The organism is Acinetobacter sp. ANC 4805 (genome assembly GCF_022549495.1).
In the GTDB taxonomy this organism is placed as follows: domain Bacteria; phylum Pseudomonadota; class Gammaproteobacteria; order Pseudomonadales; family Moraxellaceae; genus Acinetobacter.
In genome coordinates this window covers 230,685-275,351 of record NZ_JAKZGD010000005.1, presented here as the reverse complement: position 1 = coordinate 275,351, position 44,667 = coordinate 230,685, and the positions used below count along the sequence as shown (strand labels likewise).

Annotated in this window: 46 protein-coding genes (1 of these 46 cut by a window edge); 19 read left to right on the top strand and 27 right to left on the bottom strand. The window is 39.3% G+C overall.

The features are described 5' to 3' along the window. Window positions 1–291: 291 nt before the first annotated feature. The 3 genes from MMP60_RS09180 to rlmJ are packed head-to-tail and all read right to left on the bottom strand — an operon-like array spanning window position 292 to window position 3,096. A complete protein-coding gene (locus MMP60_RS09180) occupies window positions 292–1,350 on the bottom strand; it encodes a DUF6670 family protein (protein WP_241335975.1) in 1,059 nt (352 codons plus the stop codon). 16 nt (window positions 1,351–1,366) lie between these two features. Then, window positions 1,367–2,200: a CDP-diacylglycerol--serine O-phosphatidyltransferase gene (gene pssA, locus MMP60_RS09175; protein ID WP_241335974.1), complete on the bottom strand. Its 834-nt coding sequence runs from the start codon at window positions 2,198–2,200 to the stop codon at window positions 1,367–1,369. Between the two features lie 38 nt (window positions 2,201–2,238). Then, complete coding sequence (rlmJ, locus tag MMP60_RS09170; protein WP_241335973.1) at window positions 2,239–3,096, bottom strand: 23S rRNA (adenine(2030)-N(6))-methyltransferase RlmJ; 858 nt, start codon at window positions 3,094–3,096, stop codon at window positions 2,239–2,241. Between the two features lie 118 nt (window positions 3,097–3,214). Between rlmJ and MMP60_RS09165 the strand changes: the two genes are divergently transcribed. Both MMP60_RS09165 and MMP60_RS09160 read left to right on the top strand, forming a co-directional pair. Continuing rightward, complete coding sequence (locus tag MMP60_RS09165) at window positions 3,215–3,838, top strand: 2OG-Fe(II) oxygenase (protein WP_241335972.1); 624 nt, start codon at window positions 3,215–3,217, stop codon at window positions 3,836–3,838. A 63-nt stretch (window positions 3,839–3,901) separates the two neighbouring features. Further along, the gene (locus tag MMP60_RS09160) at window positions 3,902–4,429 is read left to right on the top strand and encodes a hypothetical protein (RefSeq protein ID WP_241335971.1); all 528 of its coding nucleotides are present in this window, start codon (window positions 3,902–3,904) and stop codon (window positions 4,427–4,429) included. Between the two features lie 29 nt (window positions 4,430–4,458). On the opposite strand, the gene MMP60_RS09155 is transcribed toward MMP60_RS09160, so the two are convergent. The 4 genes from MMP60_RS09155 to MMP60_RS09140 form a co-directional block, all read right to left on the bottom strand. Further along, entirely contained in the window at window positions 4,459–4,701 is a 243-nt protein-coding gene (locus MMP60_RS09155; protein WP_241335970.1) for a DUF2789 family protein, read from the bottom strand. Window positions 4,702–4,858: 157 nt separating this feature from the next. Next, complete coding sequence (locus tag MMP60_RS09150; protein WP_018677311.1) at window positions 4,859–5,845, bottom strand: malate dehydrogenase; 987 nt, start codon at window positions 5,843–5,845, stop codon at window positions 4,859–4,861. Window positions 5,846–6,012: 167 nt separating this feature from the next. After that, window positions 6,013–6,699 (bottom strand): ribonuclease I, encoded by a 687-nt coding sequence (locus tag MMP60_RS09145; RefSeq protein WP_241335969.1) that lies wholly within the window; start codon window positions 6,697–6,699, stop codon window positions 6,013–6,015. Between the two features lie 28 nt (window positions 6,700–6,727). Further along, window positions 6,728–8,635, bottom strand: coding sequence for a lytic transglycosylase domain-containing protein (locus tag MMP60_RS09140; RefSeq protein ID WP_241335984.1), 1,908 nt, complete (start codon window positions 8,633–8,635; stop codon window positions 6,728–6,730). Window positions 8,636–8,934: 299 nt separating this feature from the next. Between MMP60_RS09140 and miaB the strand changes: the two genes are divergently transcribed. The 4 genes from miaB (at window position 8,935) to MMP60_RS09120 (ending at window position 12,447) form a co-directional block, all read left to right on the top strand. Continuing rightward, window positions 8,935–10,386 carry a tRNA (N6-isopentenyl adenosine(37)-C2)-methylthiotransferase MiaB gene (gene miaB / locus MMP60_RS09135; protein ID WP_241335968.1) on the top strand — a complete coding sequence of 484 codons (1,452 nt, stop codon included), beginning with the start codon at window positions 8,935–8,937 and terminating at the stop codon, window positions 10,384–10,386. A gap of 40 nt (window positions 10,387–10,426) precedes the next feature. Beyond that, a complete protein-coding gene (locus MMP60_RS09130) occupies window positions 10,427–11,503 on the top strand; it encodes a PhoH family protein (RefSeq protein WP_241335967.1) in 1,077 nt (358 codons plus the stop codon). A 148-nt stretch (window positions 11,504–11,651) separates the two neighbouring features. Next, window positions 11,652–12,137 carry an rRNA maturation RNase YbeY gene (gene ybeY / locus MMP60_RS09125; RefSeq protein WP_241335966.1) on the top strand — a complete coding sequence of 162 codons (486 nt, stop codon included), beginning with the start codon at window positions 11,652–11,654 and terminating at the stop codon, window positions 12,135–12,137. Window positions 12,138–12,147: 10 nt separating this feature from the next. Then, window positions 12,148–12,447, top strand: a complete 300-nt coding sequence (locus MMP60_RS09120) for an antibiotic biosynthesis monooxygenase (protein WP_241335965.1) — start codon at window positions 12,148–12,150, stop codon at window positions 12,445–12,447. Between the two features lie 69 nt (window positions 12,448–12,516). Here the strand turns inward: MMP60_RS09120 and MMP60_RS09115 are convergent, their stop codons facing one another. Together MMP60_RS09115 and MMP60_RS09110 are read right to left on the bottom strand one after the other, a co-directional pair. After that, on the bottom strand, window positions 12,517–14,655 hold the full coding sequence (locus MMP60_RS09115; protein ID WP_241335983.1) for a TonB-dependent siderophore receptor: 2,139 nt from the start codon (window positions 14,653–14,655) through the stop codon (window positions 12,517–12,519). Between the two features lie 286 nt (window positions 14,656–14,941). Further along, window positions 14,942–15,829, bottom strand: coding sequence for a TonB family protein (locus MMP60_RS09110; protein ID WP_241335964.1), 888 nt, complete (start codon window positions 15,827–15,829; stop codon window positions 14,942–14,944). A 288-nt stretch (window positions 15,830–16,117) separates the two neighbouring features. Here MMP60_RS09110 and MMP60_RS09105 point away from each other — a divergent pair, with 288 nt between their 5' ends. The 7 genes from MMP60_RS09105 (at window position 16,118) to msrA (ending at window position 21,876) form a co-directional block, all read left to right on the top strand. Beyond that, window positions 16,118–16,798, top strand: coding sequence for a hypothetical protein (locus MMP60_RS09105; RefSeq protein ID WP_241335963.1), 681 nt, complete (start codon window positions 16,118–16,120; stop codon window positions 16,796–16,798). 198 nt (window positions 16,799–16,996) lie between these two features. Then, window positions 16,997–17,701 carry a DUF3108 domain-containing protein gene (locus MMP60_RS09100; RefSeq protein WP_241335962.1) on the top strand — a complete coding sequence of 235 codons (705 nt, stop codon included), beginning with the start codon at window positions 16,997–16,999 and terminating at the stop codon, window positions 17,699–17,701. Between the two features lie 88 nt (window positions 17,702–17,789). Next, the gene (locus tag MMP60_RS09095; RefSeq protein WP_087537283.1) at window positions 17,790–18,365 is read left to right on the top strand and encodes a xanthine phosphoribosyltransferase; all 576 of its coding nucleotides are present in this window, start codon (window positions 17,790–17,792) and stop codon (window positions 18,363–18,365) included. Between the two features lie 193 nt (window positions 18,366–18,558). After that, complete coding sequence (gene thyA, locus MMP60_RS09090; RefSeq protein ID WP_241335961.1) at window positions 18,559–19,401, top strand: thymidylate synthase; 843 nt, start codon at window positions 18,559–18,561, stop codon at window positions 19,399–19,401. A 21-nt stretch (window positions 19,402–19,422) separates the two neighbouring features. Continuing rightward, window positions 19,423–19,932, top strand: a complete 510-nt coding sequence (locus MMP60_RS09085; protein ID WP_241335960.1) for a dihydrofolate reductase — start codon at window positions 19,423–19,425, stop codon at window positions 19,930–19,932. Between the two features lie 18 nt (window positions 19,933–19,950). Then, window positions 19,951–21,006, top strand: a complete 1,056-nt coding sequence (locus MMP60_RS09080; protein WP_241335959.1) for a DUF4105 domain-containing protein — start codon at window positions 19,951–19,953, stop codon at window positions 21,004–21,006. A 345-nt stretch (window positions 21,007–21,351) separates the two neighbouring features. Further along, window positions 21,352–21,876: a peptide-methionine (S)-S-oxide reductase MsrA gene (gene msrA / locus MMP60_RS09075; RefSeq protein ID WP_241335958.1), complete on the top strand. Its 525-nt coding sequence runs from the start codon at window positions 21,352–21,354 to the stop codon at window positions 21,874–21,876. Between the two features lie 52 nt (window positions 21,877–21,928). Here the strand turns inward: msrA and MMP60_RS09070 are convergent, their stop codons facing one another. The 5 genes from MMP60_RS09070 to MMP60_RS09050 form a co-directional block, all read right to left on the bottom strand. Next, window positions 21,929–22,333: a biopolymer transporter ExbD gene (locus MMP60_RS09070; RefSeq protein WP_241335957.1), complete on the bottom strand. Its 405-nt coding sequence runs from the start codon at window positions 22,331–22,333 to the stop codon at window positions 21,929–21,931. Between the two features lies 1 nt (window position 22,334). Next, window positions 22,335–22,955, bottom strand: a complete 621-nt coding sequence (locus MMP60_RS09065) for a MotA/TolQ/ExbB proton channel family protein (protein WP_241335956.1) — start codon at window positions 22,953–22,955, stop codon at window positions 22,335–22,337. Window positions 22,956–22,997: 42 nt separating this feature from the next. Continuing rightward, window positions 22,998–23,756: a TonB family protein gene (locus tag MMP60_RS09060; RefSeq protein WP_241335955.1), complete on the bottom strand. Its 759-nt coding sequence runs from the start codon at window positions 23,754–23,756 to the stop codon at window positions 22,998–23,000. 246 nt (window positions 23,757–24,002) lie between these two features. Next, on the bottom strand, window positions 24,003–24,866 hold the full coding sequence (gene purU, locus MMP60_RS09055; protein WP_241335954.1) for a formyltetrahydrofolate deformylase: 864 nt from the start codon (window positions 24,864–24,866) through the stop codon (window positions 24,003–24,005). An 85-nt stretch (window positions 24,867–24,951) separates the two neighbouring features. Beyond that, a complete protein-coding gene (locus MMP60_RS09050; RefSeq protein WP_241335953.1) occupies window positions 24,952–25,653 on the bottom strand; it encodes a TetR/AcrR family transcriptional regulator in 702 nt (233 codons plus the stop codon). A 120-nt stretch (window positions 25,654–25,773) separates the two neighbouring features. Between MMP60_RS09050 and MMP60_RS09045 the strand changes: the two genes are divergently transcribed. From MMP60_RS09045 to MMP60_RS09030, 4 genes are all read left to right on the top strand, one after another. Then, on the top strand, window positions 25,774–27,228 hold the full coding sequence (locus MMP60_RS09045; RefSeq protein ID WP_241335952.1) for a coniferyl aldehyde dehydrogenase: 1,455 nt from the start codon (window positions 25,774–25,776) through the stop codon (window positions 27,226–27,228). 168 nt (window positions 27,229–27,396) lie between these two features. After that, window positions 27,397–27,633 (top strand): 50S ribosomal protein L28, encoded by a 237-nt coding sequence (gene rpmB, locus MMP60_RS09040; RefSeq protein ID WP_004649871.1) that lies wholly within the window; start codon window positions 27,397–27,399, stop codon window positions 27,631–27,633. 12 nt (window positions 27,634–27,645) lie between these two features. After that, window positions 27,646–27,801 carry a 50S ribosomal protein L33 gene (rpmG, locus tag MMP60_RS09035; RefSeq protein WP_003654787.1) on the top strand — a complete coding sequence of 52 codons (156 nt, stop codon included), beginning with the start codon at window positions 27,646–27,648 and terminating at the stop codon, window positions 27,799–27,801. 291 nt (window positions 27,802–28,092) lie between these two features. Then, window positions 28,093–29,808, top strand: a complete 1,716-nt coding sequence (locus MMP60_RS09030; RefSeq protein ID WP_241335951.1) for a cation:proton antiporter — start codon at window positions 28,093–28,095, stop codon at window positions 29,806–29,808. Window positions 29,809–29,879: 71 nt separating this feature from the next. Here the strand turns inward: MMP60_RS09030 and MMP60_RS09025 are convergent, their stop codons facing one another. The 11 genes from MMP60_RS09025 to MMP60_RS08975 form a co-directional block, all read right to left on the bottom strand. Further along, window positions 29,880–30,158, bottom strand: coding sequence for a hypothetical protein (locus tag MMP60_RS09025; RefSeq protein WP_018677336.1), 279 nt, complete (start codon window positions 30,156–30,158; stop codon window positions 29,880–29,882). Between the two features lie 112 nt (window positions 30,159–30,270). Beyond that, the gene (locus MMP60_RS09020) at window positions 30,271–30,774 is read right to left on the bottom strand and encodes a DUF6586 family protein (protein ID WP_241335950.1); all 504 of its coding nucleotides are present in this window, start codon (window positions 30,772–30,774) and stop codon (window positions 30,271–30,273) included. Window positions 30,775–30,847: 73 nt separating this feature from the next. Then, on the bottom strand, window positions 30,848–31,207 hold the full coding sequence (locus MMP60_RS09015) for an ASCH domain-containing protein (protein WP_241335949.1): 360 nt from the start codon (window positions 31,205–31,207) through the stop codon (window positions 30,848–30,850). Window positions 31,208–31,213: 6 nt separating this feature from the next. Further along, the gene (locus tag MMP60_RS09010; RefSeq protein ID WP_241335948.1) at window positions 31,214–31,459 is read right to left on the bottom strand and encodes an RNA-binding protein; all 246 of its coding nucleotides are present in this window, start codon (window positions 31,457–31,459) and stop codon (window positions 31,214–31,216) included. 65 nt (window positions 31,460–31,524) lie between these two features. Next, window positions 31,525–33,504 (bottom strand): ATP-dependent helicase, encoded by a 1,980-nt coding sequence (locus MMP60_RS09005; RefSeq protein ID WP_241335947.1) that lies wholly within the window; start codon window positions 33,502–33,504, stop codon window positions 31,525–31,527. Window positions 33,505–33,622: 118 nt separating this feature from the next. Next, a complete protein-coding gene (locus MMP60_RS09000; protein ID WP_241335946.1) occupies window positions 33,623–34,195 on the bottom strand; it encodes an HdeD family acid-resistance protein in 573 nt (190 codons plus the stop codon). 175 nt (window positions 34,196–34,370) lie between these two features. Continuing rightward, the gene (locus tag MMP60_RS08995; RefSeq protein WP_241335945.1) at window positions 34,371–35,129 is read right to left on the bottom strand and encodes a hypothetical protein; all 759 of its coding nucleotides are present in this window, start codon (window positions 35,127–35,129) and stop codon (window positions 34,371–34,373) included. A gap of 103 nt (window positions 35,130–35,232) precedes the next feature. Then, entirely contained in the window at window positions 35,233–37,872 is a 2,640-nt protein-coding gene (topA, locus tag MMP60_RS08990) for a type I DNA topoisomerase (protein ID WP_241335944.1), read from the bottom strand. Window positions 37,873–37,905: 33 nt separating this feature from the next. Beyond that, window positions 37,906–38,355: an ammonium transporter gene (locus tag MMP60_RS08985; RefSeq protein WP_241335943.1), complete on the bottom strand. Its 450-nt coding sequence runs from the start codon at window positions 38,353–38,355 to the stop codon at window positions 37,906–37,908. Window positions 38,356–38,461: 106 nt separating this feature from the next. Further along, on the bottom strand, window positions 38,462–39,418 hold the full coding sequence (locus MMP60_RS08980; RefSeq protein ID WP_241335942.1) for a PIN domain-containing protein: 957 nt from the start codon (window positions 39,416–39,418) through the stop codon (window positions 38,462–38,464). Between the two features lie 98 nt (window positions 39,419–39,516). Next, window positions 39,517–39,762, bottom strand: coding sequence for a SlyX family protein (locus MMP60_RS08975; protein WP_018677344.1), 246 nt, complete (start codon window positions 39,760–39,762; stop codon window positions 39,517–39,519). A gap of 32 nt (window positions 39,763–39,794) precedes the next feature. Here MMP60_RS08975 and MMP60_RS08970 point away from each other — a divergent pair, with 32 nt between their 5' ends. Beyond that, the gene (locus MMP60_RS08970) at window positions 39,795–41,699 is read left to right on the top strand and encodes an ATP-binding cassette domain-containing protein (RefSeq protein WP_241335941.1); all 1,905 of its coding nucleotides are present in this window, start codon (window positions 39,795–39,797) and stop codon (window positions 41,697–41,699) included. 63 nt (window positions 41,700–41,762) lie between these two features. On the opposite strand, the gene MMP60_RS08965 is transcribed toward MMP60_RS08970, so the two are convergent. Further along, window positions 41,763–42,284, bottom strand: a complete 522-nt coding sequence (locus MMP60_RS08965) for an O-acetyl-ADP-ribose deacetylase (RefSeq protein ID WP_241335940.1) — start codon at window positions 42,282–42,284, stop codon at window positions 41,763–41,765. 124 nt (window positions 42,285–42,408) lie between these two features. On the opposite strand from MMP60_RS08965, the gene MMP60_RS08960 reads away from it, so the two are divergent. Continuing rightward, a complete protein-coding gene (locus MMP60_RS08960; protein ID WP_241335939.1) occupies window positions 42,409–43,347 on the top strand; it encodes a lysophospholipid acyltransferase family protein in 939 nt (312 codons plus the stop codon). A gap of 271 nt (window positions 43,348–43,618) precedes the next feature. Here MMP60_RS08960 and MMP60_RS08955 read toward each other — a convergent pair whose 3' ends face one another. Then, window positions 43,619–44,667, bottom strand: the 3' portion of a protein-coding gene (locus MMP60_RS08955; RefSeq protein ID WP_241335938.1) for an endonuclease/exonuclease/phosphatase family protein. Its footprint extends 61 nt past the window's final position; 1,049 of the gene's 1,110 nt are visible here — the last part of the coding sequence; the start codon falls outside the window, past its right edge; it ends in the stop codon at window positions 43,619–43,621.

Sequence of the window (44,667 nt, the reverse complement as noted above, 5' to 3'; positions counted from 1 at the left end):
AATCAGTAAAAATCCACACAAGTTGTTCTTCTATTCTCTTAATGATCTTCTCGATGATTCGTCATCATCAAGCTAGGTCGGCTATGTTACTCTAATCTATACTAAAGTCAACAGGTAATTTCGATATTTTTAAAACCTATCAATCATTCCAAAAATCTAACCTTTCTAGCCAAATCCTTGTTTCTCAACAAGTTTTTATCCGCATCACCGCCGATGGATGTGCATTCTACAGGATTTCAGATCGCTTGCAAGTGCTTTACTCAAATTTATTTAAATTATCAAATCAAGCGCCTATTTTTTACACAAATAAGGCTGAAAATGCGGAATTTGGTCCATTATTTGTTCAGATTTATTTTTTTCTTGCCAGTGTAATGGTCGGCAATCGATATATTCACAATATCCTGAACCTTTATAGTTTTCATTATTCCATATCAATTCATAATTAAAGCTACCAACATAACCCGCCCCTAACCCAAATTTATAATCTCCTCGGCTTTGAGCTTTGAGTTGAAATATAATTTGGTTCTTTTCTTGGTATTGCCAAATAAATTCTCGTGCCAAATACATTTCACGTCCATTTGGTGTTTGAACTTTAGGATAAACACGCATGATATCAAGAACGACTTGATGATCATAAAGAATTGATCTCTGTTCATTCGACTGTATTTCAATTCTTGAAAAAACAATATTGTTCCATTGGTTTCTTAATTCAGACAAGATGATTTGCAGGTTTCCATTTACTTGTATGACTTGATACGTAAAAAAATGGAAGGCAATAAAGGGGAAGTAAATCGCTCGCGCGTGTTTCAATATTCCTTGTGCTTCAATTTGATATTTTTGTTTTTTGTACGTAATTTCACCTTCGCATTTACAACTGGCGTACCAATAATCCCCCACTCCCCAATGTAAAGCTGAATGATTTTCGATTTCAGCACTAATATTCACGGTAAGCTGACAACTTAATTCCTCATCTATACGTTTAAAATAATAATTAGGAAAATCAACTTGAATTTGATCAACATCTAAAAATTGATAACGATCTTGTTCTAATTGACATTGTTCTTTTGCACTATAACTTTTAAGGTGCCCTACTGTAGACAAACCACTGGTGACCAGAACGGTAGCAGTATCAATTGCTGTTGTAGTAATGGCACTTGCATTATAGCAAATGGGAATACGTGGTTGTCCGATCAGACTAATGAAATTTAAATAATGAAAGGGTTCAGGTAAATCTGGCAGAATAAGTGCCTGATAAACAATCTTAAATAAACCTTTTGGCGGGTAGAAGGTTAGTGCATCTGACTTATTGAGGTTCAGCTGCTTTAATTGATTATTACTCATCAATGGCATACTGAACCTCCATATTTTAAGTTGTTATTTTTGAATCATTCTTTTTCGCAACCAAGGTCGTTACGAATCCTGAGAGTGCATAAATAATACACACAACTAAGATCCCTACAGGAATGTTGTACGTGATTGCAGCAAAAATCAAGACTACAGGCAACATCACAACAAAAGGTACACGTTTACGATCCATTTGTTTAAACGAATAGTATTTGATATTTGAAATCATTAACAACCCAACCACGATCATCACAATACAGTTAATCACCTGAATTACAATATCTTTTAGATCGAAAACAAATGGATAGTCACGTCCGACCCAGACTAAAGAAATGACAGTGACCGCAGCAAGTGGACTCGCAATTCCAATGAAATAACGTTTATCCACTACACCGATTTGTACATTAAAACGAGCTAAACGAAATGCAGCACAGGCGGTATAAATAAAGCAACATGCTAAACCAATACGACCGAGATCATGCAAACTCCAGCTATACATCAAAATTGCAGGTGCAACACCAAAAGCAAGTAAGTCAGAAAGTGAATCATATTGTTCACCAAATGCACTTTGTGCGCCAATCGCACGTGCAACTCGTCCATCTAAGCCATCAAGTAGTGCAGCTAAAAATATGGCATAAATTGCTTGATTAAAGTTGCCATTCATACTGGCAATAATCGAATAAAAACCAGAGAGTAATGCTGCAGTTGTTATTAAATTAGGCCATAAATAAATACCACGGCGTTTCACTTTTTGCCCTTCATGCGTTTGTTCTTCTTCTTCGACTTCAAAGGTGATGCCATCAAAAGAATGATCATCTTTATTTAAATCAGCATCAGGTTTAAGAGAATTTGTCATTATTTTCAATTCCTCGAGAATATTTTGACGTTGATGGGTTATTCACCCACCAACCAACGCACAGCAGCATGACCACCATTTTCACTCATGCGTAAATGTGGAAATAACCATTGTAATGCTTGGTCTGCATCTTCTGAGAATTTCCAAGGTGGATTAATGACCAATAGACCACAACCATTCAATCCAACTGGCGTGTCATCGGGCCATACACAAATTTCACAAATGAGCTGGCGGCGAATTCCCGTTTTAAACATTTTCTTTTCAAAACGTTCAATCATGGCACGGTCTTTAATTGGATACCAAACTGCGAATACGCCTGTTGGCCATTTTTTATGGGCAGCTTGCAGCAATTCAACCAATTGTGGGAAATCTTTACGCTCGATTTCATAAGGTGGGTCAATCATGACCAATCCACGCTTTTCTTTTGGTGGAATTACACCTAAAAGACCTTCATAAGCATCACGCTCATGTAAGCCTGCACGTTTATCGCGAATGTTAAAATACAATTGTTGAAACACATCACGCTGCATTTCAAAAATAGTTGCCTTATCAATATCACGCATACCTTCAAGCGCAAACCAAGGTGAGCCTGGATAAGCGCCTTTACCCGAACCTGCGCGCATATCTTCAACAATTTTAAGATATTGTTTCACACCTTCAGGCGCATTACGTTTAATCGACTCATCAAGCTTGACCAAACGGTGAATACCCGTTAAGAATTCACCCGATTTCTGTGCTTCAGAAGTAGATAAATCATATTTACCTGCACCACCATGTGTATCTATATATCGATAAGGTTTATCTTTAGCATTTAAACGAGCAAGCAGTTGAAGCAAAAGCACATGCTTCATAACATCGGCAAAGTTACCTGCATGGAAATGGTGACGGTAATTCATGTTGACAATTATTCCTCAATTCAGAGGATAGTTTAACATGAAAGAAAAAAGTATTCTTTAACGTTGATGTGATCGTCTAAAATTGTACTGTAATCAGATGAATGTTCAGTGGAGCGCTATGCAAGACCCCCTACTCTCTCAAGCTTTAAATCTTCACTCATGGAACTTAGACCAAATTTTGGATGATTTAAATGAGTTTGGCTTTGCCTTGATTGATGATGTCTACTCAAATGACTATGTACAAACTCTTGCACATGAGTGTACGTCTCATCTTGCGGAATTCAGAGCAGCAGGCGTTCAAAATGGTATCGTCAGCCATATTCGTAGTGATCATATTTTATGGATTAATGGTCAACTCCCAATCGCACAACAGCATATCCAAACGTTAGAATATCTATCTCAAGCTTTAAATCAGGCTTTTTATCTGGGTATTAAAGAAGTAGAAGCTCATTTCGCTTGTTATAATGCAGGTGAGTTTTATGCGTTGCATCGAGATAATCCGCAACAGAAAAATGACCGAATGATTTCAACCGTTTTCTATTTACATGAATGCTGGCAAGACAACTGGGGTGGTCAATTACGTTTGCAGGATAAAAATGATCAATGGCATATCATCCAACCTTTAGCAAACCGCCTTGCTATCTTCCAAAGTGATTTATTACACGAAGTACTTCTATCCAAACAGCAACGTCTATCAATTACTGCATGGCTTCGCAGTGGTCATTCGATTTGGCATGGTTAAACCTTTAAATTATTGAAAACAGCCCGATATAACTTCACATAACTGATGATTTTGGATCAATGAATGTCTACTGAAACCCAACAAGTCATTGCTCGAATTGGTGAAACTGACCAACTCTTTTTAAACAAGAATACGCCTGAACTTGCTTTAGAACGCGCTGATCTGCGTTTGCAATTGGTCGTCTTGAGCCATATTCGTCAGGAACAATTGCACTTTTTACAAGAAGCAATCGTGCTACTCGAACAAGCACGTATTGAATATGAAGAAATGCCTCTCAATTTATATTTAAATTTATCTTTATACCTCGCCAAAGCCTATATGATTTACTTTGAGCTAAGCAAAGAGCAACGTTTTGCTTTAATTACACAGCAAATTCTTAAACCCTTGGCATATAACGATCACTTAGATATTTATTTTTTCTTGGCTTACGCTTCAGCAGCCAAACAAGAACCGGCATTAACACGACATTGGTTGAAAAAATATGTGTCTTGCTTAGACCATGATTTAGAATTATTACAAGTGCACCCTGCTTTCGCAATTGCTCGTCAAGAAGACTGGTTTAAGGTACTGATTCAAAGCAAAGCTCACTAAGCGAGCTTTGCTTTTACTAAGGGATGGGATCAGTGGGTACTATCGACATGTAACTGCTGATTTAACTCATCAATCACGATTGCCCATTCATCATCTTTATCAATATGACTTTTTAAAAAATCTCGCTGACCTGCACTCCAGAATACGGCTTCATGTAATTTTTGATCCGCATTGAGTTGATGTTCTTTTACAAAAGTTTCCATTGCTGCTTCATCAGCACCCAATCCAAGCTGTTCAAATAACAGTTCAAGTGTCGGTTGTTGTTCAAACATTATTATTCTCCAAACGATTTACTTAATAGAAATAATCTAACAGTAAATACATCGTGTCAGCATATGCATGCCTATATTTTCTTGTTGTTTTTTGTGTTTATACATAAAAAAAGCACCCCTTAAGAAGGAGTGCTTTTCAACTTATCAAAATGATAAATTAGTTTAACATGTCCGCAATTGCAGCACGTTCATCTTCAAGTTCTTGAAGTGTGATGTTCATACGCTCACGGCTGAACTCATCAATTTCAAGACCTTCAACACGTGTGTATTCGCCATTTTCACAAGTTACTGGCACACCGTACATTACGCCTTCTGGAATACCATAAGAACCGTCTGAAGGAATACCCATAGTTACCCATTTGCCGTTTGTACCCAACGCCCAATCACGCATATGGTCGATTGCAGCATTTGCAGCAGAAGCAGCAGAAGACAAACCACGCGCTTCGATGATAGCAGCACCACGTTTACCAACAGTTGGAAGGAACACATCTTTGTTCCATTCTGCATCATTGATCTTGTCTTTTAAGCCTTCGCCATTTGCAGTTGCAAAACGGTAGTCAGCATACATTGTCGGAGAGTGGTTACCCCAAACAGTTAATTTTTCGATATCAGAAACAGCAACACCAGCTTTTTGAGCAATTTGAGTCAAAGCACGGTTGTGGTCAAGACGTAACATTGCTGTAAAGTTTTTCGCTGGAAGATCTGGAGCAGATTTCATTGCGATATAAGCATTAGTATTTGCAGGGTTACCGACAACCAATACTTTAACGTCACGGCTAGCAACTTCGTTTAGTGCTTGACCTTGACCGATAAAGATCTCGCCATTCACTTTTAACAAGTCAGCACGTTCCATACCAGGACCACGTGGACGTGAACCAACCAATAGAGCATAGTCAGCATCTTTAAATGCAACTTTAGGATCATCAGTCCCGATCATGCCAGCCAATAATGGGAAAGCACAGTCATCAAGTTCCATCATCACGCCTTTAAGCGCTTGTTGAGCTTTCTCAAAAGGAACTTCAAGCAATTGTAAAATTACAGGTTGATCTTTACCTAGCATTTCACCGCTTGCGATACGGAATAATAAGCTATAACCAATTTGACCTGCAGCGCCTGTAACGGCAACACGAACGGGTTGCTTCATGTGATATTCTCCAATGAGATGCGTTTGCACGATTGAACGCTATGGTGGTTCAATCGAATTATCATAAACGGCAAAGATTGTACTCTAAAGCGAACACAGATGCATGTAAAAGAGAATGAATTTCAACAAAAGTCTGATAGAAAATACAAATTAAGTCAGGGAAATATTTAATAACTTCCTTTAATTGTAAATTCATTCGGGCAACCCGTTACAATATGGCTTGCACATTGTTTGTACTGACCATTTTTTTGATAACACACCCGAATCTCCGTCAGAATAGAATCAAACTTTGAAGACTGGCAAGTAAAACGAATACCATTCGGCGGTAATGACGGATTTAACTTAGTAAATTGTTGTCTGAGATTCTCTTTTTGCACTTCAATAGTATTTGGACTAGTCAAATCCGCAGGAACTTTGAGACGCTCAGCAAAATTAATCACGGTTCTGAAATATTGACTGGCGTTCATCGGTACACATCCCCCCACATTTTGCCAAAGTTGTACTCGCGCATTTTCATCAGGCATCACCCGTGCAACAACTTTCGCTTGTAAAGGTGTCAGCTTGGCCGACGTTTTTGTATCACAATCGCGCCCTACAGGGACTTCTGGCAATAAACTTGCAATTGTAAGTGAGTAACCTTCCAAACATTTACGTTGTTTTTGTCTTGATGAATCAAAAGCACAAGCAGCGGGTGTCATCTGAACATGCATCACATAGCCTGCAATATCCTGACTATCGGCTGCATATAATGGCGAACAAAACGAGAAGGCAAAGTAACAGACTAAAGCCTGTACCCATCTCATTAACCGTTCCTTGAATAAATTCATAGATTTCATCAAATATAAGAACTTCATTATTTCAGATTAAACATCATTGTGTCTTTTAAGGCTCATTGCGTACTGGTATCGTACTCATGCGCTGTTCTAATGATTGCGCACCCTGCCCTAACACGACACCATAATGGGTTGCATTGGTCATGACATGCTTTACATAGTCTCGTGTTTCCAACAATGGAATGGTTTCCGTGTATTGATCAGCCGCCATAATTTGGAAATCGGGCTGCCAACGTCTCGCTCGATTCGGCCCTGCGTTATAACCTGCTGTTGCTAATACCGCATTACCACTGAGTTGGCTCTGAATCATTGAAAGATAATAAGTACCATAACGAATATTAGTATTCATTTCACTCAAAGCTGCTGGATTATAGGTTTCACCCATCTGGCGAGCCACCAGTTTTGCCGTATTTGGCATGATTTGCATTAAACCGCCTGCACCAACATGAGAACGTGCAGACGTGACAAAACGGCTTTCTTGGCGCATTAAACCATATGCCCAAGCAGGATCAATACCAGCATTGTAACTATGACTAGTCACATTGCTACGGTGTGGTGTTACATAGCGGTAAGTATCATTGTGGCGAGAGGTTGTGCGATCCGCGGCATAAATCGCACGATCATACCACCCCATATCATGTGCTTGTTTAGCTGCCGCTAAAAGCAAACCATCATCATGTTGTAAATAAGCTTGGCGAACTGCCCAGTTCCATTCACGATTAATATAATTTGCTGGAGCATCCACATTCTTTAAGGCAAATGCCCGTTTAAAATGAATATTTTGATTTAGGCGTTGAATATCTTGCGAACTTGGTTGCTCATTATAAGGTTGGTGGTTATAGCGTTCACCTAAACGATCCTTCGCCAACAAGTTATGGTAATCATCACCAGCTTGTGCCAACTTACGGTAAATCTGTTGTGCTGCTTGCTTTGAAGCAGCATCCGAGCATTGCTCAGATGCACGCGCTAACCAATATTGCCAACGATCTTCCTGTTTCTGCGTAATTGACATCGCATCAATTGCGCGAATCAAACTTTCCCATGCACCAAATCGAATGGCTTGACGCGCATAAATTTCAGCTTCTTCTGGGCTCAATGGATAACCATAACTTTGATCATAAGCATTTAACACTTCACGATTAAAACCATTCTTCATCACCGTTGTACCACCGACGTAACCAATCGTACGATACAAATATTTCTGCACAGATTGCGGTGTATCCTGAGCAACTTTTTGAAGATTACCCAAAGCATTGGTGAAATCACTGTCTGCAACACGACCCAATGCAAAAATTAGATAGGCATAATCGGCATCATTGGCTTTCGGAGCAGTCCACAAATATGCCAATGGATTGGCTTGAATTTGATTCAACTGAGCTAAGGACAAATCCAGACCTATAGTTTGTGCTGTCGCAATCGCTAAACCAGATTGACCTGCTCGCAGTTGCCCCCAAAGTCGTTGTTGACGGTCTTGTGTTGTCATCAATGGACTAGACAGCATTAACCGTCCTAAACCATTACATGACTCGGGTTGGGTATTTGTGGTTAGCCAAATATCTTTGTATTCTGCAAAAACCAGACTATCACCTGTTTTGGCGCGAACTTGTGCAACCGCACAACTCTCTTCTTGGTCTGGGTTCGTCACATAACTGAGTACAGGTTTTGCTTCGGTAAAACTGGCTTGTTTTACTTTTTCCTCAACATAATCTGCCGCCAATTTTTCTGCCATCGCGGATTGAGGATAACGTTGTGCAAAACTAATAATTGAAGATGCGGGTTGTAATCCAAGATTGTTATTGAGTTTCCAATATTCTGGATAATAGCCTAGTGCATCATTTTGCATGTCATATTGGTATTGATCGAGCAAAGCAAGATTGCCTGAACTCGCAGCACGTAATGCATCATTAAATTGCTCGTCCAAAGCATATACAGATGAACATATAACCATACCGCCCATCGCAATTAGCTGACGGAAGTTTTTCTTGTTATTCACTTTATGACTAACGGTTGTTATAAATTGGTGTTGCTTATTCATCTTCATCAATACGTTTGCTCAATTTTTCCCGCCATTATAGTGTAATAAGTCTAAGTTCCAACTATTGTTGTGTTATGTAACTTACTGATTCATATTCATTAAAATTTATCCATTTTTATTCACAAACTGTCCATTTTTGTCAGTTTTTTATTCTCTGCGTTCAGGCAAAAATGCTGTTATAATCCGCGGTTTGTTTAAATCCACCTTGTTTAGGAGCCTGCATGACGGTTCAAACATTCATTCCAAGTGCTGTAAAAGCTGCTTCAGAAAACACTGTTACCCAGCCAACGCACACCGCTGATGTTTCAATTAAAAAATTATTTATTGAAACGCAAGGGTGTCAGATGAATGAGTATGACAGTCATCGTATGGCAGACTTATTAGGTGATTCGCACGGTTATGTGCTGACTGACAATCCAAATGACGCAGACATTCTGCTGATGAATACCTGTTCGATTCGTGAAAAAGCACAAGAGAAGGTCTTCAGTGGCTTAGGTCGTTGGCGCAAACTCAAAGAGCAGAACCCTGATCTCGTGATTGGTGTTGGCGGTTGTGTTGCCTCTCAAGAAGGTGACAATATTCAAAAACGTGCACCTTATGTCGATATGGTATTTGGTCCACAAACCTTGCACCGTTTGCCACAAATGCTAGATCAGCATCAAGCGCAGATCGAAAAACCAAAGAAAGAAAAGATCAAATTGGTTGATATTTCTTTCCCAGATATTGAGAAATTTGACTTTCTGCCTGAGCCACGTGTTGAGGGCTTTAAAGCATTCGTTTCAATTATGGAAGGCTGCTCTAAATACTGTTCATTCTGTGTTGTACCTTATACCCGTGGTGAAGAAGTTTCTCGTCCACTGGATGATGTATTGGCTGAAATTGCAGGTTTAGCTGAAAAAGGCGTGCGTGAGGTCAGTTTGCTTGGTCAAAACGTGAATGGCTATCGTGGTGAGACCTTTGAAGGCGAAATCTGCACCTTCCCTGAACTACTTCGCTTAGTAGCTGAAATTCCAGGGATTGGTCGTTTACGCTATACCACTTCTCACCCACTTGAATTTTCTGATGATTTAATTCAATGCTACCGTGATTTACCGCAAATGGTTTCTCATTTACATTTACCAGTACAAAGTGGTTCAAACGATGTATTGCAAGCCATGAAGCGTAATCACACCATTGATGTCTATATCGATAAAATTGCCAAGCTACGAAAAGTACGCCCAGATATGCATTTATCGAGCGACTTTATTATCGGTTTCCCAGGTGAAACAGATCAGCATTTTGCTGAAACCTTACAGTTCATTAAAGATTTAGATTTCGATCACTCTTATAGTTTTGTGTACTCAAAACGTCCGGGTACGCCTGCATCTGACTTACCAGATAGTACGCCTGAGCAAGTCAAGAAAGATCGTCTCGCTCAAGTTCAGCAAGTGATTAAACAATCGAGTATTGATAAAACAGATGCAATGCTGGGTAAAGTTGAACGCGTCTTAATTGAAAAAGTATCAGATAAAGATCCGAATATCTTAATGGGCACTGCGGATAATACCCGTTTAGTCACATTCATTGGTGATGCAACATGGGTTGGACGCTTTGCAGAAATTGAGATCACTGAAATTAAAACTTTAAATTTAGTTTATGGTGAACTCTTGAATCTTGAACCTGACGTGGCGTAATGTAAGGGGTACTCTTACAAATCGACAAAAAGGGTTTCTCTTGACTGCAGCGATTCAACGTACAGTAATGTTCCCAGAAATTTCAATGGAACGTTTGAAAAGCATGCTCGGTGCGTATAACGGGCATATAAAGCAAATCGAACAACGTTTGGATGTCAAAATTAGTCACCGAGGCGATGCTTTCTATCTTGATGGTAGTATCGAAACGGTCGAAAGAGCCGAAGCATTATTGCAACGGCTCTATCAAGAATCAGAACTTTCCCCTCAAATCAGCGCCGATGTTCTTCATTTAATGATTCAAGGTTCACAGACAGACCGTGAACTTATAGAAGATACAGATCAAGAACATACGGGTTTAGATAACGTTTGGTTACAGACCCGTAAAGGGCGAATTAACCCACGTGGTGCAAACCAAAAACGCTATGTACAACGTATCTTACAAAGTGATATTTCATTCGGTATTGGTCCAGCAGGGACAGGTAAAACCTATCTTGCAGTTGCTGCCGCAGTAGATATGCTTGAACGTAACGAAATTCAACGTATTCTATTGGTTCGCCCTGCGGTCGAAGCGGGTGAAAAACTGGGCTTTTTACCAGGTGATTTAACCCAGAAAATTGACCCTTACCTACGTCCACTTTATGATGCACTCTATGAAATGCTGGGCTTTGATAAAGTTGCCAAACTGATTGAACGTCAAGTCATCGAAGTTGCTCCACTGGCCTATATGCGCGGACGAACGTTAAATCATTCCTTTGTCATCTTGGATGAAGCACAAAACACTACACCTGAACAAATGAAAATGTTTTTAACACGTTTAGGGTTTGGTTCTCGTGCAGTCATCACAGGTGACGTAACTCAAGTCGACTTACCTCGTGGGCAACAATCTGGCTTGGCACAAGCGTTACGTGTACTTGAAAATATAGATGAAATCCATATCACTCGTTTTCACTCTCGAGATATTGTGCGTCATCAACTAGTACAAAAAATTGTCGAAGCATATGAGGGTTGGGATTGTGAACAACAACGCTTATCTGCTGAAGCTCGTGCCGAACGTAAAGCTCGACAAGAAGCACTGACTGCAGAAAATGACTTTGCGGCAGATGCACAACACATTTAGAACAACCCTCTAACCCTCTGTTTAGAAAAATCCCTCTAAGTCCCCCTTTAATAAAAGGGGGACTTTCCACGAAATGAAGGAAATACTTACATTCGTGAAATGCCTTCCTTTAAAAAAGGAGGTCGGGAGAGATGATTAAGGATCTATTTTGAAAATCAACTTAAGCCTTCAACAAGACTTTCAAGCGAATGAATTACCACTAAAACGTGGTCAAATTAAAAAGCAGATTGAAACCACACTCCGTCATGTCGGTTTCGACGTAGACTGCGAAATCGGAATTGCCTGCGTCGACCTCGCAGAAAGCCATGAGCTGAATCTGCAATATCGTGAAAAAGATAAACCCACCAATGTGCTGTCTTTTCCAAGCGACATCCCAGAAGAAATGCTCAGCTTACTGGATGCAGAACCTCTAGGTGACTTGGTGATTTGTATTCCTGTGGTTTTACAAGAAGCAACTGAACAACAAAAGACGCCAAGCGACCATTTCACTCATTTACTCGTTCACGGCATTTTACATTTACTCGGTTACGACCATGAAACAAGTGAGGCTGAAGCAGAAGAAATGGAAGCTTTAGAAATTGAAATTCTCAAAAAATTGGGTATCGCCAATCCGTACCAAGCAGATGAGATTTAATCAAGCTTCTATGTATATCGTCATTTTTAAAGCTACGATCAAACAACTTGATACAACTTACTCTGAAATGGCGCAGAAGCTAAGAAATAAAGCATTAAGCCAATTTAACTGCGTCCAGTTCGAAGCATGTAGTGAAAATGGTTTTGAAATAGCTCTATCTTATTGGCATAGCCTCGAAGATATCAGACATTGGCAACAAGATGCAGAACATCAAGCTGCGCAACGCTTAGGCAAAGAAAAGTGGTATCAGGACTTTAGTGTGGAGATCTGCAAAGTTGAACGTGCTTATTCAAGTCAAAATGGCTTGTGAATAAGTCTAGACTTATCCACATTTCCAATAAAAAACGGCTGAATTCAGCCGTTTTTTATTATTTATTTTTTAGAATTGATAACGTAGTGTTAACGTTGCATTACGTGGTGCGCCATAGACCATACCATTCAGACCAAGACCTTCATAATATTTTTCATCAAATATATTATTTAGGTTCAGTTGTGCCTTGATATTCTGATCAAAATCATAACCGACCATTAAATTAGTCAATACATACGCACCCTGAGTAATTCGACCTAAACTTTCATCGACATACGTCTTGCTCTTATAATTTAGACCACCGCCTACGCTCCATTTATCCAATTTATATTTGGTAAATAGATTAGCAGTGGTGCGTGCAGATGTCGTTTGTACTTCTTTGCCATCCGCATCTTTAGCATTGAAATGAGCGACACCAAAGCTCATATTCCAGTTGGGTGAAATTTCACCATCAAGTTCAAATTCAACACCTTTGCTCTTTACTCCATCTGCACTACGATAACCATCAACAGGTTGACCATTCACAGTAATTTTCTCTCCTGTGATCTCTGCAACATTATCCTGCTGGGTCTGGAATACTGTGAATGAGGCATTTAATTTGCCCTCAAAGAATTCACCTTTTAAGCCTGTTTCATAATTTTTACCTTCACGGGGATCCAAATATTTGCCATCCAGACCTCGTTTATCTTCTGGCTTAAAGATACCTGTATAACTGGCATACCATGAATAATTATCCAGGAAATCAAAGATTAGCCCTGCATATGGCGTGACTTCATTTTTGAATTCTCGATTGCCTATCCCATCTTCACTTTTATATTTCCAGTTAGACAAACGTACACCTGTCACTAGTTTTAAAGGTTCCAACAAAGTAAATTTACCTGCGACATAAGCGCCTGTCTGAGTCGTTTTATTGGATGGCATTTTATTGTTGTTATTGATTGAACCCAGAAGCCTTGAATTTGTAGCTTCATCAAAGTCAATTACATAATTATCAAGCAATGGATTACCATAAGCGGCATCCGTTTTTTTGCTCTGATTATACATAAAGCCTGCGATCACTTCCTGCTTTAAACCAGCAATGTTAAATGGTGCTGAAACTGAAGTATCCACATTATTCTGGGTAAATGTAGATTCACTCGTATAAGGATATAAATCCGATGCACTATTAGTCGCCTTGTCTGCACCATTCAAATCCCATATATACAATAAAGCAGTTTCGCCTTTTAATTGACGATAGTCATAATTGACATTTAGGCTAATGTCATTCCATAGTTTTTGTTTAAATGTGGCAAATGCAGAAGTTGTATCTGCATTCCAGTATGTCCAGTCAGAAGTAACTGTTTTAGAACGGTCGAAATTAGTACGTGTACCATCGGTATAAAATGCTGGCAAACCACCCCATTTAATCCCATTTCGTTCAAGATTCTGATAACTTGCACCTACTGATAAATAGGTACTATCTGTTAAGTCCGCATCAATCACACCATAAACCACATTATTGTCTTTATTATAGTGATCAGCAAAGGAATCCGTTTGCTCGTGTTTTACCACCACACGACCACGAACACTACCATCCGCATTGAGTGGCATAGAAACATCCGCAGTACTACTCCATGCATTCCATGAACCTAAAGAAGTACTAACATTTCCTGTCAACTCCTTAGAATTTGCATGTTTACGAATCATATTAATCGCAATGGCAGGGTTTCCTGCACCTGTCATCAGACCATTCGCCCCTTTTACCAATTCTACTCGATCATATAGACTTAAATCTGGATCGCCCGCATTATGAAAATCTGAAGTGCTTGGCACACCATCAAACAGGTAATAATCGACATCAAAACCACGAGCCGTTGGATATTGACGCTCATCCCACTGGTTTACAGTAACACCTGTTACATTCTTCAGTAATTCCTGAAAAGAATTGATATTGGTATCATCCAAGTATTCACGAGTAATCACTTTAACTGATTGCGGTGTTTCACGTAGAGACAAATTCAGCTTTGTAGAAGTATTGCTACTCTTTGCTGTATAGCTTTTTGTCCCTTCTGTGGTTGCTGCATTCTCCTTCTCTGCATTTACAGTAATGGTCGGTAGCTTGGTATTTTCAGTTGTTGATTCAGCATAAGCAAATGATGGTAAAAGTACCGCCATAGCGAGCATCAACGGATGTGCTTTGAAAGTTTTTAACGACGTATATTGATACATGGAAGAATGCCCTTGATCGTATGGAACATTTGAAAACATGCACGCCTATACCCCACAGAAATACTTAAAAAGGATGTACACATTTCAAACATAAAGATAATCTAAAATACACTGCGAATGATAATCATTTTTATTATTATTTCAAATTTATTAAGGTTAATTTAATTATCTGTTTTTATTTAATTAAAAATAGATTTAAAATTTACAAAAATTAATAATTTGATTTTTATGAAATTTTTAATTAATTTTTTATGATCACAAATTTCTATCAAGCCGATACATAAATTCAATGTACCTCGAACTCGGCATCTACAGGGTCAAAACGCCATGTACGAATAATACGTAGCTCAGAAATATCTTTTTTCATACTAGCATCGAATGCTCCAAATGGTGCACCACGGCGAACCGATGCTTTTGCAGCTTCATCTAAAACTGCATACCCAGAACTATCAATTAAACGAATTGCACGGATTCCACCTTCTGTATTCAAAATCACCATCAAACGAACTTCACCCGCTAGGCGTTGTTGCTTTGCTTCATCTGGATAATAACGGTTACCATATAATTCCACTTTCTGACGAAACTTGTCGAGATAAGCTGCAGATGCATCCTGTTTTGCCTGAATTCCATCGACAGTTTTAATCCGTTGTTTACGGCTAAAGTTTTGCTGCCGCTGTAAATATTGTGCTTCTAAGCTTGCGACCATCGCAGCTTTTGCCTGAAATTGACTTTGTAACTCATCTAAAGTTTTTTTACGTTCACTTTGTTCCGCTTGTTTTTGCCAACTTAGAATCGTCATTAAGACTTTTTCTTCAAATTTTAATTCTCGCTTTTGCTGAATTTTTTCTAAGCTTTCTAACTCAGACTCCCCTGTTGTCGCATCTGCTTTCATCGGTGCAGGCATATCACTCGACATACGATGTGCTTCACGAAAATCACCCGAACCTTTTTGATCAGCTTGTGCTAAAAAATCTGCATCTTTGACCTTATCTTGGCTTGGACGAACCGTGACAGCGATTTCTTTGGTTGAGGTATCTGTCGGTGACGGCATTGCAAACTGAATTGCGAGCAAAGCACCATGTAGAAGCATCGCTAAAGTAACGGCCCCAACAAAAATTGGATCTTGCCACCAATAAGGAGACTGTCCTGAACGAAAATTTATTTTATTCCACATGGCATTCAAGCGACAAAAATGTCTTATCCCCAACAGCAACCGCCGTATAAAACCAAACTAATATTCACAATCCTAAAAAAATGTGATCCACTTACAGTCACAGTGTTTGCATAGCATCATTTTATGAAAATGTAGCAATTAATTTTGCTACACTGCAAGTCAGAAATTTACTTTTTATTTTTTAGCTAATACAAAGATCGTGGTATTGCAGTTGAGTGTGTTGATATTTCAATCATCTATGAAGCATCAATAAACCCTACGATCAATTCACTTTCTGGAACAACTTTTATGCAAACGCTAATTTCATCCGTTGTTAAACGTCTACGTAAAGTTTACCAAAAAGCCGAAGAATTTATTGAAGAAGAAAGAGAGTTTGCACTTTCACAAGTTTTTGTCAATGCAACAATCGAACGTTATGTCACAGAGAAAGTGAAGATCATTCAAGATCTTCATGCCGATCTGTACGATGGATGGCTACGTTTATATGCCACCATTGATGTGAAAGGTTTACATACCACCTTGTCTGTTGACTTAAAACTTATTCAGATGGAAATGAATAAAGATGTGCAACTCATGGTATTTGAACAAATTAGCAACACCCAAGTGATTGAAGCAAAATTCAAAAACATTTTCCAAAAATGGGGCTTCTATATTGCGATTTGGTACTATCAAAAATTTCGTGATGAAGACCCACTTGGTAAAATTTTAGAACATTTTGAAGTTGTTTCAGTCCAAGATGAATTACTTTATTTGGATTTAAATCGCTGGTTTAAAAAGAAAGCAAGTATTATTGAAACACTAAGTAAAGTTCATGTGAACCGCGCGAGAGTTCGCCCTGCTGAGTTAATTGTTTGGGGCAATGTCAATTTAGCTGCTATTTTGTACCCACCGAATGACGATGACTTTGATGAAGATGGATTAGAGGACACAGAAGTTACGCCAATTCAGCAAAAAGATGTGAGAAAATAATCAAATGACATCTGTGTGGCATGAGCTGTTCCAGTGCATGCCGCTAAAATAAATATCTCCATGATACATACGAAAAATTAACAAGCATTTAATAAAAAACCTGATTTTTTCTTCATAATCTACAGGCATAATAACGACAAATCGTAATGATAAAGAGTGATTTCGTTATCTGTAATCATTCCAAGGATATATACTGTGATGACAAAGAAATTATTGAACGTAGTTGGTATTACTTCAGCTGCCATTCTAAGTGTGAGCTTATCTAGTCACGCATTAGCCATGGCACCATTTCAAGCAAGCTATCAATTTAGCTACAATAATAAAAACCTTGGTTCTGCAACACGCACACTTTCTCAACAAGGTAATAGCTGGACTTATCAATTCATTGCTAAAGCAGGCGGAATTGCGTCTGCTTCTGAAACTAGCTACTTTAGTTTTGCGGATAATAAGATTACATCACAAAAATTTAGCCGTAGCAGCAAAATCTTAATTCACAACAACACCATGAGTATTAACTTTAATCCAAGCAGTAAAGTTGTGAATACCAAAAAAGATGACACTGCCCGTTCATTTGCATGGCAAGCAGGTGCCTTAGATGAACTCAATGCCGAATTACAGATCCGTGAAGATTTAAAAAATAACTCTTTAAGAACTAAATATTTAATTGCTGATGCAAAAGCCTTAGATGAGCGTCGCTTTGTCAAACAAGGTACGGAAACCATCAAAACCAATTATGGGACTTTCAGCACCATTAAAGTGGTCATGCAACATGATCGACCTGAACGTAATACTGTATTTTGGTTAGCACCAAAACTCGATTACCTACCTGTCAAAATGGCACATAATGATGGTAAATCGTCTTATGGCTTATTATTAACAGGCTATTCAGGCAAGACCAACTAACCATTTGGTCAATTTTAACTTGCAATTTTTTAGATGCTTTTTAAAATATGCCTTTGCTTGAATAAGCATCCGTTTAGAGGATTCTCCCGTGTACGCTTTAGAACAGAAAATCTTAAATGAAGGTATCGTTCTATCTGATCAGGTTTTGAAAGTCGATGCTTTCTTAAATCATCAAATTGACCCTGTGTTAATGCAACAGATTGGTAAAGAGTTTGCTGCCCGCTTTAAAGATGCTGGTATTACCAAAATTATTACCATCGAAGCTTCAGGGATCGCACCTGCGATCATGACAGGTTTAGAACTCGGTGTTCCTGTGATTTTTGCTCGAAAATACCAGTCATTAACGCTCAAAGATGATCTTTACCGTTCTAAAGTGTTCTCGTTCACCAAACAAACTGAAAGCACCATTGCGATTTCAAACAAGCACATCAATTCAAGTGATAAAGCACTCGTGATTGATGATTTCTTGGCAAATGGTCAAGCAGCATTAGGTTTAATCGACTTGATTCATCAGGCAAATGCCGAAGTTGTCGGTGTGGGCATTGTGATTGAAAAATCATTCCAACCTGGTCGTGATGTATTACTTGAAAAAGGCTATCGTGTTGAATCTTTAGCACGTGTTGAGTCTTTAACTGATGGCAAAGTTATTTTTGTCACAGAATAAGATTGAGTACGATTTAAAAGAGCGTTTCTAAGCGCTCTTTTTTTACGATTTAGGCATCGAAATATCAGACATCAGTGCCATATAATCGGAATAATCAAGTATCATTCCATACCCAGCAAACGAAACTGGTTTCAGTTAGCTCAAATCGCCTGACTGCTTCGATACAAGTTCACAAAAGATTTTAGAGAAAGTTATGCGCACTTACTTAGACCTCTTACAACATATCCTCGACAATGGCGGTGACAAAGGTGACCGTACTGGCACAGGTACACGTTCAGTATTTGGTCATCAAATGCGCTTTGATCTTGCTAAAGGCTTTCCACTATTAACAACAAAGAAAGTACACTTCCGCTCTATCGTGATTGAACTATTATGGTTTCTCAAAGGGGATACCAACGTTCAATATCTCAAAGACAATAAAGTCAGCATTTGGGATGAATGGGCAACCGCAGAACAAACTGCACGTTTTGGTCGCCCTGAGGGTGAACTTGGTCCTGTTTATGGACATCAATGGCGCAACTTTGGCGCAACCCAAAATGAAGATGGTAGCTATCAGCAAAATGGTTTTGATCAAATCCAATGGCTTATAAATGAAATCAAGACCAATCCAAATTCACGTCGTTTGATCGTTTCAGGTTGGAACCCAAATGAAGCAGGGAAAGTGGCTTTACCACCGTGTCATACCTTGTTCCAATTCTTTGTACAAGACAACAAACTATCATGCCAGTTGTATCAGCGTAGTGCTGACGTGTTCTTAGGTGTGCCCTTCAATATCGCTAGCTATGCACTACTTACGCATATGGTTGCTCAAGTTTGTGGTTTAGGTGTTGGGGACTTTGTTTGGACGGGTGGTGATACTCATTTATATACCAACCACTTTGAGCAAGCACAATTACAACTTACGCGTGAGCCTCTGCCTTTGTGTCAATTAAAGCTCAATCCTGAGATCACCGATATTTTCGATTTTAAATTTGAAGATATTGATATTGTCGGTTATGAGTCACACCCTGCAATCAAAGCACCCGTCGCAGTTTAAATAGATCAGAGAGAATATAAAATGGCATGGCAAGGTCTTGAAGTTGTACACGTTGTAGCAATGGATAAAGATAACTGTATTGGCAAAGGCAATGCTTTGCCGTGGCATATCTCCGCTGATCTCAAACACTTTAAGGCAATTACCCAAGGTGGCGTTGTCATCATGGGGCGTAAAACCTTAGAGTCAATGGGACGCGCACTTCCAAATCGTGTGAATTGGGTCATCACGCGTGATGTTGAATGGCAATTTGAGGGCGTTAAAGTAGCACATAGCATTGAAGATGCTTTGACACATGCACTTACAGACGTACAACACTCTGAAAAAGCATCTTTATTTATTATTGGGGGTGGAGAGATTTTTACTCAAACCCTTGCGATTGCCGATCGTCTTGAATTAACGCATGTTGATTTAGATGTACAAGGCGATGCACATTATCCAAAAATCTCTGAGGATTTTCATAAAGTAAACTCAGAACAACACGTTGATGAAAAATCAAATATAGCCTTCGAGTTTGCGACCTACCAAAAATAAAATGGATCGCACGTCATCATGCATAATATTGGGTCACGTGAGTTTTTACTTGCTCTAGGCATTGGACTGTTACACAGTTGCTTTGCCTTATTTGTGATCCTCTCAAGTATATGGTTATGCCTTGCCTTATGGATTCAACAGCCTCTTGGAATAATCTTTAGCCGAACCATCATCATACTTTGGGGATTGTTTGCACTCAGCTTGCTTGGTGTTTATGTCAGTGGACATATTTTTAGCCGCCGCACTGATCTTTTAATTTACGGTATAGCTTTTGCCTGCTCTCTGGTTTGGTATTTTTCCTTAGAAGCGCGACAAGATCGCGATTGGAATCCCGAAGTCGCTGAGCAACTTTCTTATCAAAAGCAAGGTGACTTGGTACAACTCCATAATGTGCGTCATTTTAATTGGCATAAGAACGGCAGTTATGACATTCACTGGGAAAATCGTACGATCGACCTGAATAAAATTACAGGGGTCAATGTCATCACCTCCTATTGGATGGGACCTCAGATTGCGCATACCTTAGTCAGTTTTGATTTCTCAGATCAAAAGCCTTTGGTTTTTTCTATCGAAATTCGTAAAGAAAATGGTGAGGAATTCTCTGCTATTGGTGGCTTCTTCCGTAAATATGAACTTAGCTTAGTGGCTTCTGATGAAAAAGATCTGATTTATACGCGAAGCAATATCCGCAATGAACAAGTTTATTTATTTCCAATCAGAATGCCTCAAACCGAACGTAAAGCCCTATTCATAGAATATCTCCATCAAGCAGATGAATTACGTGCTGAAGCAAAATGGTATAACACGCTGACAAGTAACTGTACGACATTGGTTTTTGACATGATCCAAGCGATCAATCCACAAACCTTACCTAAAGATTATCGTTTATTAGCTTCGGGTTATTTACCCAACTATTTATATGATTTAAAAGCACTTAATCAAAATTATAGTATGAAAGAGTGGTATCAATTAGCGCAGATTAATACTCGTGCTAAAAAATATGAACAGCAAGACAATCAATCCAGTGAATACTTTTCGAAAATCATTCGACTTGGATTGCCAAAAGCTGATTAACAGCCCCCTTTTTAACAAAACCATACTCAATCTCCTTATCTAGTTCATCTTGATCGATTTAAATCAAGATAGATCAACGGGGGTATCACTGTACATCACAAATCGTCAGAGCCTAATCAGACAAAGGGCATTTATGAAAATAGGATAGGATAAGCTGATAGAAAATAGACTTATGTTTGCAAATCAAGCTAATGATATTCTTATGAATTTCATGATATACACTTGATCACTTCATTGATTTTATATCATAAAAAGTGAAGGAGTCTGATTCATCATGGGCTTTTACTTTTGGGTGACTTCGTATACTTTAGTAGTATTCTTAGAATTAAAAAATTGGGGAATTTCATGCAACAAGCATTACTCGGTGGTGGTTGTTTTTGGTGCGTAGAAGCGGTCTTTCTACAACTCAAAGGTGTCGACAAAGTTGTGAGTGGCTATGCAGGCGGTATTGTACAAAATCCAAATTATGAACAAGTCTGTCAAGGTAATACACAACATGCTGAGGTGGTATTAATTGACTTTGATGAACAGCAAATTAGTTTTATACAACTCTTAAATGTATTCTTTGCGACACATGACCCAACGACGTTAAACCGTCAAGGGAATGATATAGGTACTCAATACCGTTCTGTTATTTATTATTTTAATGATGAACAAAAGCAACAAGCTGAACACATTATCCAAGATTTAGATGATGAAAATTTAACTATTGTCACAGAACTAAGCCCTGCTCCAATTTTTTATCCTGCAGAAGAATACCACCAGAATTTTTATGCACGTAATCCATCGCAAGGTTACTGCAATTTTAGCATTCCCCCGAAACTGTCAAAATTACGTTCTAAATATCTAGAATTGCTGAAATCTGAATAAGCATAAAAAAAGCAACTCTCAATTGAGTTGCTTTTTTTCACATCAAACAGTCTTAGTTTTCACTGACAAATGCAATATCACTCAGACCTGCTTCGCTTGCACGAGACATTACTTGTGCAACCGTATCATATTTTGATTCTTTATCTGCACGTAACTGCACAGTTGGTTTTGTCTCTGCGTGTCCTGCTTCTTGGAAACGCTTCTGCAACTCATCTAAGCTAATGATTTGCGCATCCCACGCAACTTCACCCTTATCATTAATACTAATGGTAATTGCTTTAGGTGGTGGCTCAACAATCTCTGCTGTTGTTTTTGGTAAAGCTAATGGAATTGATGGGTTAGCAACCGTTGCTGTGACTAAAAAGATAATCATCAATACCAACATAATATCGATCAGAGGAATGAGATTCATCTCATTCATGCCACTGTCGTGGTCTTCACCCAATTGAAAGCCCATCTTAAGCTTGACCTCCAACTAAACTTTGTTGAGTCGCTTTAGTTTCAGTCTTTACTGTTGTTTCTTGCTGCAACATTGTATCAATTAACAAACTATGTGCTTGGTCTTGTAGGTCATGTGCTAGCCCACGATTGAAACGTACACAAATGTTGTAAGCCAGTACCGCTGGAATCGCAACAGATAAACCTAAACCAGTCATGATCAATGCCTCACCAACGGGTGTTGCAACTTGAGCTAAACCCGCCTGACCACTTGTACCTACCGCAACCAATGCATGGAAAATACCCCAAACCGTACCAAATAAACCCACAAATGGCGCAAGTGAAGCAATCGTTCCAAGAACAGAAACACCTTTTTCTGCTTGAGATTTTTCTGCCGAAATTTGACGAAGCAATGCTTGTTCTGCAACAGCTTTACGTTGTTCAAAAGTCAAAGGTTGCAGTTTAGATTTAAGCGTAGCCAAAGCTTGAACAAGTTGAGCATAAGCCTGTTGTTTTAATTGGCGTGTTCCTAATAGACGCAGAATAAAAATCGTCCACGTTGCAATCGACATTGCTAAAAGGATGAAATACAGCGTTTTACTTACTGCATCTGCATGTTGCCAATAAACTGAAAAGTTCATATACGAACTCCTGATTTAATCTGTCACTAGGACGCAAATTTATTAAGGATTAAACTCAAACGGCTGCTCTGTTTTGATTGGATAAGCAATACCATTTTCCATATACGGTTTAAATTTCGAACTTCGTATCGCACGCAAAGTTTTTTCATCAATATTAGGCAAACCACTACTACGTGTAATACGTACATTCGTGATTTTTCCTTTCTCATCAGCCTCAATATACACACTAATTAAACGAGTTTGATTCTCTAAATCTTTAGGTGTAAATGATACTTTTGGAGATCGACTCCACTGAATACCTGACCCACCGATTGAAACTCGTTTCGGTGATGGATCCGCAGCTGGTTGAGCTTTAGGAACTTCTGGAACTTGTTGCGGTTTATCAGATACTTTTTCAGTCACAGTCGTACTAACAACTTTAGTTTCAACTTTAGACTCAACCTTAGGCTCCGTTTTCTGAACGATTTGTTTCGGTACTTCAGTTTTTACCTGTTGTACTTTTTCAACTTTTTTTGGCGGTGGAGGTAACTGCTTTTCAACGATTTTAACCTCTTTCACTTCCTTTTTAGGTTCAGGCTTCGGTTTTTCCTTCGGCTTAGGTAATTCTGGTTTAGGTGGTTCTTTAATTTTAACGAACTTGACCTTAAGTGGTTCTTTCTCAATTGGTTTCAACTTAATCGGTTTCATGTGGTTAAGTGTCCACAAAACGCCTACGTGTCCAATCACAACCGCAACTAAGGCAGTGATGATTTTATTTTTCATCGAGTGTGGCATGTTGAATATCGCAGGAGATTGACTCATAAGAATCTAAGTACCTATATAGATGATGACGCCTTTACAAAGTAAAAAACGATTTCACGCATCGGATAGAACAATAAAAGTGGCATAATAATAAATGAGAAGTGTTTTCATTTGCAACTGGTTTTTTGTGAATGATGCACAACAAATTGATAAATATACATTTAATAAAATAAAATGTTATAACATAACAATTTTAACATAAAAAAAGCATGCGAATCAGCATGCTTTTAGAAAATTTAGTTTTAGTTAGAAAACAACGGTTTTATTGCCATCAACAATAATACGATCTTCCAAATGCCATTTGACCGCACGTGCCAATACGTTACGCTCAACATCTTCACCTAACTCACGTAACTGCTCTACATTATAATCATGGCTGACACGTTCAACATCTTGCTCAATGATTGGACCTTGATCCAAATCAGCAGTGACATAATGCGCTGTTGCGCCAATTAACTTCACCCCTTTCTCATAGGCTTGCTTATATGGATTTGCACCAACGAAAGCAGGTAAAAATGAATGGTGAATATTGATAATCTTCATTTCCCACTGCGCAACAAAATCTTCACTCAGAATCTGCATATAACGCGCTAAGATCAATAAATCATTGCCTTGCATCATGTCATTAATTTGTGCATAAGCTTCGACCTTATTGTCTTTATTCACAGGCACAACATGGAATGGAATACCAAAGTTTTCAACAGACTCACGTAACGCTTCATGGTTTGAAATTACTTGAGTAATTTCACATGGCAATGAACCACGTGCATGACGCCATAAAAGCTCTAATAAAGCATGATCCACTTTAGAAACGAGGATACCTACTTTCTTTAGTTCACCAACAAAAGTCAATTTCCATTGCATTTCATAACGTTCAGCAACATTGGCAGCAAATGTTTGCATCAATGCTTCTTTACGAGAATGTAAATGATCAAGTTCAAACTCAACACGCATAAAATAACGCCCGCCTTGAGCTTCTGTTGCGTACTGATCAAGTGCGGTAATATTTGCTCCCTGATGATACAAAAAGCTCGATACAGCTTGCACGATTCCAGGCTTGTCTTCGCAAGTAATCAGTAATCGTGCGGTATGGGCGGTCGTCGTGTTCATGTGGTTAATATCACTTATTCGAATCAAAATTAAAATCAAGCCGAGCATTCTAGCTCTTTTTTGCTTGTGACTAAATACCTATCACTTATTCATCACTATCATTTTTCAGATTAGATAAACTCGCAAATAAGTCAGATGGGCCTAAAGACTTTAATAATTGTTCATACGTTTGACGACTTTCACCCATTAAATACGGGCCTTCCAAGAACACCATTTGTCGTAAAGCTTGCCATACCCATTTTTCTTCCAAATGGTTGTTATCACTGATATGACCTGACATATACAAAAAGTTAGTCCAGTTGGTGAGTACAATCCACAAGTTGATAATCAACGCTTCAATTTCCGAATCGGTCATTTTCATCAAACCAGCATCCACAAAGGCACGATAAATTTTTTGCCCTTGTTGCATCACTTGTCCCGCAAACCGCGGATAAATCTTTCTAAAATCTTCATTATTTTCAACAAGGTGATAAACATCACGATGAATAAACCGATAAGCCCACAATTGATTGCTTAACACTTGAAAATAGCTAATTTTATCATTGGCATTCAATGGACGATCTGTCGGCAATGCCAACATTTCCAAAGTCTCTGCCTGATATTGCTGAGCCAATTCTTTAATAATTTCTTGTTTATTTCGAAAATGATAATACAAATTGCCAGGACTAATACCAAGTTCAGCCGCAATGTGATTGGTTGTTACTGAACGTTCGCCACGCTCATTAAACAACTGCAAACTGATTTGCAAAATTCGATCTTTCGTTTTGTTCGGTTTAATGTGCGACATTGATTTTAACCATCTATAACATTATCAATAGGTTATAAAGCAAACCTATAAAGTGACTTGACACTTTAGAGTATTTACTCTAAAAATTAAAAAATAATAAGCTTTTTTTGGTCCACTCCTATGAACAGTCAAACAAAAACAACCGCGATGACACCTCATGCTGATGTGAAACGGTTACAAGATTTGCTTGAACAGCAACAAGCAGCGTACCAACGCCATCCAGTTCCAAGCGCCAAAGAACGTATTGAGCGCTTAGCTCGACTTAAAAATGTCTTGGTAAAATATCAAGATCAATTTGCTAACGCAATTAGTCAAGATTATGGCAATCGCGCCATTATGGAAACCAAAATTGGTGAAGTTTTAACGTGTTTAGAACATATCAAATACTATAGCAAGAACTTAACTGAGTGGATGAAGCCCTCTAAGCGCCATATCAGTATGTTACACCAACCTGCAAAAGGCTGGGTACAATATCAACCATTAGGTGTCATCGGAGTCATTGCTCCGTGGAACTATCCATTATTGCTCTCTGTTGGCCCACTGATCTGCGCATTAGCTGCGGGTAATCATGCCATGATCAAGATTTCGAGTGCATCTTCTCAGTTTGGTGCTGTATTGGAAAATGCACTTGCTGAAGTGTTCCCTCAGGAACTGGTTACGGTTGTCAATGGTGGTGGCGCAATTTCAGATGCATTCAGCCACTTAGCATTCGATAAATTAATTTTTACAGGTTCAACGTCTGTCGGCAAAACCGTTATGGCAGCAGCAGCACAGAACTTAGTTCCTGTCATTTTAGAGTTAGGGGGTAAATCACCTGCTCTCGTACATTCAGCAATGAACATTCGTGATGTAGCACAACGTATTGCTGTCGGTAAACTTTGGAATGCAGGGCAAACTTGTGTTGCGCCAGACTATATGTTTATTCCGAAGGGTAAAACAGCAGAATTCACCAAGCATTACAATGACTTTGTCAACACAATGTATCCAACCCTACGTGATAACAAAGACTACACGTCAATTGTGAACGATAAACAATACAATCGCTTACAAGGCTATTTAGAAGATGCACGTGAGCAAGGTGCAACGATTGTAGAGTTAAATACCAAAAAAGAATCATTAACTGAAGTTCGTAAAATTGCGCCAACCTTACTTACAGGCGTGACCACTGAAATGGAAATTATGAAGAATGAGATCTTTGGTCCGATTCTTCCTATTTTAGAATATGAACATATTGAAGATGCTATTCAGTTCATTAATAGTCGACCACGCCCACTGGCATTCTACTATTTTGATATTGACATGGCTCGTGCTGATTATGTTGCAGGACGTACCCATTCAGGGCATTTTGGTATTAACCAAACCCTCACCCATGTAGCGCAAGATGATCTACCATTTGGTGGAATTGGCGCATCAGGTATGGGTAAATATCATGGTAAAGAAGGCTTCTTCAGCTTCTCTCATGAACGTTCTATGATGTCAAACCCTGTGAGCCCTAAACTCTACAGTTTAAAATTCATTCTACCACCGTACAACAAACCAACACATAAACTGCTTTTGAAAACACTATTCCGCTAAGCTGATCAAGGCATGATCTATCACACCAGATCATGTCCTGTTTTTACCAAATTCGCTTGTCTTTTAATCGTATTTTTGGTATAAAACGCCCCTTGAATGATTTCATCCGTTTACTTGAATGGCTAGTTGCACGAATTAGTGCTATATGAACTAGCAATGGAGTTCACCATGTCTAAGGTTTGCCAAGTTACCGGCAAGCGTCCAATCGTTGGTAACAACGTATCGCACGCAAACAACAAAACCAAACGCCGGTTCGAGCCGAACCTGCACCACCACCGTTTTTGGTTAGAAAGCGAAAAGCGTTTTGTACGTCTTCGTTTAACCACTAAAGGTATGCGTATTATTGATAAATTGGGTATCGAGAAAGTTGTTGCTGATCTCCGTGCTCAAGGTCAAAAGATCTAAGGAGTCTGAACAATGCGTGATAAAATCCGTCTCGTTTCTACAGCTGGTACAGGTTATTTCTATACCACTACTAAGAACAAACGTACTATGCCGGAAAAAATGGAAATCAAAAAATTTGATCCAAAAATCCGTCAACACGTAATCTTCAAAGAAGCTAAAATTAAATAATTTTAGTTCTTTAAAAAAAGCGACTTCTCATGAAGTCGTTTTTTTTGCTTTAAAATTTTCTTTTTATACTCATCCATTCAACTTTTATTAAATCCCCTAGAAATTTTTAAAGGAAAGAATCCCCCTCTTTTCTAACAAAAGATGAGGGAAAATTTTTTATAATTTTTTTTGATCATTAAAAAAATTGTCATCAACAAATTCGATTTTAGTTGTTACAATTTATTCGATTTTCTCTTGGCATATTTTATGCTGATTTATTTGTACCTTAACCGCAATGTTTAAGGAGTTTCGATGCCTCATGATGTTAATTTAATTATATTACTTGCTGTTGGTTTTGGTATGGCGCTAGTTTTTGGCTATATCGCAGCACGTTTACGCCTACCACCATTAATCGGATATTTGATTGCTGGTATTATTATAAGTCCCAATACACCGGGTATCGTAGTCGATATACATCTTGCCAACCAACTCGCCGAGCTTGGGGTCATGTTTTTAATGTTTGGCGTAGGGATGCATTTTTCCCTCAATGATCTATTACAAGTCCGCCGTATTGCGTTACCAGGTGCAATTCTACAAATCGCCGTCGCAACTTTACTTGGTATCGGTGTGTCTATGTTTTGGGGCTGGAGTTTTGGTTCAGCACTCATTTTTGGTTTAAGTCTTTCTTGTGCCAGTACTGTGGTCTTACTTAAAGCCTTAGGCGATCGCGGTCTACTCGACTCTGTAAATGGTAAAATTGCTGTGGGTTGGCTGTTAGTTGAAGACCTCGTTATGGTCTTGGTCTTGGTGCTGTTACCTGCAACAGCTGTTTTACTTGGCGGACATCCATTAGCGGGGGCAGACCCATCTCAAAATATTTGGATCACTATTGGACTGACATTACTGAAAGTGACAGGCTTTATTGCCTTTATGCTGATTATTGGTAAACGTCTCATACCGATGATTATGCAACGTGTTGCTCGTTTAGGTTCACGCGAGTTATTCACGCTCACAGTCGTTGCGTCAGCTGTTTCGGTTGCTTATGGTTCTTATGCTGTTTTCGGTGTTTCTATGGCACTAGGTGCATTCTTTGCAGGGATGGTGGTGAAGGAATCTGATTTTAGTCATAGAGCAGAAGAAGAGACGCTTTCATTACGTGAAATTTTCTCGATCTTATTTTTTGTTTCAGTCGGGATGCTATTCGATCCAAAAATTTTAGTGGAACAGCCCTTACATATTCTAGCCGTTGTTGCCATTATTATGATTGGTAAAACTTTAGCCGCCATGGCTTTGGTTTTATTCTTCCGCTATCCAATTAATACGGCATTAACTGTCGGTGCAAGTTTGGCACAAATTGGAGAGTTCTCATTTATTCTAGCAACACTCGGTTTATCACTTGGCTTGCTCACCCAAGATGCGCAGAATCTGATTCTTGCAGGTGCATTATTTTCAATTACACTGAATTCATTCGTTTTCTCTGCCATTGAACCAGCTCAGCGCTGGATACGTGAACGCTCACATTTAGCTCGCTTATTAGAGCGTAGTGGCGACCCGCTTGCTATGCTTCCTGATGAAGTCGATCAAGCTTATTTACGTGATCAGGTGGTGATTATTGGTTATGGTGGCGTAGGGCGACGCATTAGTGAAAACCTAATGCAACAGAATATCAAAGTAGTGATTGCTGAAGAAAATCGTGAAATCGTTGAAAAACTGCGTGAACAAGGAATAGCTGCCGTAAGTGGTGAAGCAACAGAACCTTATGTATTGATTCAAGCCCATATTCAGCATGCACGCTTATTGGTTATTTCCCCTATGGATATTTTAGATATTCATCGTATTGTCGATATTGCAAAGCAATTGAATCCTGAGATTCAGGTCTTGATCTGTGCTGAAAGCAAGGAAGAAGCTGCTGTCATTCGTAATGAAAATATCGGTGAAGTCTTCTATGCAAAAGAAGAAATGGCAAAGAATATGAGTCATCATATCCTGAGTCAAATCGAACTTGCTCATCAAAGCACGTCACATTAGTATTTACTGCTTAATCATATAAAAAACGCACCCTTAGGTGCGTTTATATCAAACTATCTATTCCAATTCTTTTAACTAAAATGCTGTGGCTGCTCATCAATCACTTCTGCTTGAAGCTGATTCATCTGTTTTTCCAACAAGCCAAATAAAGCAGCTTGAATCATATGCTGTGCAACGGCTGGTGTCTGATCACCTAAGATCTTTTTTACATCTTCACTAAACTGGATTTTGACCAAAGGTTCTGCTTCAGACCCCGCATTACGCAAAGCAAGTTCACCGCCTTCGAGTTGCACCAACTCAAGAACTGCTTCTTGACTACCAAATAACTCTTTTAACTGTTGCATTGACATACAATTACTCCATGTTTCTACATGGTGGCAAAGCACTGCTGTACTTTGCAATCTCACGTCTTATTTATATAGGTACTATTTACTCATATTTCAAGTCTATGTTTTATTCGACTTAAAACTCAACCATTTCATTACGGAAACCGTCAATCAGATGAGTTAACTCTCGATGCCATTCACGTAAAATTTTCGCATCAGGCAACCATGCTTGTGGGCTTTGAGTCACTTTAATAATCAGATTAGATGAGGTCTCATTTTCTGGTTCTGGTGCAGTTGGTTCTGGTGCATATTGACATAAACGATACGCACGTTTTAATTCTGCAATAAATCCATCTTTAGCCAATTGCTGCAATACAGCGACTTCTGGCGAAACTTGCCCTTTGTCCGCCATCTGTTCTTCAATCGACTTAAACGTCGGTTGCAAATCATTTAAACGATAATAGCGTACCAATTCTTGTAGGAACGCTAAAATTGCTCCATGTAAATGAAATACGGCTGACTCACGATGTGCCTGTGCTTGTTGAATATGTTCAGTTTGCTCAGCTTGTTGACATGCAAGTCGGGCAAAATACAATTTTTGATTGGTACGATCAGCATGGTAGCGAGCAACACGAGACATAAGAAATCCCTATTTTCATTTCATTTAAATCAGGACTGATTGTAAAGCGAATTGATGCTGAAACAAATAGTACTCATAACATCAATTCAATACGATAAAGTTTACGCTTTGCTATTGTATCGAGTGGTTGGGCGAAAGGACGGACATTACTGATGACCCAAGCAAAATATCCTTCAGCCCAATAAGAAGCACAAGCAATCTCCACTTCATGTGCTTGCCAAGGACGTACCGCCTCGATATCAATCAAAGCAACCGCCCTACCCATTTCTTCATCACCATCCTTTGTTAAAAAATTCAAATTTTCAACAATGACCAGATTTTTCAGTGGCAAAGTTTCAGGCTGCCAAGAACGAATTTCCAGTGTTTTCGATCCTTGTAAAATTCGCTCAGCATTCGGTGCAACAATCGATAAAGCTTGATATTGCTTTAACACGGGGAGTTAAGTTTGATCTTCCGCAATTTTTACACGAATGCCATTACCTTTTACTTTCAAAGTATTCAAACCCTTAACAGCCTTAATCGCTTCACGTGGATTAGACATTTCAACAAAACCAAAACCTTTTGATTTTCCAGTTTTAGCATCCTTCACTACAACACAAGAATCCACTTTTCCATACGCTTTAAATAAGTCGAGGACTTCTGCATCTGTAACCAAACGATCTATATTACGAACTAAAATTTTCATGCTAAAACCCGAAAAATGATTCATCATTTAAGATAATGAATCAAAATAAATTGAATAGATCTAGTTTAATCGAGATCAATACCAAAACCTAAACTTATTGCAGGGTTCCGTTGCCATTTACTTGGATTAAATGCTGAAGTAACTTGGCGGTGAATCTGAATATCGACTAAATGTTGAGGTAAATCATTAAGGAAATAACTTTCTACTTTCCGACCTAACTCATCATATTGATCTTGCGACCATAAATTTAAATTCTGTTTGGTCAAAATCAATTCATTTTCAGCACGCGTTAATGCAACATAAAGTACACGACGCTCCTCTTCCACATCATCAAAATCACCTTGCGCACGTGCATGTGGATATTGAGTTGGGGAAACATGCGGCACATAACAGACTTTTTGTTCCGCCCCTTTGGCAGAGTGAATCGTGATAAGTGTTACTAGATCTTGATCAGGTGTTTTATCTATTTCTGAAACTGAAATTGGATCAAGTACATACTCCTCCAAGAATTCTCCAAGTGAACTATGCTTACGTGCCAGTTGCTTGACCAAATCAAAGTCTTTGACACGGCGTGTCCAGTCTTTGGTTTTATAATTATTTTGCAACTGTTCATTCAGGGCATCTAGTGCCAAACCAATACAAGCCTCCACTTGCTGTTGTAATACACCCAACTGCATCAAAATCAGAATCGCTTGTTGTGGCACTTTGCCGTGTCGCTCTAAGCGCTGACACCGCGCGTCAATATCTGGAAGTTGAATCAACTCCTGTGCCAACTTACTGGCACCAACATCACCCACACCATCCCATAAAGTCAGAAAGCGCATCCAAGCCAAATCATCCTGTGGATTAACACTGACCCGAAGCAAACTTAAAACATCTTTAACATGTGCGGATTCAAGCAACTTTACCCCACCAATGAAACGATAAGGAATGTTAGCAGCAATTAATGCCCCTTCTAGATAACGACCACTAAAACCTGAGCGAAGCAACACCATATGCGCTGCCCATGCCGCCCCTTGCCTATGACGGCGATTCAAATCTTGAACGATCCAATTGGCTTCTTCAAACTCATTGCTTAAGATATGTAGTTGTGGTTTTAAGCCGTTGCCTCGATAGGCTTGCAAATGTTTGTTATATCCAATTTGGCTTTGTTCTAACAACCAATTCGATAAATCCAAAATGCCTTGTGTAGAACGATAATTCATGTCTAAAGTCAGCACCTCAGCATCGGGTACACGTTCTTTAAAGTGGTGAATATTTTCAAAATCGGCACCACGGAAGCCATAAATGGATTGTGCATCATCGCCAACACAAAACAGTTTAACCTTGCCAATCAAGGGTTGCAGCAACGCCCATTGCAAAGGGTTCGTGTCCTGCATTTCATCAACCAATAGCGCCGAACAAAACCCAATCACCCACTCCACCAGCTCAGGTGAGTTTTGCAAATGCACTGCAACGATCGCTAAAATATCATCATAATCGAGAAAATTTCGTTCTTGCTTGCGCTGTTCATACGCTTTCATTAACTCGGTAATGTGTGCCTTATACTCAATCGCTTGGGGTAACTGTTCAACCAAAGCATCTGAGAGTTTACTTTTAGTATTACGTGCATAAGAATATAAATCACATAACTCTGCCGCCTTTGGCAACACATTTCCTTTATCTTTGCCGCGTAATAGACGGAACATCAGCAATTGATCATCTCGGTCAATAATACTGAACTGGGTCAGACCAAAAGCGCGAGGATTACGGCGCAATAAATACATACAAAAGGTGTGGAACGTTGAAGCACGTAAACCTTTCGCCTGCCCACCCATGTGCTGCTCAACACGCGTAACTATTTCACTGGCAGCTCGGCGAGTAAAGGTCAAAATTTGAATCTGCTGCGCGGGTAAACCTTGATCAATTAAATATGCTGCTCTCGCCACAATCGTTTTGGTTTTTCCACAACCTGCCCCTGCCAAAACCAAGCAGTTTTGTGCAGTTGTGGTAGCTGCTCGTTTTTGTTGCGGATTCAGTTCATCAATTAGCTTGGCAAGCGTCATACAATTGGTCAGTTAGAAATGAACTGCTATTTTAACAGACTCAAGCAGTCGAGATGTTTTCTGCTACAAAAACAAAAAGAGCATGTGTATTACATGCTCTTAGTTTTAACTTGATCACTTAAACTGTGGTTGAGCTATGTGGTAACTGTTTAATTGCACCAGCAAAAGTTAAGTAATTAATCCCTTGGAACAAAATATCTATCGCAAGGAACATGCCCAATACCCAGAATGGAGAATCGGGTGATGATAAAATCAGAACCCCTGTTAATAAAGTCAAGATGCCTGAAAACAGTACCCAGCCCCAACCTGAAATCGGTCTAAGAATAAATGCATTTGCAGTTCGGATCACCCCTGCAATAATAAGCGCAATCGCCAAGAAGCTAGTTAAGACCACTGCAGTAATCACAGGTGTGGTAAAGGCAAAGTAGCCTGCTGCTAAATACAGTACACCAAACAATGCCCATAGCCAACGTGTTCCGCCCTTAAAGACCATGAATGCCGCAACCAAATGTAGAACACCACCCAACATCATTAAAACACCAAACAACAATACGGCGGATAATGTTGCAAATGGTAAAGCAGCTAAAAGAACCAAACCGAAAATAACCAATAGCGTACCCAATAGTAGATACCATTTGCGGTCAGCGTGGAGTTGATTACGAATCAGATCATTACCCACTGTTTTCATCATTATTACTCTTTTATCATCAATGTTATACGTCTATATTGGGCGTATTTGTCGCTAAATTCTGTATAAAGCATGTTGAAAATTAATGACAGAATGTCAGAAAATTGGTGTTTTATTTCATATTTTTTATTCTGATTACCATTTTAATGCTATGGATAAGTCAAAACTTATCCACAATTTATTTTATCCAGCCAATTTCTTGTGCTGTAAGCTGACGAATGACGGTTTGCTCTAAATCATTTGGCATTTTACTTTTATGTTCTGACAGCGGAATACGCCCTCCCATAATTTCAGCCTCGGTTTGAGGGTATAAGGGGTGTTGATCTGCATTTGCATAACCAATCGGGAAAATAGGCTCTCCAGTATTTAAGCTATATTTGTCTGTCGCCCCGAAACCATGCAATAACTCATGTGTGAGTACTACATTATTCTGTGCTGCTTGTTTTTGTGAAGCAAATAAATTCACTGACCCGATTCGCCCTCGCTCTAAAGCGGTTGAATGTTTGAGTTCTTTAGTGTGCTTGGGATCATAAAAATTCAAATACAAAGTTAAGCTCGGCGCTCCATCTACTGAGTGATATTGTTTCCACGCATAAAATCGGAATTTCAGACTCCACAGAATATTATTCAGGAGACTTGGTTGCTCGGACATCTTCGGGGGTGTTTGATGTAATTCACGCCCAACCTGAACAATAAAATAACTACTTTGCCCTCGATATTCTTGGCTGCTTTCCTCTAAATATTGTTTTACCACCGCAAAATCATTGTGTTGTAAATGTTGAATATACTGTTGAGTACTCGCTAAACCATCGGCATTGATCGGATGTAGAAGAATATTTGTCGGCTTATTCCAATCCTGATTCTGGTCACGATAGGCATTGACTGCAACAATCAATAGCACTATCAGCAAACACGCAACTCGAATATTTTTCCACATGGAACTCGCCCCAATAAAATGCAGATGCTCTTTTTTTAATTTATTGATAACACATCAATAAAAAATGCCAGCAAATCGCCAGCATTTCTTATGCTACAAAATTCTAAGCTTCAACCCATTTCCCATTCTTGAAAACTAAACTCCACTTAGTTTGTTTTCCTTCAAGCGTCTCTGAACCCACGTATTGCTCTTGATTCTTACGACTGAATTTCACCACCGTTGGATTACCTTCAGGGTCGACATCTGGTGCTTGCAACAAGAACTGGTATTTTGGGTCCAGTTGATCCGCTACACTTCGTAATTCAGCAACTTTGGGCGCACGCGTTTCACGGATTTTAGGGAACTTGCTTGCTGCTAAGAACAAGCCTGCTGCGCCATCACGTAACACAAAAAAGTCGTCATGTTTAGTTGAACGCAAGTGTTCCATTTTGATTGGGTCTACACGTGGGGGTGCAGGTTGACCACTCTTCAATACTTTACGGGTATTGTCACAGCTTGAACATGCGAAGTAGGGGCCAAAACGACCTGTTTTTAACTGCATTTCACCATCACATTTATCACATGGAATGGTTGGGCCATCATAGCCCTTGATCTTGAACTCACCTTCTTCAACTTCGTAGCCATCACAGTCAGGGTTATTACCACAAACATGCAATTTGCGTCCACCATCCACCACATAGCTATCCATTGCGGTACTACATTTAGGACAACGATGTTTCGACATCAAGTCAGCAGTTTCAGCACCATCATCGTCAGATAATGCAGCCAAAGACTCAACAGGTGTTAAGTTCAAGGTACCTTTACAACGTTCTTTTGGTGGTAAGTTATAACCTGAACAACCCAAGAATACGCCTGTCGTTCCTGTACGCACTTGCATTGGACGCGAACATTCAGGACATTGTACATCAGGCACTTCTACAGGCTGATTACGGCGCATCCCGCTCTCACCTTGTGCATTGGTCAAACGCTTTTTAAAGTCACCATAGAACGTATCGAGTAACTCTTTCCAGTTACGCTCACCTGTCGCAACACGGTCTAATTGACCTTCTAAATCCGCGGTAAAGGCATAGTTCATCAAGTTATTAAAACTTTCATCAAGACGGTCGGTAACAATCTCGCCCATCTTCTCTGCAAAGAGACGACGGTTTTCTAGCTTGACATAACCACGCTCTTGAATCGTCGAAATAATCGCCGCGTAAGTTGACGGACGACCAATCCCTTTCTTCTCTAACTCTTTCACCAAAGAGGCTTCGGTAAAACGCGCAGGCGGTTTAGTAAAATGTTGGCTTGGGTCAAGCTTTTCTAACTTGAGTACTTCACCGACTTTCACCGCAGGTAATAAAATATCATCATCTGATTTATTGGCACCACGAACGCGGGTAAAGCCATCAAATACTAAAGTACGACCTTTGGCTTTTAACTCAACATTTGATGCTTCAACCGTTAGCGTTGAAGATAAATATTCAGCAGGAGTCATTTGACAAGCAACAAATTGACGCCAAATTAGGTCATATAAACGCTGAGCATCACGCTCTACACCCGCAAGCTTATCACCTGTCAATCCTACATCAGATGGACGAATGGCTTCATGAGCTTCTTGCGCACCTGCTTTATTACCATAACGGTTTGGTTTGGCAGGTATATATTTATCACCAAAATTTTGTTGGATATGGTTACGCACCATATTGACCGCATCATCACTCAAAAACGTTGAGTCAGTACGCATATAGGTAATAAAGCCACCTTCATACAAACGTTGCGCCAACATCATGGTTTTCTTTACAGAGAAACCTAAGCGTGTGCTGGCTGCCTGTTGAAGCGTTGACGTAATATACGGCGCACTCGGATTCACCTTCGTCGGTTTATCTTCACGTAAAGCGACTTTATATTCAGCATCTTTTAAGACATTTAATAATGCATCTGTTTCAGCTTTATTTTTGAGTTTAAGCGTTTTACCCGCCTGTCTCACAGCTTCTAAACGAATGTCATCTTTTTTAGAAACGGTATCTGCAAAAACCTGCCAATATTCTTCGGGGATAAAAGCACGAATTTCACGTTCACGCTCAACCACCAATTTTACTGCAACAGATTGCACACGACCTGCCGATAAACCACGAGCAATTTTTTCCCAAAGTAATGGTGAAACCATAAAGCCCACAACACGGTCAAGGAAACGACGTGCTTGTTGAGCATTGACACGATTAATATCTAACCGTGTTGGTTGCTTAAATGCTTCTTGGATAGCATTCTTGGTAATTTCATTAAAGACTACACGATGAAAACGGCTGTCATCGCCACCAATGACTTCTCTCAAGTGCCACGCAATCGCCTCCCCTTCTCTATCCAAGTCCGTTGCGAGATAGATTGCATCTGCATCTTTGGCGAGTTTTTTCAGTTCAGCAACGACATGCTCTTTACCTGGTAGCACTTCATAATGTGCAATCCAATCGTGTTCTGGGTCAACACCCATCCGATTGATCAATGCAGATTGTGATTTTTCAGCCTTTTGTTCGTCAGTTAGTTTTGTTCGTGTAGCAGGCTTTTTTTCTGTTGATTTTGCCCCACCACCTGTCGGTAAATCACGAACATGACCGACAGACGACTTCACAATAAATTGTGAGCCCAAATATTTATTAATGGTTTTCGCTTTTGCAGGCGACTCCACAATCACTAAGGCACGTTTCGTTGCAGCAGAGGCTGGAGCTGCTGTGCTTTTTGAAGCAGAGCGTGGAGTATTCGCCATAATAAATCGTTTTTCCTATAATCAATCAAATAATTAGCGTTGTGCCAATTCATGTAAATAAGCTTTCATATCTTCAAGTTGCGTAGCTCTTAGGTCAGTTTCTTCATCCCAATACAGCCCAACGCAGTTTGCCTGCATATCAATAGCATAAACTCCTTTTAATGCAATGGGTAAGTCATTAAATTTCTGATCCCCTTGCACCACTTGAAGTTTGCCATCAACTGCTCTTGCTCGTATGAGTGCCAAACGAGCATCAGGAATGAGTACACTATAATAAGCCACCATACTGGCACGTTTTTCAGAAGCCATTGGAACTTTTGTCCACTCAGGTGCAACGATTAAGCGTGGATGTAATCCCATCTTCCGAGCTTGATCTCGCATCATCCCCAGTGCTTTTTCTCGAGGACTCACGCGTAGACCAAAAATTGAGCCTAATACAAATAGTACTATCGCAACCGTGATCCAAATTCCAACGTTACTCATAATGTAGCCCAAAACTTCCTTTTATTAGCGTTACATAAGTTTGAGTTAAAAGGCAAGATTCATTCTTAAAATTAATGACTAGATGTCAATATTTATTCAAAACTCATTATTTTAAGTTTGACCAAATTTTAATATTTTCCTGTATATATAGCACCTTAGTTTCATGAATCTGCAAAATTTGATGTTTCTTCAGCAAATTTAGCATATGTTCAATCTGTGCATCATTTTCAAATTTTAACACTGCTTTGACTGAATTAGACAATGTCTCTATTTTTGATGGCTTGCTATTCACCATTTTTGCTAGATAATCACAATATTGTTTTATGCGGAGTAAATGCGGTCGAGGCTGTATATACGCCAGCGTCATTTTATCAGCAGGTGCTGATGAAACAGGGATTAATTTATTTTTTGTTAGATTCTTTTTAATTGACTTTTCAACATATTGTAATTTATTTTCATGGATGCTAATGACCGCAATGAACTGTAGATGCTGAACCATCTGTTCTGCTTGTAATTTAGAAAAACTACACCATGACATCAAAGACTTGAGCAAGGACTTAGGCTTTTTAGGTTGATTTTTCTGCAATAGTTTCAACACATGAATAACTGATTCATCTGAAACTTCGGATTGCTTTGTTTCAATTTTTAAGGGTTTTATTTCTGCTGTATGTACAAGTTCAGACTTCTTTTCATGCTCTAAAACATGTTTAATATGCGTCGATTGAATCCCTATTTGATCTAATAGCTCTACTGCATACGACATTGCATTATCATTTGACATCACATCAATGCAACTACCTTTTTCTAATTGTGTAGAGAGTCGCCCTGCAATAAAGGTCAGCCCAAAATCCGCAGAATTTGCGCCTGCTTTTGGCATTTTTATAATTAGCAAACGTTGCTCATGTATTGCTGTACTTAACTCCAATAAATCGTCCAGACCAATACTCAGATTTGAATTGGCATAGACAAGAATGACTTGGGTGTAATTTTGTAAAAGTGATAATAATTCTTTGATTTTTTTTGGTTGATTTTCGATATCTAATAATAAAACGTTCTTCTTCAATTTTTATCGTTCCTTTTTAACATTTCTAGATTTCTATAAGAAACCCTATTTATTTCTCTTATGAAAAATAAATAAGGTTTTACAATAATGAAAAAAATTTAATAATGCGGTGGTTTATCACTCATCGGATCAAAAGGTGCAATCCCTTCTGATAAATCTGATGATTCAACTCGACGATATAAAAGTTGCATTTGTTTTTTTAAAATTGCGATTTCTTGAGTCTGAATCGCAAGCTGTTCATTCAATTGTTCAACTAAATCGTCTAAAAATGCAATTCGGACTTGCAAATCTTCAATGGGTGCGGACAATGACGCGTGATCATCACAATTTTGTTGTTTAGTCATTTCAGACCTCATCTGAGCTTTTAGGAAACATTATGGCCTATATTACTTTAAGGGATGTCCACCTCGCATTTGGTGGGCCTGCCCTACTCGATGGCGCACACTTTAACCTAGAACGTGGCGAACGAGTCTGTTTAATCGGTCGTAATGGTGAAGGCAAGTCTACTTTACTTAAACTGATTGAGGGAAGCTTATTACCTGATACAGGTGAAGTTTCGATTCAAAATGGTTTAACTGTTTCAATGTTAGCCCAAGACGTTCCAATGGACTCAGGCAAAGTGGCTGATATTGTGGCAGATGGTGCGGGTGAAGCTGCTGCTGTACTCAAAGCCTATCACGAAGCAAGTGATGCCTGTGTGTTGGGTGATATGGAAGCTTGTGATCACATGGGCATGTTACAACACAAGCTTGATCAGCTTGATGGTTGGGCACTCGAAAATAAAGTAAATACCATTTTAGGTAAAATGGGACTCGACCCAAATGCAGATTTAGCTGATTTATCGGGCGGTCGTAAGCGTCGTGTATTATTGGCACGTGCGTTACTGACTCAACCAGATGTGCTATTACTCGATGAACCAACCAACCATTTAGACGTTGAAAGTATTGAATGGTTAGAGAAATTCTTACTCGATCAAAACAATCTAACCTTGTTATTTATCTCGCATGACCGTTCTTTTGTCGATAGCATTGCAACTCGTATTGTGGAGCTTGATCGTGGTATTTTGCGTGGCTACGAAGGTAACTATTCACGTTACTTAGAGCTTAAAGCTCAGCAAATGGAAGCAGAAGAAAAACAAAATGCGCTCTTTGACAAAAAACTCGCTGAAGAAGAAGCATGGATTCGTCAAGGTATCAAAGCCCGCCGTACTCGTAACGAAGGTCGTGTCCGCGCCTTAAAAGATTTACGTGAACAATCTAAAGCACGTCGCTCACAACAGGGCAAAGTCAGCATGGCAACCCAAGAGGCACATCGCTCTGGCAAATTGGTATTTGATATTGAGCACTTAAGTGTCACCTTTGGTGATAATGCACCGATTATCACAGACTTCTCTGCATTGGTTATGCGTGGTGATCGTATTGGTTTAGTCGGTGACAATGGTGTCGGTAAAACGACCCTGATCAAAGCTATTTTAGGTGAAATTGAGCATAGTGGTTCAGTTAAAACAGGCACACAACTTGAAGTTGCCTATTTTGACCAGCTACGTAACGCTTTAGACCTCGAAAAAACAGTGATGGCAAACGTTTCCGAAGGCTCTGACTTTGTCGATGTAAATGGGAATCGTCGTCATATTTATAGCTATTTACAAGACTTCTTATTCTCGCCAGAGCGCGCTCGTACACCAGTAAAAGCATTATCAGGCGGTGAACGCAACCGTATCTTATTGGCAAAACTCTTACTGAAACCATCGAACTTAATCGTCATGGATGAGCCAACCAATGACTTGGATATGGTGACGCTAGAGTTACTTGAAGAAATGCTGTCTGACTATAAAGGCACGCTATTGCTAATCTCGCATGACCGAGCCTTTATGGACAATGTTGTCACTTCAACATGGGTATTTGATGGTAAAGGTAATATTGATGAATACATTGGTGGTTATCAAGATTATCTAGAACAGCGCCCAGATGACAAAGTTGTCGATCAAAAAAGTGATGTAAAAAAAGCGCAAGCTAAAGCAGAAGCTGCTGCGGCATCAGCACCTAAAAAAGTCAAACTCAGCTATAAAGATCAGCGTGAGTTAGAACAACTCCCTGCTGAGATGGAAAAGCTAGAAAAAGAACAAGCTGAACTGTCAGCAAAACTTGCCGATGGTTCTTGGTTTGTGAGTGATGCCAATGCAGCAACTTTAGCGAGCCAACGCCTTGCCGAGATTGAAGAAGCTCTGCTTGAAAAATTGGAACGTTGGGATATTTTAGAAAATATGTCGAAAGGTAACTAAGACCTACAAAGTGGCTATCCTTTTGAGGATAGTCACTTGATTTTAAGAGCCTAGTCAACCGAGTTAAAAATTAGCTTTAAGCAATTGGTAAAGATTAAAATTTTCATCATCAAAACAGACAAAAGTCACTTCTTGCACCCAATGCCCTTGGTTCAACTCTGCTTGAATGGTTTTTAAAGCAATTTCAGCCGCGAGCTGTTTTGGAAAGCGATAAATTCCTGTTGAGATATTTGGAAAAGCCATCGTTTTTAATTGTAGATTTTCAGCGAGTTGGAAACTATTTCGATAAGCATTTTCTAATAAATTCATTTCGTTATGCTGACCATCAACCCATGTTGGTCCAACGGTATGAATGACATATTGAGCAGGCAAATGCCCTGCCGTTGTTACAACAGCCTCACCGACCTTACAACCACCTTGCTTCGCACGAATCTTCTGACAATCAGCCAGAATCTCCGACCCACCACGGCGATGAATTGCACCATCCACACCACCACCGCCTAAAAGTGACGTATTTGCGGCATTAACAATCGCAGCAACAGCGATTTGAGTAATATCTCCCTTTATAATATTTATCGTTTTCAAAAGATTCTCCTTATTCAGTCAGTGATCATAAAATCAATCTGGTTTTACCTTACAGTTAAAGTTGCAAAACTCAGTTCATGTTACACTGTTTGCAAATTCAATTTAATTCACATATCTGAGTTCTATGAGTCAAAAACAGCCTTATAAACCTGGCGAATTTCAATGGGAATTTCTATTACCAAAATATTGGAAAATCTGGATCGCTATCACGTTCTTGATGCTATTAGCCATTCTTCCTTGGGCAATACAATGGCGATTGGCACATGGTTTAGCATATCTATGTTGGCACTTACTTAAATCACGTCGCAAAACGACGCTACGAAATTTGGAAGTTTGTTTTCCTGAATGGTCGCCCGCAGAAGTCGAAGCCCAAGCCAAACAGGTCTTTGTGGATATGATGGTGGGGGTGTTTGAAACTCTAAATGCTTGGTATTGCCCAAAGTGGTTTGAGCATCGTTCTAGTGTTGAAGGTTTAGAACATCTCACCAATGCTCAAGCTCAAGGCAAAGGTGTTTTATGTTTAGGCACACATAGTACATTACTTGATGCAGGCGGCTATCTATGTTCACGATATTTTCAACTGGGCGTCGTGTATCGCCCACAGAACAATCCGATGCTCGATATGCTGATCTATCGCTGTCGTGCAACAATTTATAACCATCAGATTGATCATGACAATATGCGCGGGCTTATTCGTCAACTTAAACAAGGTGATGCAATTTGGTATAGCCCAGATCAAGATTTTGGTTTAAAACAAGGCATCATGGCACCATTCTTTGGTGTTCCTGCTGCAACTGTTACCGCCCATCGTCGCTTAATGAAAATGTCAGATGCCGTTGCTATTCCTCTATATTTTTACCGATATGGCGATATTAGAAATCCACAATATAAAGTTCGACTTGAGGCGGAAGTTGAAGACATTCCAAGTGAAGATGAACTCAACGATGCAATACGTGTCAATAAAATTATAGAAGCACAGCTACGAATTGCCCCAACGCAGTGGATGTGGTTCCATCGTCGTTTTAAAACTAGAGCTGAAGGCTACGAGAGTATTTATAAATAAATTAAAACCCGAGTTTCGCATCCTGCAAAACTCGGGCAAATGAGGTTGTGCTTTCACATCATTTTTTATTATCTTGCTTCCATCGCGTGCATCATATCCATAATGCGTTTTCCATCTCAGCGTTGCTATCCTTAATCGGAAATCCATTCCTGCGTCCCTGTGCTGATGTATTTAGAATAAACCTTTTGAGAGCACTCGACTATTCGCTGTCGACCTAAATCACTGTACGATATTGCTTACATCACTCTGTATTTAGATTTCACTAATTGATCTATTTATATGGTTGAGCTAATTCATCTACAACTTGTTTCTCCTCTTGCTCAGCCTTTTTTATTCCCTCTTGAATCGTCTGTTGTGCTTCTTGCTCATCGTCAGCCGTTTGTTCTAACTCTTCTTGCTGTTGTTCAAAAATACGCCCCGTTTGTAAAACCACATAAATCGGAAAATGATCTGAACCAATATGAGACAACCGTTTCATCTCAACCAAACCAAAATCAGTACTATGAAAAATATGATCTAAAGACCAACGTAAGAATCGATAGTCTGCATGAAAAGTATTCATAAAATATCGTCCCACCCGAGGATCAAGCAAACCGCTTATGCGTTGGAATAAGCGCGTTGTTCTTGACCATGCCACATCATTTAAATCCCCCATGACGATACAGCTTTGATCTAAATCTTTAATTCGATCACCAACCATTAAAAGTTCAGCATCTCTTAGAGTTGAATCTTTAGCTTCAGTTGGACTAGGTGGCTTGGGGTGTAAACAATATAATTGGACATGGATGCCTGAGCGCAATTTTACCGAAGCATGTATCGATGGAATCTCATCACTTAAAATAAACTTAATCTCAGGCTCAATTAAAGCTAGACGGCTATATAAATGCATACCATATAAATTATCTAAAGGTACAGCAACGCGATACGGATAAGCTTGCTCTATCGGTTCTAATGCATTTTGCCAAATCTGATCTGACTCAAGCGTTAAAATAATATCTGGTTGTAAGTCATGAATATGCTGCAAAAGTAAGTGATATTTATTATTGGGAGTCAGAACATTTGCCACTAACACCGAAAGTTGTTGCGCTGTATTTAACTGCCCCTGCCTGACTTGCTGAACTTGTTTCTTCCATATAGGTGTATAAGGCAATATCATTTTCAACTGAAAAGCGACTGCAGCAATAACGCCAACAAATAAAAACTTGCTGTGCAGAGCCCATTCAGTTTGCATAAATAGGAAACCGACGAAAGCACCGAGACCTATCGCTAAAATTTGCAATCGTGGAAAGTCAGCAACTCGAAACCACCACTCATCACGAG

What these genes read in the sequence shown, in the direction of transcription:
- MMP60_RS09045 (WP_241335952.1), top strand. Translation starts at nt 25,774, where the DNA reads ATGAACAGTCAAACAAAAACAACCGCGATGACACCTCATGCTGATGTG.
- MMP60_RS09085 (WP_241335960.1), top strand. Translation starts at nt 19,423, where the DNA reads ATGGCATGGCAAGGTCTTGAAGTTGTACACGTTGTAGCAATGGATAAA.
- MMP60_RS09150 (WP_018677311.1), bottom strand. Translation starts at nt 5,845, where the DNA reads ATGAAGCAACCCGTTCGTGTTGCCGTTACAGGCGCTGCAGGTCAAATT.
- MMP60_RS09080 (WP_241335959.1), top strand. Translation starts at nt 19,951, where the DNA reads ATGCATAATATTGGGTCACGTGAGTTTTTACTTGCTCTAGGCATTGGA.
- MMP60_RS09140 (WP_241335984.1), bottom strand. Translation starts at nt 8,635, where the DNA reads ATGGGCGGTATGGTTATATGTTCATCTGTATATGCTTTGGACGAGCAA.
- msrA (WP_241335958.1), top strand. Translation starts at nt 21,352, where the DNA reads ATGCAACAAGCATTACTCGGTGGTGGTTGTTTTTGGTGCGTAGAAGCG.
- MMP60_RS09180 (WP_241335975.1), bottom strand. Translation starts at nt 1,350, where the DNA reads ATGCCATTGATGAGTAATAATCAATTAAAGCAGCTGAACCTCAATAAG.
- MMP60_RS09050 (WP_241335953.1), bottom strand. Translation starts at nt 25,653, where the DNA reads ATGTCGCACATTAAACCGAACAAAACGAAAGATCGAATTTTGCAAATC.
- miaB (WP_241335968.1), top strand. Translation starts at nt 8,935, where the DNA reads ATGACGGTTCAAACATTCATTCCAAGTGCTGTAAAAGCTGCTTCAGAA.
- MMP60_RS08975 (WP_018677344.1), bottom strand. Translation starts at nt 39,762, where the DNA reads ATGACTAAACAACAAAATTGTGATGATCACGCGTCATTGTCCGCACCC.
- MMP60_RS08960 (WP_241335939.1), top strand. Translation starts at nt 42,409, where the DNA reads ATGAGTCAAAAACAGCCTTATAAACCTGGCGAATTTCAATGGGAATTT.
- rlmJ (WP_241335973.1), bottom strand. Translation starts at nt 3,096, where the DNA reads ATGAATTACCGTCACCATTTCCATGCAGGTAACTTTGCCGATGTTATG.
- MMP60_RS08985 (WP_241335943.1), bottom strand. Translation starts at nt 38,355, where the DNA reads ATGAGTAACGTTGGAATTTGGATCACGGTTGCGATAGTACTATTTGTA.
- MMP60_RS09065 (WP_241335956.1), bottom strand. Translation starts at nt 22,955, where the DNA reads ATGAACTTTTCAGTTTATTGGCAACATGCAGATGCAGTAAGTAAAACG.
- MMP60_RS09060 (WP_241335955.1), bottom strand. Translation starts at nt 23,756, where the DNA reads ATGAGTCAATCTCCTGCGATATTCAACATGCCACACTCGATGAAAAAT.
- MMP60_RS09030 (WP_241335951.1), top strand. Translation starts at nt 28,093, where the DNA reads ATGCCTCATGATGTTAATTTAATTATATTACTTGCTGTTGGTTTTGGT.
- MMP60_RS09070 (WP_241335957.1), bottom strand. Translation starts at nt 22,333, where the DNA reads ATGGGCTTTCAATTGGGTGAAGACCACGACAGTGGCATGAATGAGATG.
- MMP60_RS09010 (WP_241335948.1), bottom strand. Translation starts at nt 31,459, where the DNA reads ATGAAAATTTTAGTTCGTAATATAGATCGTTTGGTTACAGATGCAGAA.
- MMP60_RS09005 (WP_241335947.1), bottom strand. Translation starts at nt 33,504, where the DNA reads ATGACGCTTGCCAAGCTAATTGATGAACTGAATCCGCAACAAAAACGA.
- purU (WP_241335954.1), bottom strand. Translation starts at nt 24,866, where the DNA reads ATGAACACGACGACCGCCCATACCGCACGATTACTGATTACTTGCGAA.
- rpmB (WP_004649871.1), top strand. Translation starts at nt 27,397, where the DNA reads ATGTCTAAGGTTTGCCAAGTTACCGGCAAGCGTCCAATCGTTGGTAAC.
- MMP60_RS09100 (WP_241335962.1), top strand. Translation starts at nt 16,997, where the DNA reads ATGACAAAGAAATTATTGAACGTAGTTGGTATTACTTCAGCTGCCATT.
- rpmG (WP_003654787.1), top strand. Translation starts at nt 27,646, where the DNA reads ATGCGTGATAAAATCCGTCTCGTTTCTACAGCTGGTACAGGTTATTTC.
- MMP60_RS09155 (WP_241335970.1), bottom strand. Translation starts at nt 4,701, where the DNA reads ATGTTTGAACAACAACCGACACTTGAACTGTTATTTGAACAGCTTGGA.
- pssA (WP_241335974.1), bottom strand. Translation starts at nt 2,200, where the DNA reads ATGACAAATTCTCTTAAACCTGATGCTGATTTAAATAAAGATGATCAT.
- MMP60_RS09120 (WP_241335965.1), top strand. Translation starts at nt 12,148, where the DNA reads ATGTATATCGTCATTTTTAAAGCTACGATCAAACAACTTGATACAACT.
- MMP60_RS09145 (WP_241335969.1), bottom strand. Translation starts at nt 6,699, where the DNA reads ATGAAGTTCTTATATTTGATGAAATCTATGAATTTATTCAAGGAACGG.
- MMP60_RS09160 (WP_241335971.1), top strand. Translation starts at nt 3,902, where the DNA reads ATGTCTACTGAAACCCAACAAGTCATTGCTCGAATTGGTGAAACTGAC.
- MMP60_RS09165 (WP_241335972.1), top strand. Translation starts at nt 3,215, where the DNA reads ATGCAAGACCCCCTACTCTCTCAAGCTTTAAATCTTCACTCATGGAAC.
- MMP60_RS09105 (WP_241335963.1), top strand. Translation starts at nt 16,118, where the DNA reads ATGCAAACGCTAATTTCATCCGTTGTTAAACGTCTACGTAAAGTTTAC.
- MMP60_RS08970 (WP_241335941.1), top strand. Translation starts at nt 39,795, where the DNA reads ATGGCCTATATTACTTTAAGGGATGTCCACCTCGCATTTGGTGGGCCT.
- MMP60_RS08995 (WP_241335945.1), bottom strand. Translation starts at nt 35,129, where the DNA reads ATGTGGAAAAATATTCGAGTTGCGTGTTTGCTGATAGTGCTATTGATT.
- MMP60_RS09020 (WP_241335950.1), bottom strand. Translation starts at nt 30,774, where the DNA reads ATGTCTCGTGTTGCTCGCTACCATGCTGATCGTACCAATCAAAAATTG.
- MMP60_RS09115 (WP_241335983.1), bottom strand. Translation starts at nt 14,655, where the DNA reads ATGTATCAATATACGTCGTTAAAAACTTTCAAAGCACATCCGTTGATG.
- MMP60_RS09110 (WP_241335964.1), bottom strand. Translation starts at nt 15,829, where the DNA reads ATGTGGAATAAAATAAATTTTCGTTCAGGACAGTCTCCTTATTGGTGG.
- MMP60_RS09000 (WP_241335946.1), bottom strand. Translation starts at nt 34,195, where the DNA reads ATGATGAAAACAGTGGGTAATGATCTGATTCGTAATCAACTCCACGCT.
- thyA (WP_241335961.1), top strand. Translation starts at nt 18,559, where the DNA reads ATGCGCACTTACTTAGACCTCTTACAACATATCCTCGACAATGGCGGT.
- topA (WP_241335944.1), bottom strand. Translation starts at nt 37,872, where the DNA reads ATGGCGAATACTCCACGCTCTGCTTCAAAAAGCACAGCAGCTCCAGCC.
- MMP60_RS09025 (WP_018677336.1), bottom strand. Translation starts at nt 30,158, where the DNA reads ATGTCAATGCAACAGTTAAAAGAGTTATTTGGTAGTCAAGAAGCAGTT.